General features: G+C 66.0%; 52 protein-coding genes and 1 pseudogene (1 of these 53 cut by a window edge). 27 read left to right on the forward strand and 26 right to left on the reverse strand.

What is annotated here, in order from left to right; genetic code table 11:
• Positions 1 to 50: 50 nt before the first annotated feature.
• Positions 51 to 314, reverse strand: coding sequence for a phospholipase effector Tle1 domain-containing protein (locus tag AC0CH8_RS09080; protein ID WP_465239601.1), 264 nt, complete (start codon positions 312 to 314; stop codon positions 51 to 53).
• A 150-nt stretch (positions 315 to 464) separates the two neighbouring features.
• Here AC0CH8_RS09080 and AC0CH8_RS09085 point away from each other — a divergent pair, with 150 nt between their 5' ends.
• The 7 genes from AC0CH8_RS09085 to AC0CH8_RS09115 all read left to right on the forward strand — a co-directional run bounded on the left by AC0CH8_RS09085 (position 465) and on the right by AC0CH8_RS09115 (position 7,133).
• Positions 465 to 1,700 (forward strand): ABC-three component system protein, encoded by a 1,236-nt coding sequence (locus tag AC0CH8_RS09085; RefSeq protein ID WP_465239602.1) that lies wholly within the window; start codon positions 465 to 467, stop codon positions 1,698 to 1,700.
• Positions 1,688 to 2,197 carry an ABC-three component system middle component 2 gene (locus AC0CH8_RS09090; protein ID WP_465239603.1) on the forward strand — a complete coding sequence of 170 codons (510 nt, stop codon included), beginning with the start codon at positions 1,688 to 1,690 and terminating at the stop codon, positions 2,195 to 2,197. Before AC0CH8_RS09085 ends, AC0CH8_RS09090 begins: the two co-directional genes overlap by 13 nt.
• Positions 2,194 to 4,056, forward strand: a complete 1,863-nt coding sequence (locus AC0CH8_RS09095; RefSeq protein WP_465239604.1) for a hypothetical protein — start codon at positions 2,194 to 2,196, stop codon at positions 4,054 to 4,056. Before AC0CH8_RS09090 ends, AC0CH8_RS09095 begins: the two co-directional genes overlap by 4 nt.
• Before the next feature lie 134 nt (positions 4,057 to 4,190).
• Entirely contained in the window at positions 4,191 to 4,793 is a 603-nt protein-coding gene (locus AC0CH8_RS09100; protein WP_465239605.1) for a hypothetical protein, read from the forward strand.
• Complete coding sequence (locus tag AC0CH8_RS09105; protein WP_465239606.1) at positions 4,771 to 5,706, forward strand: nucleotidyl transferase AbiEii/AbiGii toxin family protein; 936 nt, start codon at positions 4,771 to 4,773, stop codon at positions 5,704 to 5,706. Before AC0CH8_RS09100 ends, AC0CH8_RS09105 begins: the two co-directional genes overlap by 23 nt.
• Before the next feature lie 377 nt (positions 5,707 to 6,083).
• Positions 6,084 to 6,296 (forward strand): hypothetical protein, encoded by a 213-nt coding sequence (locus tag AC0CH8_RS09110; protein WP_465239607.1) that lies wholly within the window; start codon positions 6,084 to 6,086, stop codon positions 6,294 to 6,296.
• Positions 6,297 to 6,680: 384 nt separating this feature from the next.
• Positions 6,681 to 7,133, forward strand: coding sequence for a hypothetical protein (locus tag AC0CH8_RS09115; RefSeq protein WP_465239608.1), 453 nt, complete (start codon positions 6,681 to 6,683; stop codon positions 7,131 to 7,133).
• A gap of 235 nt (positions 7,134 to 7,368) precedes the next feature.
• Here AC0CH8_RS09115 and AC0CH8_RS09120 read toward each other — a convergent pair whose 3' ends face one another.
• The 3 genes and pseudogenes from AC0CH8_RS09120 to AC0CH8_RS09130 form a co-directional block, all read right to left on the reverse strand.
• Positions 7,369 to 7,521 carry a hypothetical protein gene (locus AC0CH8_RS09120; RefSeq protein ID WP_465239609.1) on the reverse strand — a complete coding sequence of 51 codons (153 nt, stop codon included), beginning with the start codon at positions 7,519 to 7,521 and terminating at the stop codon, positions 7,369 to 7,371.
• 142 nt (positions 7,522 to 7,663) lie between these two features.
• Positions 7,664 to 8,415 (reverse strand): annotated as a pseudogene (locus AC0CH8_RS09125) (IS5 family transposase).
• Between the two features lie 77 nt (positions 8,416 to 8,492).
• The gene (locus AC0CH8_RS09130; RefSeq protein WP_465239610.1) at positions 8,493 to 8,639 is read right to left on the reverse strand and encodes a LysR family transcriptional regulator; all 147 of its coding nucleotides are present in this window, start codon (positions 8,637 to 8,639) and stop codon (positions 8,493 to 8,495) included.
• Between the two features lie 275 nt (positions 8,640 to 8,914).
• On the opposite strand from AC0CH8_RS09130, the gene AC0CH8_RS09135 reads away from it, so the two are divergent.
• Positions 8,915 to 9,148, forward strand: coding sequence for a substrate-binding domain-containing protein (locus AC0CH8_RS09135; RefSeq protein WP_465239611.1), 234 nt, complete (start codon positions 8,915 to 8,917; stop codon positions 9,146 to 9,148).
• Between the two features lie 46 nt (positions 9,149 to 9,194).
• Here AC0CH8_RS09135 and AC0CH8_RS09140 read toward each other — a convergent pair whose 3' ends face one another.
• From AC0CH8_RS09140 to AC0CH8_RS09155, 4 genes are all read right to left on the reverse strand, one after another.
• On the reverse strand, positions 9,195 to 9,887 hold the full coding sequence (locus tag AC0CH8_RS09140) for a gluconate 2-dehydrogenase subunit 3 family protein (protein WP_465239612.1): 693 nt from the start codon (positions 9,885 to 9,887) through the stop codon (positions 9,195 to 9,197).
• Entirely contained in the window at positions 9,884 to 11,590 is a 1,707-nt protein-coding gene (locus tag AC0CH8_RS09145) for a GMC oxidoreductase (protein WP_465239613.1), read from the reverse strand. Before AC0CH8_RS09145 ends, AC0CH8_RS09140 begins: the two co-directional genes overlap by 4 nt.
• On the reverse strand, positions 11,590 to 12,291 hold the full coding sequence (locus AC0CH8_RS09150) for a 3-keto-disaccharide hydrolase (protein WP_465239614.1): 702 nt from the start codon (positions 12,289 to 12,291) through the stop codon (positions 11,590 to 11,592). The genes AC0CH8_RS09145 and AC0CH8_RS09150 overlap by 1 nt, the downstream gene beginning before the upstream one ends.
• A gap of 236 nt (positions 12,292 to 12,527) precedes the next feature.
• Complete coding sequence (locus tag AC0CH8_RS09155) at positions 12,528 to 12,692, reverse strand: hypothetical protein (protein ID WP_465239615.1); 165 nt, start codon at positions 12,690 to 12,692, stop codon at positions 12,528 to 12,530.
• Between the two features lie 238 nt (positions 12,693 to 12,930).
• On the opposite strand from AC0CH8_RS09155, the gene AC0CH8_RS09160 reads away from it, so the two are divergent.
• Positions 12,931 to 15,411 carry a TonB-dependent receptor gene (locus AC0CH8_RS09160; RefSeq protein ID WP_465239616.1) on the forward strand — a complete coding sequence of 827 codons (2,481 nt, stop codon included), beginning with the start codon at positions 12,931 to 12,933 and terminating at the stop codon, positions 15,409 to 15,411.
• Between the two features lie 203 nt (positions 15,412 to 15,614).
• Here the strand turns inward: AC0CH8_RS09160 and paoC (AC0CH8_RS09165) are convergent, their stop codons facing one another.
• From paoC (AC0CH8_RS09165) to AC0CH8_RS09190, 6 genes are all read right to left on the reverse strand, one after another.
• Positions 15,615 to 17,825, reverse strand: coding sequence for an aldehyde oxidoreductase molybdenum-binding subunit PaoC (gene paoC / locus AC0CH8_RS09165; protein WP_465239617.1), 2,211 nt, complete (start codon positions 17,823 to 17,825; stop codon positions 15,615 to 15,617).
• Complete coding sequence (locus tag AC0CH8_RS09170; protein ID WP_465239966.1) at positions 17,822 to 18,442, reverse strand: cysteine hydrolase family protein; 621 nt, start codon at positions 18,440 to 18,442, stop codon at positions 17,822 to 17,824. Before AC0CH8_RS09170 ends, paoC (AC0CH8_RS09165) begins: the two co-directional genes overlap by 4 nt.
• Positions 18,443 to 18,519: 77 nt before the next feature.
• The gene (gene paoC, locus AC0CH8_RS09175) at positions 18,520 to 20,727 is read right to left on the reverse strand and encodes an aldehyde oxidoreductase molybdenum-binding subunit PaoC (RefSeq protein ID WP_465239618.1); all 2,208 of its coding nucleotides are present in this window, start codon (positions 20,725 to 20,727) and stop codon (positions 18,520 to 18,522) included.
• Positions 20,728 to 20,731: 4 nt separating this feature from the next.
• Positions 20,732 to 21,682 carry an FAD binding domain-containing protein gene (locus AC0CH8_RS09180; protein WP_465239619.1) on the reverse strand — a complete coding sequence of 317 codons (951 nt, stop codon included), beginning with the start codon at positions 21,680 to 21,682 and terminating at the stop codon, positions 20,732 to 20,734.
• Positions 21,679 to 22,314, reverse strand: coding sequence for an aldehyde dehydrogenase iron-sulfur subunit PaoA (gene paoA / locus AC0CH8_RS09185; protein ID WP_465239967.1), 636 nt, complete (start codon positions 22,312 to 22,314; stop codon positions 21,679 to 21,681). The genes AC0CH8_RS09180 and paoA overlap by 4 nt, the downstream gene beginning before the upstream one ends.
• A gap of 132 nt (positions 22,315 to 22,446) precedes the next feature.
• Positions 22,447 to 23,667: an MFS transporter gene (locus AC0CH8_RS09190; protein ID WP_465239620.1), complete on the reverse strand. Its 1,221-nt coding sequence runs from the start codon at positions 23,665 to 23,667 to the stop codon at positions 22,447 to 22,449.
• A gap of 339 nt (positions 23,668 to 24,006) precedes the next feature.
• Between AC0CH8_RS09190 and AC0CH8_RS09195 the strand changes: the two genes are divergently transcribed.
• The 5 genes from AC0CH8_RS09195 (at position 24,007) to AC0CH8_RS09215 (ending at position 27,045) form a co-directional block, all read left to right on the forward strand.
• A complete protein-coding gene (locus tag AC0CH8_RS09195; RefSeq protein ID WP_465239621.1) occupies positions 24,007 to 24,852 on the forward strand; it encodes an SDR family NAD(P)-dependent oxidoreductase in 846 nt (281 codons plus the stop codon).
• 116 nt (positions 24,853 to 24,968) lie between these two features.
• Positions 24,969 to 25,373, forward strand: coding sequence for a hypothetical protein (locus tag AC0CH8_RS09200; RefSeq protein ID WP_465239622.1), 405 nt, complete (start codon positions 24,969 to 24,971; stop codon positions 25,371 to 25,373).
• Positions 25,370 to 25,573, forward strand: coding sequence for a helix-turn-helix transcriptional regulator (locus tag AC0CH8_RS09205; protein ID WP_465239623.1), 204 nt, complete (start codon positions 25,370 to 25,372; stop codon positions 25,571 to 25,573). The genes AC0CH8_RS09200 and AC0CH8_RS09205 overlap by 4 nt, the downstream gene beginning before the upstream one ends.
• A gap of 4 nt (positions 25,574 to 25,577) precedes the next feature.
• Complete coding sequence (locus AC0CH8_RS09210; protein WP_465239624.1) at positions 25,578 to 26,489, forward strand: alpha/beta fold hydrolase; 912 nt, start codon at positions 25,578 to 25,580, stop codon at positions 26,487 to 26,489.
• Positions 26,490 to 26,586: 97 nt separating this feature from the next.
• Positions 26,587 to 27,045, forward strand: a complete 459-nt coding sequence (locus tag AC0CH8_RS09215; protein WP_465239625.1) for a DUF4126 domain-containing protein — start codon at positions 26,587 to 26,589, stop codon at positions 27,043 to 27,045.
• Between the two features lie 16 nt (positions 27,046 to 27,061).
• On the opposite strand, the gene AC0CH8_RS09220 is transcribed toward AC0CH8_RS09215, so the two are convergent.
• The 10 genes from AC0CH8_RS09220 to AC0CH8_RS09265 form a co-directional block, all read right to left on the reverse strand.
• A complete protein-coding gene (locus AC0CH8_RS09220; RefSeq protein WP_465239626.1) occupies positions 27,062 to 28,354 on the reverse strand; it encodes a PQQ-dependent sugar dehydrogenase in 1,293 nt (430 codons plus the stop codon).
• Positions 28,351 to 28,779 (reverse strand): DUF2231 domain-containing protein, encoded by a 429-nt coding sequence (locus AC0CH8_RS09225; protein WP_465239627.1) that lies wholly within the window; start codon positions 28,777 to 28,779, stop codon positions 28,351 to 28,353. The genes AC0CH8_RS09220 and AC0CH8_RS09225 overlap by 4 nt, the downstream gene beginning before the upstream one ends.
• Positions 28,780 to 28,916: 137 nt before the next feature.
• Positions 28,917 to 30,092: a PQQ-dependent sugar dehydrogenase gene (locus tag AC0CH8_RS09230; protein ID WP_465239628.1), complete on the reverse strand. Its 1,176-nt coding sequence runs from the start codon at positions 30,090 to 30,092 to the stop codon at positions 28,917 to 28,919.
• Positions 30,093 to 30,199: 107 nt separating this feature from the next.
• The gene (locus AC0CH8_RS09235; protein ID WP_465239629.1) at positions 30,200 to 31,267 is read right to left on the reverse strand and encodes a LacI family DNA-binding transcriptional regulator; all 1,068 of its coding nucleotides are present in this window, start codon (positions 31,265 to 31,267) and stop codon (positions 30,200 to 30,202) included.
• Positions 31,268 to 32,755, reverse strand: a complete 1,488-nt coding sequence (locus AC0CH8_RS09240; RefSeq protein ID WP_465239630.1) for a tryptophan halogenase family protein — start codon at positions 32,753 to 32,755, stop codon at positions 31,268 to 31,270.
• Positions 32,752 to 33,783, reverse strand: coding sequence for a cupin-like domain-containing protein (locus tag AC0CH8_RS09245; protein WP_465239631.1), 1,032 nt, complete (start codon positions 33,781 to 33,783; stop codon positions 32,752 to 32,754). The genes AC0CH8_RS09240 and AC0CH8_RS09245 overlap by 4 nt, the downstream gene beginning before the upstream one ends.
• Entirely contained in the window at positions 33,776 to 34,483 is a 708-nt protein-coding gene (locus tag AC0CH8_RS09250) for a SapC family protein (protein ID WP_465239632.1), read from the reverse strand. The genes AC0CH8_RS09245 and AC0CH8_RS09250 overlap by 8 nt, the downstream gene beginning before the upstream one ends.
• Complete coding sequence (locus AC0CH8_RS09255) at positions 34,483 to 36,033, reverse strand: tryptophan halogenase family protein (RefSeq protein WP_465239633.1); 1,551 nt, start codon at positions 36,031 to 36,033, stop codon at positions 34,483 to 34,485. The genes AC0CH8_RS09250 and AC0CH8_RS09255 overlap by 1 nt, the downstream gene beginning before the upstream one ends.
• A gap of 106 nt (positions 36,034 to 36,139) precedes the next feature.
• Positions 36,140 to 39,160: a TonB-dependent receptor gene (locus tag AC0CH8_RS09260; protein ID WP_465239634.1), complete on the reverse strand. Its 3,021-nt coding sequence runs from the start codon at positions 39,158 to 39,160 to the stop codon at positions 36,140 to 36,142.
• 189 nt (positions 39,161 to 39,349) lie between these two features.
• On the reverse strand, positions 39,350 to 40,174 hold the full coding sequence (locus AC0CH8_RS09265; RefSeq protein ID WP_465239635.1) for a glycoside hydrolase family 16 protein: 825 nt from the start codon (positions 40,172 to 40,174) through the stop codon (positions 39,350 to 39,352).
• 276 nt (positions 40,175 to 40,450) lie between these two features.
• Here AC0CH8_RS09265 and AC0CH8_RS09270 point away from each other — a divergent pair, with 276 nt between their 5' ends.
• Positions 40,451 to 40,924 (forward strand): cyclophilin-like fold protein, encoded by a 474-nt coding sequence (locus AC0CH8_RS09270; RefSeq protein WP_465239636.1) that lies wholly within the window; start codon positions 40,451 to 40,453, stop codon positions 40,922 to 40,924.
• 26 nt (positions 40,925 to 40,950) lie between these two features.
• On the opposite strand, the gene AC0CH8_RS09275 is transcribed toward AC0CH8_RS09270, so the two are convergent.
• Both AC0CH8_RS09275 and AC0CH8_RS09280 read right to left on the reverse strand, forming a co-directional pair.
• The gene (locus tag AC0CH8_RS09275; protein ID WP_465239637.1) at positions 40,951 to 41,736 is read right to left on the reverse strand and encodes an SDR family NAD(P)-dependent oxidoreductase; all 786 of its coding nucleotides are present in this window, start codon (positions 41,734 to 41,736) and stop codon (positions 40,951 to 40,953) included.
• On the reverse strand, positions 41,733 to 42,746 hold the full coding sequence (locus tag AC0CH8_RS09280; RefSeq protein ID WP_465239968.1) for an Ldh family oxidoreductase: 1,014 nt from the start codon (positions 42,744 to 42,746) through the stop codon (positions 41,733 to 41,735). The genes AC0CH8_RS09275 and AC0CH8_RS09280 overlap by 4 nt, the downstream gene beginning before the upstream one ends.
• A gap of 263 nt (positions 42,747 to 43,009) precedes the next feature.
• Here AC0CH8_RS09280 and AC0CH8_RS09285 point away from each other — a divergent pair, with 263 nt between their 5' ends.
• The 12 genes from AC0CH8_RS09285 to AC0CH8_RS09340 all read left to right on the forward strand — a co-directional run.
• A complete protein-coding gene (locus tag AC0CH8_RS09285; RefSeq protein WP_465239638.1) occupies positions 43,010 to 44,209 on the forward strand; it encodes an acyl-CoA dehydrogenase in 1,200 nt (399 codons plus the stop codon).
• A 20-nt stretch (positions 44,210 to 44,229) separates the two neighbouring features.
• The gene (locus tag AC0CH8_RS09290; protein ID WP_465239639.1) at positions 44,230 to 45,648 is read left to right on the forward strand and encodes an aldehyde dehydrogenase family protein; all 1,419 of its coding nucleotides are present in this window, start codon (positions 44,230 to 44,232) and stop codon (positions 45,646 to 45,648) included.
• Positions 45,649 to 45,853: 205 nt separating this feature from the next.
• On the forward strand, positions 45,854 to 47,641 hold the full coding sequence (locus AC0CH8_RS09295) for a flavin-containing monooxygenase (protein ID WP_465239640.1): 1,788 nt from the start codon (positions 45,854 to 45,856) through the stop codon (positions 47,639 to 47,641).
• On the forward strand, positions 47,641 to 48,480 hold the full coding sequence (locus tag AC0CH8_RS09300) for an SDR family NAD(P)-dependent oxidoreductase (RefSeq protein WP_465239641.1): 840 nt from the start codon (positions 47,641 to 47,643) through the stop codon (positions 48,478 to 48,480). The genes AC0CH8_RS09295 and AC0CH8_RS09300 overlap by 1 nt, the downstream gene beginning before the upstream one ends.
• A 54-nt stretch (positions 48,481 to 48,534) precedes the next feature.
• A complete protein-coding gene (locus AC0CH8_RS09305; protein WP_465239642.1) occupies positions 48,535 to 49,410 on the forward strand; it encodes a beta-keto acid cleavage family enzyme in 876 nt (291 codons plus the stop codon).
• Entirely contained in the window at positions 49,410 to 49,970 is a 561-nt protein-coding gene (locus AC0CH8_RS09310) for a carboxymuconolactone decarboxylase family protein (RefSeq protein ID WP_465239643.1), read from the forward strand. The genes AC0CH8_RS09305 and AC0CH8_RS09310 overlap by 1 nt, the downstream gene beginning before the upstream one ends.
• Positions 49,967 to 50,917, forward strand: a complete 951-nt coding sequence (locus AC0CH8_RS09315; RefSeq protein WP_465239644.1) for an amidohydrolase family protein — start codon at positions 49,967 to 49,969, stop codon at positions 50,915 to 50,917. Before AC0CH8_RS09310 ends, AC0CH8_RS09315 begins: the two co-directional genes overlap by 4 nt.
• Entirely contained in the window at positions 50,917 to 51,723 is an 807-nt protein-coding gene (locus tag AC0CH8_RS09320; protein WP_465239645.1) for an aspartate/glutamate racemase family protein, read from the forward strand. The genes AC0CH8_RS09315 and AC0CH8_RS09320 overlap by 1 nt, the downstream gene beginning before the upstream one ends.
• Positions 51,723 to 52,430 (forward strand): CoA transferase subunit A, encoded by a 708-nt coding sequence (locus tag AC0CH8_RS09325; RefSeq protein ID WP_465239646.1) that lies wholly within the window; start codon positions 51,723 to 51,725, stop codon positions 52,428 to 52,430. The genes AC0CH8_RS09320 and AC0CH8_RS09325 overlap by 1 nt, the downstream gene beginning before the upstream one ends.
• Positions 52,430 to 53,068, forward strand: a complete 639-nt coding sequence (locus AC0CH8_RS09330) for a 3-oxoacid CoA-transferase subunit B (RefSeq protein ID WP_465239647.1) — start codon at positions 52,430 to 52,432, stop codon at positions 53,066 to 53,068. Before AC0CH8_RS09325 ends, AC0CH8_RS09330 begins: the two co-directional genes overlap by 1 nt.
• A 45-nt stretch (positions 53,069 to 53,113) precedes the next feature.
• A complete protein-coding gene (locus tag AC0CH8_RS09335; protein WP_465239648.1) occupies positions 53,114 to 54,040 on the forward strand; it encodes a LysR family transcriptional regulator in 927 nt (308 codons plus the stop codon).
• A 115-nt stretch (positions 54,041 to 54,155) separates the two neighbouring features.
• Positions 54,156 to 56,488, forward strand: the 5' portion of a protein-coding gene (locus AC0CH8_RS09340) for a membrane-bound PQQ-dependent dehydrogenase, glucose/quinate/shikimate family (RefSeq protein WP_465239649.1). Its footprint extends 64 nt past the window's final position; the window shows 2,333 of its 2,397 coding nt (coding positions 1-2,333); it begins with the start codon at positions 54,156 to 54,158; its stop codon lies beyond the right edge, outside the window.

The following is a 56,488-nucleotide window of genomic DNA, read 5'->3' on the forward strand; positions in this document are numbered from 1 at the left end:
GAGGTTGAGACACGGGTCACTTCTCGGTGGAAATTTATGCCTTCGCCGGGTCAGCTCTCAGTGGAAATCAACACCCCGTCCTCGTAGTTCTCCACGAGCCAGGCGTAGGCATCGACCACGTTCCTATCGAGGCCGTATCCCAGCATGCCGCCGCGGAGCCGCTCCAGCATCGCCGTTCCGACCCCGGAATCGTAATATAGTCGCTGCTCGACAGCGCCATCGAATGCCGCCACCCGGTCGTGTAGCAGGCTGACGTTCGTTCGACTCTCGACCGTGTTCCAGGTCCCGTCGAGGAATAGCGCGAGTCGCTTCATGATCAGCCCCCCCGCACGATCATGTCAGGGATGCGAAGGTCCGCCAAGCCTGAGGCTAAGATGTGCAGCGCTAGCAGTTTGAGACGATTAAACGCCTTGAGCATGATAGCTGATCGCGCTTTTCCGCGGCCGTGAGGACGCTTCGCCGGGGTGACCGGACGGGGAAGTCATCACCCGAAGGCCGCGGATACCAAGGTCGAGAACCATCTTGCAGGAGGCTTGGATGCCGCGCGTGGTCATGGCAAAGGGGACGCTCCCCACGGCATAAGGCGCGCCTTCGGAGCGCAGAATACACAGGAATTCGACGATCAGCAGTTAGATCACATTGAATTTCCAAGTCTTTCCGAGCTACCTGCAGTTGCGAAGGGGATGGAATTGAGCGTTGGCGCGACAGACTATGCGGCATGGATCTATCGCCTCAGCGATACCGACCTCGAGCGGCTGACGGATGACTGGGTGGCGTCGATGAGGAGACGATACCCCGACAGCGACCGCTTCTCCGGTGCCGGGGACATGGGACGCGACGTTGTAGGCTATCGCTCGACTTCCCGCTTTGATGGTCTCTGGGATAACTATCAGTGTAAGCAGCTGCTCGAGCGGCTGGGCGAACCGGAATTCATTCGGGAGATCGGCAAGATCTTTCATCACAGCTCGGCGGGCCACTTCAACCTTCCGGCCCACTTCTACTTCATCGCGCCCCGGGGGGCGGTGCGCAACGTCAGGGCCCTCATCGGTAAACCTAGCAGTATCGGCCCGCGACTGATCGAGAAGTGGGACGACTGGTGCGCCGGTAGCTTGGTCGAGAAGCAGACGATTGCGTTATCGAGCGATGTCCGGGCGAGCATCGAGGGGTACGACTTCCGCAACGTCTCGCTGCTGGAAGCCGGGAAGCTCGTGCGGGACGACGCGATGAAGGCCGTTCTCGTCAAATGGTTTGATGCTGATCCGGGCGCCGCGCCGGTCGGCAGCGTACCCGCCGCCGTGCAGCCGGAGGAGGCCCGGTATGTTTCCCAGCTGTTCAAGGCATACGGCGAACGGGGCGCGCCGTCGTTCGCGTCCAGCGACGAGGCACTCGTCGACCCCGTATTCGGCGACCACTTCCGCGTACAGCGTCAGCGGTACTTCGATGCCGCGTCGTTCAAACGCTATTATCGAGACAGCACGGAGCCGGCGGTGCTGAAGGCGTTCGATGATGACATGTACCACGGGGTCTTCGATACGCATGGCATGACCCATGACGACACGATGGCGAAGATCGCCGCCGTGATGAATGAGGCGAAGAGCGTCGCCGTCTCAGGCGTTCTCGGCAAATACGCCAGAGTCCCGGTCAAGCAGGGCACCATACACCATTTCGCGAATGACGATGTGTTGCCATGGGTGAAGTGAGCCCGCAGAAGCAGGACGATGTCCTCCTCTTCAACAGTCCCCTTGAAACGTCGCTGAGGACGCTCGTCGTGCTGGATGCCCTGCACCCGCGGGCGTGCACGCTAATTGAACTGACGTGGTTCGATCACCTGGTCGTTCACACGTCGGACGTCGGCGGCCCCGATAGCCTCCATCCGGACCTGCCGTCTCGCGGAGGCGAACTCCTGGTGCGCAGGCGGTTGGTGGACGAGGGCGTGCGGCTGCTCGTCCATGCCGATCTTGTAACGATCGTGGAGGATGAGGAGGGTATCCGATATGTTGCCGGCGACGAGGCGCCTTCCTTTATCGACCTCATGGGCACGCCCTACGGTCAGCGGCTGAGGGAACGAGCCGCTTGGTTGTCCCAGGAGTTCGGCCCCATACCGGAGGAGCAAATGCGCACCATCGTGCACGAGCGTCTTGGGAGGTGGACCATAGAGTTTCAGAGCGACGGCACGCTCCACGAGCCCTCCGCATGACCGATCGCCTGATATTCCGGCACCTCGCCTTCGTCGGCGCAAGATCGAGCGATAGCGTCCTCAATTTCGAGGACGGTACCAACGTCATCTTCGGCGCCTCGAACACCGGTAAGTCGTTCACGCTTGCTGCCCTGCAGTTCATGCTGGGCAAGTCGACGCCGCTCCCGGCAATCGAGCAGCTTGACGGCATCGACGCGGTACTTTTGGGTCTCGAAGTCCCCACTTTGGGCGTGGTCACCCTCTACCGCGGTATCCAGGGCGGAGGTCTGAGGCTCTACGACGGATTGCATTTCGAGCTTGCGCCGGGTTTGGCCGGAAGAACGCTCGCCGCGGAACAGGACGGGAGCACCGACAACATCTCGACCGTCATCCTTGATGCCCTTGGACTCGGCGGTAAACTTGTCGCGAAGAACGAGAACGGCGAGAAGGTGAGCTTTACGCTCCGAACACTCGATCCCTACGTGTTCGTCGATGAAAGCGCGATCATTGACGGGCGCAGCCCTATCCTTTCGGGCCAGTACATAACCGGGACGGCCGAGAGGAACGCCTTCCGCCTCCTTCTGACGGGTCGGGACGACTCCGCGATCGTCGCCGTCGTACCGGCCAAGATCCGAAGGGCGCGGCAGGAGGGGCAGCGCGAACTGCTTGAAGAGTGGTTATCCGATATCGACGCTCAGATCGAGGCTGCAGGGAGTACACGGGAGGAGCTGACAGCGCAGGAGAAGCGGATCGAGGCCTCGCTCGCCACATTGCATGGCGACCTGGCCCTCCGGCAACGACGGATCGACGAGGTCACCCGGGAGCGTCGGCGGGTGGTCGACGAGGGGGATCGCGTCAACGCGGCGGCACGCGAGGTTGAGCTCACACTCGCCCGGTTCGCTAGGTTGATGGAGGTGTACGAGTCCGACGTTGAGCGTCTCGAGGCGCTCGATCAGGGCGGCCAGCTCCTCCTTGCAAGGCTCGACCGGCCATGTCCGCTCTGCGGCGCCGAGGCAGAGCATCAGCATAACCACGGATCAAGGGATGTGGCACGCGCGAGCGCGGCCGCGTTCGCCGAGATCGTGCGCATTGATCGCGAGAGAAGGGATCTCGTGGCGACGATGTCCCACCTGGAACGGGACGGCGCGCTACATCACCACGGTCTGATGCATCTTCGGCGCCGGATCGTCGCGGCGGATCGCCTCCTGGCGGCCGTACGGCCGGATGAGTCGAGGCTGCGGGAGGACTACGAGCAGCGTAGCGCCGCGCGGGACCTCGTTCGCGACAAGCTCAGGCTGTTCGAGGAACGCGATCGCATCGCGGTACTGCTCTCCCAGATTACCGCGACGCGTCCCACGAACCGTGTGAAGCTCGTGGCGGGGATCGACGGCCCGACTGGACACGCGTTCGCAAGCAAGGTGTCTGAAGTGCTGCGTGAGTGGAGGTTTCCCGGCGACCCCGTCGTGTCATTCTACGATCAGACGCAGGACATCCGTCTCGATGGCAAGGATCGCAGCGCGAATGGCAAGGGCGTTCGGGCGATCCTACATTCGGCGTTCAAGGTCGCTGTGCTCCTCTACTGCCAGGAGAACCACCTGCCTCATCCCGGGGTGCTGGCCCTCGATACCCCGTTGCTCACCTACCGCGAGCCGTTCAGCATTCCACGTCACGGCGAACTCGCGGCGGACGAACGTAATCTTGCCGCGACGACGCTCCAGGAGAATTTTTACCGTCATCTGGCGAGCCTGCAGGGAACTGCCCAGTTCATCATCCTGGAGAACAGCGACCCACCTGCGGACGTCGTCGCCGAACTCTACGTCCAGACCTTCACCGGCGACCCTGGGGTTGGACGGAACGGCCTTCTTCCCACATTGAACTAGACGATCGCCGGCGAGGTCATGACGGCATCGACTTTCATTCTCGTCCTTTACCCGGCCGGCAGGTTGTTCCAAATGAGCGATGCCCTTGAAGAACCAGCCCGGTCGTCGTATCTCCATGTCGGAAACGTCGTATTTTGGCTAACGCTGTGTCGAACCTGACCGATCAGATTCTTGCTCGCTTTCCGGAAGGGGAAGTTATCGACCGTGCGACGCTCGCGGTCGATGCCAACTATGATTCTGTCGGTCGCGCGCTGCGGCAACTGGTTGAGGGTCGCAAGCTCGTGCGTGTCGGCCGCGGCTGCTATCGGAAGGTCGCCGGCAGAAAAGCCGCATCCGCCGCGACGATCACCGATCTGATCGAGCGCAGGATCAGTCGGTCGAAGCGCAATGTGTTCCTGCGCGGGGATTTCGCGAAGCTTGGCAGCTATGATGCCGTCGGGCGGGCGCTTCGCCAGATGACGGATCGCGGGCAATTGGTGCAGATCGGCTACGGCCTGTATGCCAAGGCAGAGCGCTCCCCATTCACCGGCAAGCCTGCGCCGCTGGTCGGCATCAAGCGGCTAGCGACCGAAGCGCTCGGCCGGCTTGGCAAGGCAGTGGTAACGTCGGACTTCGAGACTGCCTACAACAGTGGCCGCTCGACCCAGGTGCCGACGGGTCGGACGGTGGCGGTCAAGGACCGCGTTCGCCGCCGGATCGGCTATGATGGTAATTATGTCGTTCTCGAGCGCGCCTGACGCCGAAACACTTGGCCGTGTCGCGGGTGCGTTGGCGGTCGACGAAGCGTTCGTCGAAAAGGACTGGTTCGTCGTGCAGGCGGTCCAGCTTCTGCTTGGCGTTGGCACGAGTGACATTGCGCCGGCCTTCTCAGGCGGCACGGCGTTGCTGAAGGCGCACCAGCTTATCAAGCGCTTCTCGGAGGATATCGATTTCAAGCTGGCACTCTCGGAGGCATTTCTCGCCAAGTCGCAAGGCCAGCGCAAGAATGCCCTTAGCGGCTTCAAGAAGGACTTGGCGGCGACTTGGGAGGCCGCGGGCTTCACCAACTTGCAGATCGAAGCAGGCAGCGGGAATGCCTTCATCAGGATCGAGATGGACTACCCAACGGTTCTCCAGGGCCATGCCGCATTACGGCCGCACATCCTCGCGGAGCTGTCGGCAAAGCCGCCGCGGCTTGTGCCGCATCATTGTCCCGTGGGATCTTTTGTCGCGCAGTTCCGCGGCGTTCCGCCTGAGGTCGCCTCCATTGCCTGTGTCGATCCGGTGGAAACAGCCGCCGACAAGCTCAGCGCCTTCGCCTGGCGTGCGCTGGTTCGCGAGCGCGGAACGGAAAAGGACGATCCGACTATTATCCGCCATGTACATGACCTTGCCGCGCTGGAGGCGACGATTTCGGGTGATGGGCGGTTCGGAGCACTGCTGATCGACACGCTGATCGCGGACAGCCATCGCGGTGGCGGTGCAGTCGCCGATCTCCCGCCGCGGGAGCGGCTTGTCGCGATGTGCACGAAGCTCGAAACCGATACCCTCTATGCCGACGAATATCGCCGCTTCGTCGAAGGCATGGCTTTTGCTGGAGCGAGTGAAATTCCAACCTTCGAGGCCGCGGCTCTGGCGCTACGTCGCTTGTCGGCCCTGTTGCCAGAGTAATGTCCAAAAACGATTTCGACCAACTCTGCTCGCACGATTTCGAGCTAACGTAGGCCGACCTACTGTACGAGGAGCAGATCGCGCTTGAGCGTTTCAAGGCGGGAAGGGCGGTGAGATCGACTTTCGTTATCGTGAGTCGCTTGGCTATGTAACGTGGACGAGGCCCATTACTCTTTACTAGGCAACGAAATCCGCAAGAGGCCCTCTGCGTTCATCTGCCCTGCGGGATTATCGTCGGCTGCGATACTGTATATTTAAAGTTTCTCCGTTCTGTCGGCTAGCCGTCCAACATGTCTGGTAACCGGTAGGCTCGATACTGTCCGGCGCGCTTTGACGGTCCGATGACGTGAGGATCAACAGGACAGGAAGGAAGTACGATGAACGAAGGATTGGGTAAAAGCGAAGCCGTCGGCGCTGGTCGAACCGAGAACCCGGCAACCATGCCGAAAGGGCAACGGAATGTAGCTGTTACTGATCGACATGCGATGACAAAGGTTGACGACCTTGACCATCTTCTTGGGCAATTGACGCCGGAAGCCTTTCCCGAGCCAGTCGACTATGGTCGACCAGAAGGACAGGAGGTCTGGTAAATTTATGATGCTGGTGCGTGAGCTTTGAAAGCCGGCTGCATATGATCGCGAAATGACGCTAGATATTATCGGCGTTAGATCAATATCTTAACCTCAAATGTGTGCGGTGATTGATTGTCGGTCTCGGTTTAATCGCGTCCCCGCAACCAAAACACACCACACAGACCCAAACCAGCCCGCAACAGCACACCGCTGCCGCGGGCCTTTTCGCGTTCAGGTCACCGAAGGCGGCTTCAACGCGCATCTCCAGAACGCCTGCCCACTCGTCATGTGGGATTTCTCAAATCTACAATGGCTTTGAGAAGATGTTCATCTGCGAAAGCTACGATTTACAAAACGTCGGATGCTGGTACGCTGCAAGCTATATCACTGTGGAGATCGGGCATGATCAACCTACTCGTTGCAGCCAGCGTGGCGTTCGCTGCGGCACCAATGGCCCAAGCACCCACGTCGAATGAAATCGATCTTGGTCCTACCCAGCGGTGGGCGTTGATATCTGGATTGGAAAATCAGCTCGGCGGCAAATTCATAATTATCGGCCTTAAAGGAGCAAAAGCCGACTGTGATGTGCAGAAGGTCTGCGCCTCCGGCGATACCATTCTCCGTGATAAAAAGGCAAAATACTTGCGCCCCGAAGATTTAAGCGTAAGCAGAAAGCCCGTCGCGGCCATCGTTTCTGTGATGACGGCCAGCAATACACCGGAAGGGTTTGACGTCGTCCTGTCAGTTTATGATGTCAAATCAGGTGCCGTAACACAGCGCCGCGCTGAGATGGAATATCGCGGCGGTGAAGTTTCGACACAGCAGCTGCGGCGACTCGTAATCGTCGAAAGCTGAACTACGGGATATGGCGCTCGTCGGAGTTGATACGATGCGTATCGCAAGGCTACGGGTCTTGAAGAATGGCAGCTCGGTCATAGCAGGTCCGAAGCCTAGCTCAGGCGTGTTACGGGTTCGGTGGCATTCAGCGATCAAGACTGGCCCTCCTGCCGTGGGCTTCGCAGGGTAGTTCGTTGGCCTTCTGGCTCGGGCTTATGAGATAAGCTGTGCGTTGCTCCATGAGCGATAGAGATCACCGCGCCGTGCATATGGCCGAAGGCTGCAGATCGAGGTGGTTCTTTTCGACGACGCGCAACAAAGGCGAGGCATGCGTCTGGCGCCATGCGCTGACGGCGCTGGGCAGTATGCTGATGGCAATACTGGGCAGGGTGCCCAGCGAGATCACGTCTTCTCTAGGCTATTAGTTCGTCAGCCGCTGTTCGGCGCGACCCAGTTCCTCGCGGATCGGTCGCGCATGAGCGTACATCAATGCTCCCAGCGGCGTCGGCGTGACACCGGCCAGGCCGCGTTCTAGGGTTCAGACTCAATCAGAGCCAGAACGCGATAGCGGTGGCGAGGGCGACGCTTGAGAGGAAGTTGGCGGCGAGTTTGTCGTAGCGGGTGGCGACGCGGCTGAAGTCCTTGAGGCGACAGAAGGCGTTCTCGATGAGGTAGCGGCCACGGTAGCGGTCCTTGTCGTAGCGAATGGCGCGCTTGCGGTTGCGCCGGCCCGGGATGACGGGGACAGCGCCTACGTCGCGCAGCGAGCGCCGCAGTCGGTCGGCATCATAGCCTTTGTCGCCGAGTAGGTAACGCATGCGCCCGGCGCGTTCGAGAAGAGCCGGTGCCGCCTTCACATCGCTGACGTTGCCGGCCGTCAGCATCAGCGCGTACGGGCGTCCGATGACGTCGGTGAGCGCGTGGACCTTGGTGGTCCAGCCACCGCGCGAGGGACCGATCGCCTGCGTCGAGCGCCCCCTTTTGCGCCGAACGCTGCGCGCTGTGCCTTGACGTAGGTGCTGTCGATCGAGGTGCTTTTCGTCACCGCGCCGGTGTCCACCAGGGCATCGAGCAGTGTCACCCAGAAGCCTCGGTGCGACCAACGGTTGAAGCGGTTGTAGACCGTCGTCGACGGACCATAGTCGGCGGGGCAGTCGCACCAGCGGCAACCAACCTTAAGCACGTGCAGGATGCCCGAGATCACCCGCCGGTCATCAACCCGCCGTGCGCCGGGCTGGTTCTTCGGCAGATGCGGCTCGATCGCCGCCCATGCCTCATCAGACAACCAGAACAGCGCCATCACGCACCTCCCTTGATCCACACCACCGGTGAATCAGGAAAGTCTCACTCCTTCAAACCGCTGATTGAGTTTAGACCCTAGCACCTTTTCGCCCAGACTGGGTCAAACCGGTCCATTGATGTCGACAGGGCCTGCTGTGAGATGACGAGCAGCTTGGCAGCTTTGTTGAAGCTGCCTTGCTCGACGATCGTGGCGAAATACAGGAGTTTGCGGGGGTCCATCATCGAGCCGATAGATGACGAAGAGCACCGATGCACGACATCGTACCGACATTATGCTGTCTGTGAGATCCGCCCGCGCTCATGTCAAAGCCTTCTCGCTGAGGTTTAATCTGCCGTTGCGAGTCGTTCGCTCCGCTTTCGTCGAACAGCACTGCTTCTCCGAGACATGGAGGAAAGTCGGAATGCCCGTATTTCGCGCTGCCATTCCATAATGTCGAGTTAGCGAGCAGTGATTGCTTTGACGGAGATGTATACCCTCGGGCAGCGGGAGTGAACCTGTGCCAGGCAGACGCATTCCGAACGATGTATCGGTTGCCGGCTTCGACGACAGCGATGGCGCCCGACAGGTCTGGCCGCCGATGACGACCGTTCATCAGCCGATCGAGGCGATCGGAGCTGCCGCGGTCGACATCCTGACGCGCCCGGCAGTCAGCGCGGGAGAGGCGGCCAGCGCCTTTCCGGGTTCGCTGACGGTGCGTGGCTCTACGGGGCTTGCTCCGTCGCTCCGATGACGCTGCCCGAGCGTCGAATGCTGGGCCGGCTCGCCGGTCCTATGGGTCAGCTACGCGCCAGCTTCATGTCCCGCAGCACGCGGTCGAGATGCGCCAGCGCCTCCTTCGACGGGCCCGGATAGGGGCCCTGCGTCGGCTGATCGCCGATATAGCCCATGTCCGCCTTCCCTTCCGGCAAGCTGTAGAAGCCGAGCACGAACAGCTTGCGCAGCGTGTCCATGAACGCGACCGGCGCAGCCATGCCGCCGACGGGTGCGGCGGTGTTAAGGCCATTGAGCAGTGCGGCACGCTGCGCCCCCGTCGCCGCGGCGAACGGCTGCCCGTTCAACACCCGGCTCTGTGCGTCTAGCCAGCCCAGTCCGCCGATCACCCGCTCGCGATCGGCCTGCTGGACCGGATAGGGAGCGCTGATCCATTCGTCGACGAATGCGCCGACGCCGAGCTTGCCCGCGCCGGGCGAGACGTCGTCGGGCGGCAGGATCATGTCGCCGAGCAGGTCGATCGTGGCGCGTTGCTGGCGGTCCAGCGTCAGCGGCCACACGATTTTGGGCTCCATCAGGTTCGGGTCGCGGCCATAGCCGGTCGCCGGCTTCGCAGCGGGCACGGCTGGCCACGGCGCGACGGTGTCGAATGGTATGGCGCCGCCGATGCCGGCGGCTTCAGCCGGCGACCAGCGCGCGAGCGGCAGCAGCGCCGCCGTCATCATCCATTGCATCGTGGTACGGCGTGACGGCGTCATGCGAACGCTCCCGTCTTCATGCGCGCGGCCAGTCGCTCCGACGCCCGCAACGCCAGCGCCAGGATCGTCAGCGTCGGATTCTTGTGTGCGCCCGAGGCGAAGATCGCGCCGTCCATCAACACGAGATTGTCGACGTCCCACGTCTTGCCATAGCTGTCGACGACCGAGTTGCGCGCGTTCGATCCCATCCGTGCGGTGCCGAGTTCGTGGATGATCTCGCCGCCGGCGGTCATGATCTTTTCAGGCGGCAGGTCGGGATCGAGGATCGTCCCGTTCATGCGCTGAAAGACCGCGTGCGCGGTGCGGCGACCGTGCGCGACCTGGTTGATCTCGTTCTGCGACCAGCGGAAGGAGAAGCGCAGCACCGGGATGCCGAAACGGTCCTTCACCGCCGGATCGATCTCGCAGAACGTGTCCTTGTTGGGGATCATCTCGCCGCGCAGCGTCAGGCCGATCGTCGCGCCCGACGTGCTGCGTACCGCCTGCTTCAGCTTCGCGCCCCAGACCTTCGGCAACGCCTCGGCAGGTGGCACGCCGAACCGGCCGCCGATTTCGAAGTGATAGCCGCGCGCGAAGTCGAGCTCGCCGCGTTTCTGTTCCTTGTAGAGCCAGAAGGGGATGTAGATGTGCTGCCCGCCGATCCCGTCCTCGTTGTAGCGCGGACGATCAGCGAGCGCGGGGATGTAGGCGCGGAACGATGCGCCGGTGGAATCGGTCAGGTTGCGGCCGAGTTCACCCGACATGTTGGCGAGGCCGCGACCGTCCTCGCCCGAATTGAGCAGCAGCCGGGTCGTTTCCCCCGTGCCCGCCGCCAGCACCACGGCGCGTGCCGTCACCCGGTGGCGCAGGCCTGTCTTGCGATCGACATATTCGACGCCCGCTGCCTTGCCCGGCGCCGCCATCGTGACGCGCGACACCATCGCGTCGGTGACCGTCCTCAGCCGCCCGGTCGCCTTCGCCATCGGCAGGAGCGAGGTCGTCGTCTGGAACATCGCGCCGATCGTGCAGCCGCGGGTACACGGCGTGGCGTTGAAGCAAGCGCTGCGCGGCGCAACGGGATCGGGCATGTCGCGCGTCAACACGGCGGTGTGCGCGGCGCGGACGGGAATGCCCAGGCTTTCAGCGGTGGCCCTGATGAGCATTTCCGGCACGCGCGGACGCGGCGGCGGCATCAAACAGTCGGCGGGCGAGTCCGGGTGGTTCTCCAACTCTATACGGCCGCCGTTGACGCCGATCATGCGTTCGACCCGATCGTAGAAGGGCGCGACATCGTCGTATCCGATCGGCCAGTCCACCCCCAGCCCATCACGTGAGAACGGCTTGAAGTCGTACGGCCCCAGCCGGGGTACATGCCGCCCCCAATGGTTGGTGCGCCCGCCCAGCATGCGCGGCCGATACCAGCGGAAGTCGGACCCGGCGCGCATCGTGTAGGGCTCGCCGTCGATCTGCCAGCCACCGCCCACCGTCGCATCGAAATAGCCGAACGGTTTGTCCGGGGTGGAAGCGCCGCGCAGCGGCGCGTCGCTTTCCGGTGCAAACATGTTCACCTCGGCCTGCGGATCGTAATCGCGGCCGGCCTCCAGCATCAGGCAGCGCAGGCCGGACTTCGTGAGGCTGAACGCGGCCATGCCGCCGGCTGCGCCCGAGCCGACGATGATGACGTCGACCGGTGCATCCGCAGCCGGATTCGCGGCACCCGTCATCAGCGGATCGCCGTTGCGCTTGGCCCGATGGGGCGCAGCTTGATGTTGCGGAACGCGACCGGTTCGCCGTGATCCTGCAAGGCGATGACGCCGCTGTCGAACGTGCCGAAATACGGCATTTTTGCGAATTTCGACCCGGCGACCCGCTTGCGCCATGCATCATCGCCATAAGACACGTCGGCGGTCATCGTGCCGTTCAGCCACTGGCGGATGCGGCCCTTCTCGACCAGCAGTCGGGCGTGATTCCATTGACCGGCGGGATGCGACACGCCGGGTTTGGGCACGGTGATGTCGTACAGCGCGCCGGCGTGGTGCGACGGGATCTTGCCGTCCGGATGACCGGCATCGTCGAGCACCTGCATCTCCAGCCCGGTTTCGTACACCTGCTTCGTCTGCGGCAGGTTGCGCGCGAGGTACAGCACGCCGCTGTTGCCGCCCGGTGCGACCTTCCAGTCGAGCGTCAGTTCGAACGCGCCATAGCGTTCTGCGGTGACGAGGTCGCCGCCGCTCATCGTGCCGCTGGTCGCGGTGAGTTCCAGCGCGCCGTCCCGGATCGCCCAGGTCGGAGAGGGCGCGCCGCCGTTATACGAGGTCCAGCCCTCCAGATCGCGGCCATCGAACAGCAGCTTCCATCCGGCGGCGCGCTCCTTGGCGGTGAGGGTGTTGTTTGCCGCTTCCTGCGCGACCGCCGTCGTCGGCATCGACGAGAGGGTCAGGAGGCAAAGGGCTATCGTCGACGATCCACGCATCAGGTCTCTCCACGAGCCACCCGTCCGGCGCGAGCGGTCTCCCATCGGGGTTACCCGATCATGTTCGACCAGAAATACCTGCGCGGAAAGCGAAAAGCGCCGAGCGGACGGGCCGGATGGAGGTGCAATCGATCGTCGCTGTCGAGGACCGGGCGAACGCGGCCCCCGTCGGCACCATCCGGGTGGGATCAGGCGCCGCCGATCCCCTCGACGATCCGGCCCGTGCCGCCGCAGAAGGTGCATTCCGCGCCATCGATCGTGCCGCTGCCGCCGCATTTCGGGCAACTGTTCTCACCCGTGCCGGGGGTGCCCGGTGCGGCCTGATCGCCGGGGTTGGTCGGTGTGTCGCTCATGGTCCGCTCCTTGTTTCTCAACGACGTGGGTCGTTGTTGGGATCGTCAACGGTCGTTTGCGATGATCGTTCAGCGCGTTCCTCCGGGCTCACCCTGGCTGTGGCGAAAACGCTGCACTTGCGACATTTGAGCCGTCGCAGGCTGCTCGGCGCATCGACTAAGCCCAGACCGGGCATTAAGCATTTTCACAAGAGCCGATCAGCCGAGAGCTGGCCAACGACCATCGAGGGGAACGAACATGCCGTCCAGAACCAACGCCTGTCTGCTGATCGGTGCCGCCGCGGGCGCATTGCTCGCAGGTACTCCCGCCCTCGCGCAGGTCGCCGCGGATGCCACGCAGACGGCGGACGCCGCCCAGCGCGCGGAGCCGGAGCAGGGTCTGGTCGACACCAGCCAGCCGGACGGCGAGGACATCATCGTGGTCGGCACGGCCGGCGGCGGCACGCGCCGACAGGACGCGGCGTTCGCGGTCACGGCGCTGAGCAACGACGCGATCGAGCGTGCCGCGCCGAACAGCACGGCCGACATCCTGCGCGCGGTGCCCGGCGTGATGGCGGAAAGCTCGGGCGGGCAGAACGGCGCGAACATCTTCGTGCGCGGCTATCCCTCGGGCGGCGACGCGCAGTTCGTCACGTTTCAATATGCCGGCACGCCGATCTTCGCGCCGCCGACCTTGTCGTTCCTCGAGAACTCCCAGCTCATCCGCCTCGACGAGACGGTGCAGCGGATCGAGGCGGTCCGCGGCGGTACCGGCTCGCTGTTCTCGAACGGACAGCCCGGCCTGACGGTCAACGTCGTGCCCCGGATCGGCGGCAGCGAGCTGCACGGGTTGGCCAAGCTGTCCTACACCGACTTCGACGAAGTGCGTGGCGATGCCTGGATCTCCGGGCCGCTCGGCGGCGATACCGGCTTCATGATCGGTGGCTATTACGCGCAGGGCAACGGCCTGCGCGATCCGGGCTTCCGCGCCGAAAAGGGCGGCCAGATCACCGCCAACATCCATCACGATTTCGCCGGCAAGGGTTCGGTCGAGGTCTATGCCCGATACCTGAACGATCGCGGTGCGTGGCTGCTGCCGATCCCGATCGTGACGAACGGCAGCGGCGACATCAGCGCCTATCCGGGTTTCGACGCGGGTACCGGCACGCTGATGGGCCGCGATACGCGGATCACCACCAACGTGGTGGGGCGCACCATCGATCTGGCGGACGGTCGCGGTGCGAACATCATCAACACCGGCATCACCTTCGAATACGAGGTCGCCGACGGGCTGCGTTTGCGCGAGCGGACCAGCTATCTGGGGGGCGACGCCAACACGATCGGCCTCGTGCCGGTCGAGGGGCCGGTATCGGCGGCGGCGATGGCCGTGACGCTGGGCGGTGCCGGGTCGACGGTCGGCGCGCTGACCTATGCGACGGGCGGCGGCGCGGTCGCGGGTGGCGCGGACGCGGCGGTGCTGCGCGCGGGTATTTGGGAGGTGCGCAAGAAGATATCGTCCTTCGTCTCCGACAGCGCGTTCGAATGGACGGCGGGGTCGAACAAGCTGACCGGCGGCGTCTTCTACACGAACTATACGTCGCGCGATTCGTGGGTGCTGGGCAATCAGGTGCTGCTCGCCGCGGAGCCGAACGCGCGCCGCCTGAACCTGACGCTGAACGGCGGGCGCACCGCGACGCTGAACGGCTTCACCAGCGGTCCGGCGTTCCAGGTGCAGGCGAACTATCAGGGCGAGGATTACGCCTTCTACGGCGTCGACGAATTGCAGATCACGCCCGAACTGCGCATCGACGGCGGTGTCCGGTGGCAGCGTCATCTGGTCGACGCGACGCTCAGCACGCCGCTGGCGGGCGGCAACGTCAACCTCGATGCCAATCCGCTGACGCTGTACGACAATGCGGTGACAGTGCTGGGGCCGGTGCGGTCGATCCGTTACCGCGACGATGCGTGGTCGTGGACCGGCGGCGTCAATTACGACTTCAGCCGCTCGGTCGGCGTGTTCGCCCGCTACAGCCGCGGCAACAGCTTTCCGCAGTTCGACAATCTGCGCGAGGCGAGCGCCGACAACATCGCCAACGGCACCGGCCTCGCCGCCACGGCGGAGGTCGACACGTACGAGGGCGGCGTCAAGATCTCGACCGGGATAGCCAACCTCTACGCCACCGTCTTCCACAATAAGTTCGACGGGCTCGCGACGACGTCGCTCATCAACAACGTGCCGGTCAGCTCCAACGGCGGCGCCAAGGCGACGGGCGTCGAGCTGGAGGGCGCGCTGCGGCCGACCAAGTGGTTCAGCATCACCGCCGCCGGCACCTATCTCGATGCGACGTACCGCGATTTCTTCACGGGCAACGGCGCGATCGACAACACCGGCAACCGGGTGCAGCGCCAGCCGAAATGGATGTGGCGCGTGACTCCGGCGATCGACGTCGATGTCGGCCGCTTCCGCCCATCGCTGTTCGCGACGCTGCAATATACCGGCGATCGCTTCTCCGATCCGGAGAATTTGCAGGTGCTGCCGCACTTCTACCAGCTGGACGCCGGCGTGTCGGTGGAGGTCGCGCAGCGCGTGCGGTTGCAGGTCACGGGCAACAACCTGACCGACGAGATCGGCCTGACCGAAGGTAACCCGCGGATCATCGGCGGGCAGGGGACGGGTGCGATCCTGGCGCGACCGATCCTCGGCCGCTCGTTCCGGTTCAGCGCAGCGGTCGAGTTCTGATCGTCCGGTGGACCGCCGCAGTCTGTTGAAGGGGCTTGCCGGGGCGGCGGCGCAACATGCTGCTGGGTTTAAGACGATCAGCGTTCGACCATGATCGCCACGGTGTCATCGTCAAGACGCCGTGGCCGGACCAAAAGGCGAAAGGTGCCGCGCTGTTCCGCCCGGCGTATGCGGACCGGTCGTTCCTTCTATGCGGACAGCGCTTAGGTCAGTTCGGGTAGGCGGGTGAGGTATTTGTCGAGGGTGATCGGATAATCGCGTACGCGGACGCCGGTGGCATTGTAGACGGCGTTGGCGATCGCGGGCGCAACTCCGGTCAATCCCAATTCGCCGACACCCTTCGCCTTCAAGGGAGACATGGTGGGATCAACCTCATCGATGAAGGCGACGTCCAGATGCGGGACGTCGGCATGAACCGGGACCTCGTATCCGGCAAGATCATGGTTCACGAACAGGCCGAAGCGCGTGTCGACCGCCATTTCTTCCATCAGCGCCGCACCGATGCCCATCGTCATGCCGCCGATGACCTGACTGCGCGCGGTGACGGGATTGAGGATGCGCCCCGCTGCGCAGACGGCGAGCAGCCGTCGGACACGCACGACGCCGGTGTAGCGGTCCACGCCCACCTCGGCGAAATGCGCGCCGAAGGTCTGCTGCGCGAAACGCTGGGACAGGTCGCCATATTCCATGCTGTCCTCCGCGACCAGTTCACCCAGGCGGGCGGCGGAGGCGAGCGATACCGTTCGCCCGGCCGAGCGAACTTCGCCATCGGCGAACACGACATCGTCGCGTTCGAAGCCCAGCCGTTGCGCGACGATGTCGCGGAGTTTCGCGCATGCCGCGTAAACGCCGGCGGTGACGGAGGCTGCACCCATCTGGCCGCCGGATCCCGGTGTTTCGGGAAAGGACGAGTCGCCCAGTCGCGCCTCCACCCGGTCCGATGGAACGCCCATCATCTCCGCCGCGGTCTGCGCGACGATCGTGTAGCTGCCGGTGCCGAGATCGGTCATGTCGGTTTCCACGATCACCCGGCCGGATCGTTCGAGACGGACGCGGGCCCCCGCCTTCGCGATGGGGGCGCCCCGGATCGCGCTCGCCATACCAAACCCGATCAACCAATCGCCGTCGCGTCGGCTGGCAGGCGAGCCAGGCCGCTCGCTCCAGCCGAACCGGTCCGCGCCGGTCCGCAGGCACTCGACAAAGGCGCGCGTGGAAAAGGGGCGGCCGGGCTTCTCGGGATCGACCGCCGTATCGTTCGCGATACGCAAGTCGACAGGATCCATGCCCAGCCGTTCGGCAAGCTCGTCCATCGCCATTTCCAGCGCCATCATTCCAGGTGCCTCGCCGGGTGCCCGCATGGCGTTGCCCTCCGCCAGATCGAGCGTGGTGAGATAGCGGCGCAACAGCCGGTTCTCGCCACGATAGAGGAGGCGGGTCGGAATGGTGCTGGGCTCCGTCCGGCCTCCTGCGAGATTGCCCGACCAGCTATCGTGCCCGATCGCCGTCAGGCGTCCGTCGCGGCCTGCGCCCAGACGGACGCGCTGGATCGTCTTGGGGCGGTGGATGGTGTTGTTGAACATCAGCGTCCGCTGCAACACCAGTTTCACGGGGCGTCCGGCGGCGCGCGCGGCGAGCGCGGCCAGCACGAGGTCGCTCTGTACCGTACCCTTGCCGCCGAAGCCGCCGCCGATATACGGAGAGCGAAGCCTGATATTCGCCTTCGGGATGCCAAGGATCCGGGCCAGGTCGCGGACACCCCAGTTCATTTGCTGGATCGATGTCCAGCACGTCAGCAGGTCGCCGTCCCAGCGCGCGATGGTGGCGTGCGGCTCCATCATCGCATGCGCCTGATCGGGCACGGTGTAGGTTTCGTCGAGCGTGACCGGTGCGGCGGCAAAAGCCCGATCGAAGTCGCCGACCACGATCTGACTGGGGCCACCGAACGGCTCCTTGGGTGCGATCGGTGCGTCGGCCTTCTGCGCGGAGAGGTCGAACGATCCGGTGGTGCGGGCGTAATCGACACGGATCAGCGCGCTCGCCGCACGAGCCTGCTCGAAGGTGTCGGCCACGACCACGGCGACGGCCTGATGATAGTGATCGACTGCCGGTCCGGCGAGCATTCGCTGGACATAGAACTCGCCGACGCCGAGCGGCCCGGCGGTTCGGTAGGTGACGACCGCGCGAACACCGGGTGCGGCGTCGGCCGCCGACGTGTCGATGGCGGCGATCCGACCCTTGCCGATCGCGGCACCCAGTATGTAGCCATAGGCGATATCGCCGCCCAGATCGTGATGTTCGGCGGCGTAGGTGGCGGTGCCCGTCGTCTTCAGCGGCCCTTCGACGCGGGGATGGGGCCGACCGATCACGGTCTGACGATCGATCGGGGTGGTCCCGGCTGGCGTGTCGAACTTCATATCGCGGCCCCTTCGTCATGCTCCGCCAGGAACGCGGTGGCTGTCATCGGTCGCGAGAACATCGGAAAGGTGCCGTTCACCGCCGCCTCTTGAGCCTCGATGCTCAGCGTTGCGGTGCAATCTGTCAGCGTGACCACGTCGTAGCCACGTTCGTAGGCCGAGCGCATCGTCGATTCGACGCAACAATTGGTGAGGAAGCCGGCAAGGGCAACGCGGGTAATGCCGCGCTGGCGCAGGATGAAGTCCAGGTTGGTGGTAGCGAAGCAGTCGAGCCCTCGCTTTCCTTCGATCACGATCTCGCCGGCGGTCGGTGCCATGGTCGCGTCGATCTCCGCTCCCCAACTATCCTTGCGGAATGCCTTCGACTGAACGATCCCGGCGAGGATGCCATAGGGCTCGGACGGCAGCTCGGGATAACCCGCTGCGAACGTGATCGGTGCATGCAGGACGGTCATGCCACGGGCGCGGGCGCCGTCGAGCAGCACGCGGCTGTGCCGCATCATATCGGTGTGCGCCATCACCGCGCGGACCGCATCGTGCTGCACGCCACCGGGGGCGGTGAAGTCGTTCTGATCGAGGGCCGATGTCGTCCCGTTCGCCAATGCCGCCGTGTCCATCATGATCGTCTCCACATCGTCGCCGACAGCGACGGGTCCGATGAAAATCCCGCGCCCGTCGGCGACGTTGCGTCCCGTCATGCGACCGCGGGCAGCCGCTCGAAATGCTTGTCGAGCGTCAGCGGGTAGTCGCGCAGGCGCACGCCCGTGGCATTGTACATCGCGTTCGCCACCGCCGCGCCGACACCGCATAGGCCCAGTTCGCCCACGCCCTTGGCCTTCATCGGGTTCGCCTTGTCGTCAGCCTCTTCGAGGAAGATGACCTCCTGATGCGGGATGTCGGCGTGAACCGGCACTTCGTAGCTGGCGAGGTCGTGATTGATAAACAGGCCGAAGCGCTTGTCGACCGCCAGTTCCTCCATCAACGCGCTGCCAACGCCCATCGTCATCGCGCCGATCACCTGGCTACGCGCCGATGTCGGATTGATGATCCGGCCGGCGGCGCAGACCGCGAGCATCCGGCGCAGGCGCGTCGCGCCGGTGTAGACGTCCACCCCGACCTCGACGAAATGCGCGCCGAAGGTCGACAGCTGCCACGTCTTGTCGAGGTCGCCGAATTCGATCTTGTCTTCGGCGGACAGGTCCCCCGCCGCCGTGGCCTGTTTCAGGCTGGTCGACCGGCCGCCGCTGGTGATCTTGCCATCGGCCAGCGCGAGATCGGCGGGATCGTAGCCCAGCCGCGTTGCGAGCGCCTGCCGCAGCTTGACGCAGGCGGCATAGACGCCTGCGGTAGCGTTGGCCGCGCCGAACTGACCGCCGGAACCGGCGGACACGGGGAAGGCGGAGCTGCCGAGTTTCACCACGACGCTGTCGACCGGCACGCCCATCATCTCCGCCGCAGTCTGCGCGATGATCGTGTAGCTGCCGGTGCCGATGTCGGTCATGTCGGTTTCGACGGTGACCACACCGTCGCGGCCGAGGCGGACGCGAGCGCCCGAGGTCATGTTCATGTGATTGCGGAACGCGGACGCCACGCCCATGCCGACGAGCCAGCGCCCGTCGCGCACCTGTGCCGGTGTCGCATTGCGACGCGACCAGCCGAAGCGCTGCGCACCCTCTTCGAGGCAGCGGACGAGCTGGCGCTGCGAAAAGCGACGGGTCGGCGTCTTGGGATCGACCTGCGTATCGTTCTTCACGCGGAAGGCGATCGGGTCCATCTTCAGCGTTTCCGCCATCTCGTCCATCGCGACTTCCAGCGCCATCAGCCCCGGCGCCTCGCCCGGGGCGCGCATCGCATTGCCTTCGGGCAGGTCGAGCACCGCGAGGCGCATCGCGGTCAGGCGGTTCGCGCCGGCGTAGAGCAATTGCGTTTGCAACACCGCGGCCTCGGGACCGCCGTTCGGCAGGTCGCCCGAGCTGCTTTCGTGGGCGATGGCGGTGATCGTGCCGTCGGGGGTCGCGCCGATCCGGATACGCTGGCGGGTCGCGGGACGGTGCGTTGTGTTGTTCGCCATCAGCGGACGCTGCAACGCGACCTTCACCGCGCGCTTCGCCGCCCGCGCGCCCAGGACGGCGAGCACCGCATCGCTGCGCAGGAACAGCTTGCCGCCGAATCCCCCGCCGACATAGGGCGACAGCAGCGTGATCTTGTCCTTGGGGATGCCGAGCGTCGTCGCAAGGTCGGTGCGGGTCCAGTCGACCATCTGGTTCGACGTCCAGAGCGTCAGCGCATCGCCGTTCCACGCCGCGATCGAGGCGAACGGCTCCATCATCGCGTGGGTATGGTCCGGCGTCGTGTAACGCTGGTCCAGCTTCACCGGTGCGGCGGCGAACGCCTGTTCGAAATCGCCGACCCGATATTCGGGGGGCTTGCCCGGCTCGCCAGCCTTCAGCGGGGCCGTATCCGCCACGGCGGCAAGATCGAATTGCCCCTTACTGCGGGTGTAGTCGACGCGGATCAGGCCGGCGGCGGCGCGCGCCTGTTCGAACGTCTCGGCGACCACCAGCGCAATCGCCTGATGGTAATGGTCGATATCAGGGCCACCGATCAGCTTGGCGGTATTGAACTTGCCCTTGCCCATCTTGCCGGCGTCGGCGGCGGTGACGATGGTGATCACGCCCGGCGCGGCCTTCGCTTCGTCGAGGTTCATCGAGCGGATGCGCCCCTTTGCGATCCCTGCGCCGACTACATAGCCATAGGCCGGATCGGCGACCTCGGCCGGATGTTCGTAGGCGTAGGCAGCAGTGCCGGTGGTCTTCAGCGGACCGTCGATCCGGCTGTGGGCGCGGCCGACCACCGTCATGCGATCGATCGGATTGGTCGTTGCGGGGGTGTCGAACTTCATGCCGTTATGCCTTGGCTTGCGCGATCACCGACGCCAGGGCGCGGGTGGCGAGGGGCAGCTTGAAACCATTGTCTTCGGTCGGCGTCGCACCGCGGAAGGCGCGCGCGGTCACCGCGGCGGCTCCCTGCGGCAGCAGCGCATCGGCCGCCTCGACGCGCCAGGGTCGCGGGGCGACGCCGCCGAAGGCGACGCGACCGGTGCCGTCCGGCTGGATGACGGCGGCAACCGACACCAACGCATAGGCATAGGATGCACGGTCGCGGACCTTTTCATAGAAGTGCTTGCCGCCGATCGGGCGCGGCAAGGTGACCGCGGTGATCAGCTCACCCGGCTTCAGCACGGTGTCCAGATCGGGACGATCGCCCCACAGGCGGTGGAAGTCTGCGATCGGGATCGCACGGCGCGCGCCGGTGGCATCGACCGTCTCGATGACGGCATCGAGCACGCGCATCGCCACCGCCATGTCGCCGGGGAAGGTGGCGATGCACGAGGTGCTGACGCCGATCACGCCGAGCTGGCGCGAATAGCCGCCGATCGCGGCGCAACCCGACCCAGGCTTGCGCTTGTTGCAGGCCATGTTGGTGTCGTAGAAATATGGACACCGGGTGCGCTGGAGCAGATTGCCGGCGGTCGACGCCTTGTTGCGCAACTGGCCGGAGGCGCCGGCGACGATCGCGCGGGTCAGGACGCCATAGTCGCGGCGCACGCGCGCGTCGGCGGCAAGGTTGGTGTTGGTCACCAGCGCGCCGATGCGCAGCCCGCCGTCCGCGGTCTTCTCGATCGCGTCGAAGCCGAGGTCCTGAACGTCGACGAGATGCGTCGGCGTCTCGACCTCGATCTTCATCAGGTCGAGCAGGTTGGTGCCGCCGGCGATGAACTTCGCGCCCGGTCGACCGGCGACCGCACGTGCCGCTGCGCCGGCATCCTTGGCGCGCTCGTAAGTGAAGGCCTTCATGCATTCTCTCCGGCGACGTCCGCCATGGCATCGGCAATGTTGGAATAGGCGCCGCAGCGGCAGATGTTGCCGCTCATCCGCTCGCGCATCTCGACGTTGGTGGCGCGGGGCTTGGCGGTGAGGTCGTCCTGGACATGGCTGGGGACGCCGCGCTTGATCTCATCGAGCACCGCCACCGCCGAACAGATCTGGCCGGGGGTGCAATAGCCGCACTGATAGCCGTCGTGCTTGATGAAGGCGGCCTGCATCGGATGCAGCTTGTCGGGGGTGCCGAGCCCTTCGATCGTGGTGATCTTATCGCCCTGGTGCATCACGGCGAGGGTCAGGCAGGAGTTGATCCGGACGCCGTCGACCATCACGGTGCAGGCGCCGCACTGGCCGTGATCGCAGCCCTTCTTGGTGCCGGTGAGCTGGAGGTGCTCGCGCAACGCGTCGAGCAGCGTGGTGCGCGGGTCGAGGCTCAGTTCGCGGCGCTTCCCGTTGACCTCGAACGATACCGGCAGCGACGCGGGCGCGGGGGCTTGCGGCAGGGGGGCGGCGTCGGATGCCGGAGCAGCCACGACGATCGCCGTGGCCGCGCTACCGGCGAGCAGCCCCCGCCGGGAGAGTTCGACTTCAGAAACGGCGGTCATGAGCGTCTTCCTTTTTGCGAAACCGCGCGTCCGCGGCCGGAACCTGATCCAGATCAACGATGCTGCTTGTTGGTAACGCGACGGTTTCCCGATCGGAGCATGCGGATCGCTCAATGCGGTCATGAACCCGTCTCATGCGTGACTGGTCGCCAGCGTCCTTCGGGAACGTACGATCGCCAATGCGGCCAGCGTGGCGAGCGCGAGCAGGGCGGCGCTGGCGAGGAACTCGGCCAGGGGCCCTGCGCGGTCGAACACGATCCCGCCGACGGTCGCACCCAGCGTGATCGCCAGCTGCACGATCGCCACCATCAGACCGCCACCGGCCTCCGCTTCATCGGGCAGCGTTCGCGCAAGCCATGTCCACCACGCCACCGGGGCCGACGTCCCCGCCAATCCCCAGATCGCCAACAGGACCGCCGTAGCTGCGGTGGATTCACCGAAAACAGCCAGGGCGACGGCTGTCGCCGCCATGATCGCGGGCAGGACGATCAGGGTGCGGTACAGCCTGTCTTCCAACACGCGCCCGATCAGGATCGTTCCGACGAATCCGGACACGCCGAGGATCAGCAGCATCGTCGACAACATGGCGGGTCCGACGCCGGTCACCTGCTCGAGGAAGGGGCGCAGATAGGTGAACAGGGCGAACTGCCCGACGAACAGCAACGCGACCGCGCCCAGCCCGAGCAGTACCGGCGCGCGACGAAGCAGCATCATCATCCCGGTCGCGGTCTGCCGATGCTGCGCGGGCAAGCGCGGCAGTGACAGTGCCTGCCACACCACCGCCCCGACAGCGACGGGCACAACGCAGAAGAACGCGCCGCGCCAGCCGATCAGGCTGCCGAGGAGACTGCCCAGCGGTGCCGCAACGACGGTCGCGAGGGCGTTGCCGCCATTGATGATGGCGAGCGCCTTCGGCACGGACGCGCTTGGCACCAGACGCATCGCGATAGCCGCGGACATCGACCAGAACCCACCGATCGCAAGCCCGAGAAGCGCCCGGCCAATGATGAAGATCGCGTAGCTGGGCGCCAGCGCGACGATCGTACCGGACACGACGAGCAGTGCGGTCAGCATCAGCAGCACGATCCGCCGATCGAGCGTGCCGAGCACCGCCGTCAGCGACAGGCTGGCGGCGACGGCGAAGATGCCGGACACGGCGATCGCCTGACCGGCCTGACCTTCGGTCAACCGAAGCGTCTGCGCGATGGGGCTCAACAGGCTGACCGGCATGAACTCCGACGCCACCAAGACGAAGCTGCACAAGGCGAGAGCATAGACGGCGCTCCACCGGGGAGCGACATCGTGGATGCCTGAACTGTCACCGCCCGCCGGGGCGGTAGAAAGGCTGGCCATGCCGGCGCTCCTGATCTTGAATGGTGTGCCCGGACGGACTCGTGGGGGAACACGGTCCATCCGGGCGGGAGCCCGCTGCGGCAGGTTCGAGGGGCCGAGCAGCGGGCTGCGACCGATGCCAAACTAGGGCCCTGTGATAACGGCGACAATTCCGGGTTAGGTTGATGCTCCCATGAACTCTGCTCATCATCGGTCCGCGACGCGCCGATTTACTCGCCGAACTCGCCGTTCGACGACGCTGAAATCGGCTCATCGCGGCATCAATCCGCGCGTGGATTATCGCCCGCCGGAGGATCGACTAGCGCATCCGACGACATCGGTCGGTAGCGAGGACGTTTCATGAGCAGGGTTTGGTTTATCACCGGTGCCGGAAGCGGACTGGGCGCTGGCACCGCGCGAGCGGCGTTGAAGGCCGGCGACAAGGTCGTCGCGCTGGGGCGGGACATCGGCAAGATCGAACGGGCGTTGCAGGGGGTTCCGGCGGATGCGCTGCTGATCGTCGCAGCAGACGTGACCGTCCCCGATCAGGTGCACGACGCCGTGGCCGCGGCCATCGGACGATTTGGCCGCATTGACACACTGTTGAACAACGCCGGCGGAGGCGTGTTCGGCAATTTCGAGGAACTGGCCTGGTCCGACATCGAATGGCAGTACCAGGTGAACGTCTTTGGTGTCATGCATGTGCTGCGAGCCGTTCTGCCGGTGATGCGGTGGCAACGTTCGGGCCTGATCCTCAACATCAGCTCCGGCGGCGGCGTTCAGGGGTTTGCCCAGAGCACGGCATACGGCGGGACCAAGTTCGCCGTCGAGGGGTTGACGCTGGCGCTGGCGCAGGAGGTCGCGCCGTTCGGCATCCGTGTCGTCCTCGTCGAACCGGGGATGTTCCGTACCGACCTGTTGAACGACGCGTCGGTGCGATACGCAGATCCGTCGATCGACGATTACGCGCATCTGACCCCCGCCCGCGACGCCTGGGCACCCATCGACGGCACGCAAGTCGGCGACCCTGAGAAGTTCGGCGATGTCATGGTGCAGGTCGCCGGCCTCTCCGAACCGCCCCGCATTCTGGCGGTTGGCCGGGACGTGCTCGACATCATCGACTCTGTGACAACGGAACGGCGTGAACAAGCGGCTCTGTACGCGGCCCTCTCGACCTCGACCGATTTCGCCGATGCGCCTGAATAACGGAGGCAAGGAGCAGGATTCTGCATCTATGTTCAAACACCAATGGAAAGTTCGCTTGACGTAAAGCGTGCTTTCCATGACAAGCTACCTTCACATCAAATCGAAGGAGCTCGAACATGCGTTTCTCGCCGGCTCAACGCCGCTACAATCGTCGCGTCATCCTGCTGGCGCTGATCTACGTCACGTTGCTGTTTCCGGCGGTCTACCTGCTCGACCGGCATCTCGTCAGCGGTCCGCTGGCCTACATCGTCGGCATCTTGCCGGCGTTCCCGGTAATCGGTTTCTTCGTGGCCATCGGCGCCTGTCTCGTCGAGGAAACGGACGAGTATCAGCGCATGCTGCTCGTCCGGCAGTCGTTGATCGCCACGGGGGTCGCGATGACCGGCGCGACAATGTGGGGATTTCTCGAAGGGTTCGAGCTGTTGCCGCATCTGGTCGGCTATGCGTGGCCGATCCTGTGGTTCGCCGGGCTGGGCGTCGGTGGCTGCGTCAACAAGCTGATCGAGCGGCGGGAAGCATGAACAACCACCTCCGCGCGCTCCGCGCCGACCGCGGGTGGAGCCAGCAGCATCTGGGCGACCTGCTCGAGGTCAGTCGACAGAGCGTCAACGCGATCGAGACGGGCCGCTACGACCCGTCGCTGCCCCTCGCTTTCAAGATCGCCGAACTGTTCGATCTCGCGATCGAAGACGTGTTCACCAGTCGGTCCAAGGAGCAATGACATCATGATTGCGCATCTGTCCCTCCGCATCGTCGCGAGCATCTTCACGCTGGCCACCGTGCTCGCCCCCACACATCCTCAGGCGCGGCCGGCCGCGGCGGCTTCCGCCGCGATCCAGATGCGGCACATCTCCATCGTCACAATGGGCAGCGGCAAACCGGTCGTCCTCATTCCAGGCTTGTCCAGCCCGCGCGCGGTATGGGACGATGTCGCACCGACCCTGGCGCAGACCCACCGCGTCATTCTGGTCCAGATCAACGGGTTTGCTGGAGACGACCCGCGCGGCAATCTCGCCGCCGGCGTCCTCGACGGGGTGATCGCCGACCTGCACGATTATCTGACTCGGGAGAAGTTGACGGGTGCGGCCATCGTGGGACACTCGCTGGGTGGACTGATCGCGATGAAGCTGGCCATCGTGCACCCCGCGGATGCCGGGCGGCTGATGATCGTGGACTCGTTGCCGTTCTACGGGCGGTTGTTCGGCCCGACGATGACGCCGGAAATGCTGGAGCCGCGGGCCGCGGCGATGCGGGACGCGATCAAGGGCCGCTACGGTCAAGCTGCGGACGTGGCGGGTGCCGAGGCGATCGCCGACCAGATGGCACTCAAGCCGGCGTCCCGTGCGAAGGTGAAGGCCTATGCCGTCGCCAGCGATCCGCGCGTGACGGCGCAAGCGATGTACGAGGATTTGACGGTGGACCTCACGCCGCAACTGTCGCGGATCGGCGTGCCGGTGACGGTGGTCGTCCCCTATCACGATGCCTTGCCGCAGGCCCAAGTCGATGCCCTGTACCGCAGCGCCTACACGGGTACGCCCGATCTGAGCATGGTCGAGATCGGCGATGCCGCGCATTTCGTCATGCTGGATCAGCCGCAACGGTTCGCAGCGGCGATGACCGTTTTTCTCGCCAATTGACGACGACGCCGCGGTCGAGCCGATCGCCGGAGGCCCGGAACGGATCGCCTGCGCGGCTCGCCCGTTGCCGCAGGGCGAGGTCGATACAGGAGATGACATGCTGCGGTCGGTACTGATGGGTCTGGTGGCGGGACAACGGGCGATGACGCCATTGGCCGCGCTGGCCGGTGCGGCGCAGCGGGACACGTTGCCGTACGACAATCCGGAGGCGCGGTTGATGAAGCAACGCGTGCCGACGGCCGGGGCGGTCGTGATGGCGGCGGCGGAAATGGCGGGTGACAAGATGAAGACGGCACCTGACCGGACCGTTGCGCTGGGCCTGCTCGCCCGGACGATCAGCAGCGGTTTCGCCGGCGCCGCGCTGGCCCACCCGGACCGGCGCTGGACGGGGGCGGCGTTGGGTGTCGGTGCGGCGATCGCGTCGTCGTACGGCGGTTTGGCCGTTCGAAAATGGGCCATGCGACGTTGGGGTCAGACGGCGACGGGCTTCGCAGAGGACGCGATCGTTTTTACCGCCGCCAACCTCATCGCCAACGCCAGACCGGTACGCGCCTGACGTCCCCCCAGTGGGGCTAGCGGTTAGGCGTCACTCTCCACACGGTATTGGAAAGATCGTCGGCGATGACGAGGGCACCGCGTGGGTCCAGCGTCACGCCGACCGGCCTACCGCGCGTCTTGCCATCCTTGCCCATGAACCCGACCGCGAAATCGACCGGCTGACCCGCCGGGTGACCGTCGCGAAAGGGAATGAAGACGACCTTGTAACCGGACGGCGCGTCGCGGTTCCAACTGCCATGCTCGCCGACGAATACACCGTCCGCGAAGCGCCCGCCCATGACCGAACTGGAGAAGGCGACACCGAGCGCCGCAACGTGCGCCCCGAGTGCATAGTCGGGGCGGATCGCAGTGGCGACGAGGGCGGGGTTCTGGGGCCGGACGCGGGGGTCGATCGTCTTGCCCCAATAGCTGTACGGCCAGCCATAAAAGCCTCCATCGCGAACCGACGTCAGATAGTCCGGGACCAAGTCCGGGCCCAGTTCGTCACGCTCGTTCGCCACCGCCCACAGGGTTTCCGTACCCGGCTGGATCGCGAGCGCAGTCGGGTTGCGGACGCCGGTCGCAAACGGGCGGTGGGCACCCGTTGCGGCATCGACCTGCCAGATCATCGCCCGATCGACTTCCGCCGCCATGCCACGTTCGGTGATGTTGCTGTTCGATCCGATCCCCACATACAGAAACCGTCCGTCGGGGCTGATTGCCAGCGACTTCGTCCAGTGGTGATTGATCGCGGCGGGCAGGGTGGTCACCGTCGTCGGCGCGCCGTCCGCCCGGGTCTGGCCGTCGCGATAGTCGAAGCGGACCAGCGAAGCTTGATTGGCGACGTAAAGGGAGCCGTCGTGCAACGCGAGACCATAGGGTGCATTGAGCCCCTCGGCGAACACGGCGCGCCCTTCGTACACGCCGTCGCCATCGGCGTCGCGCAGCAAGGTCAGGCGGTCGCCCCCCTTCACGGACGTCGTGCCCTTGGCCTTGATGATGCCCGCGATGATGTCCTTGGGCCGCAATTTGGGGGCGTCGCCGCCGCCCTTGCCCTCTGCCACCAGAATATCGCCGTTGGGCAGCACGAGCGTCTGCCGAGGGACTTTCAGGCCGGTCGCGATCGCCGTGATCGCATAGCCGAGAGGTACGGTCGGCCGCATGTCGCCCCAGCCGACGGGGTCTGCGATCTTCATGCTGGGCAGCAGGCCACGCTGCTGCTCCGGCAGTCCGGGATTGGCGCCGTAGCGGGTCGTGTTCGGCTCCCCGCCGCAGCCCCCGAGAAGTATCGACAGGCCGACGGCGGTCAGGAGGGAAAAGCGCATCATGCCGCCACCGCCGTGCGAGTGCCGGCGAACCCAAGCCAGGTCGCCGCCAGGACGAAGATTGCAACGAGGGCGCTGAGGATCAGCCCCTCCGGCATCGTTGCCCAGGCGTCCTTGGCATGCACCAGCGCGTTCACAAAACCGACGACGAATGTCACCAACAGCATCAGCGCGTACCCGAGCCGACGTCGGCCACGACGATCACGGCGAAGCACCTCCACAACCGCCCACAGCAACGCAAAGCCGCAGAAGACAAGCGCACCGGCGATCAGCCATGACGCGAAGTTCAGCCACTGGACCTCGTACGATCGCGCATAGGCGATATCGCTGAGCAAAGCGCCCAGGAACAGGGGGACGCATCCTCCCAGCAGCACCGCATGCACCGGGTGGAGCGGATGTGTCGGCGTTCGCCCGACGGAGATCGACACGATACCCTGCTACTCCCAATCCATGAGCGATTGACCCGGCTCGGGCCGGCTCGGCGCATGGTTCAAAAATGCCACATCCCCCCGGATGTTCCACGCGTCATCGCAGGCAGTTAGCCGGCGCGGCCAAGGTCCTGCTGTCAGCGCGGGGTGAGTTCGACAAGCGCCGCGCCACTACCGTCGCGCAAGATCCAAAGCGATCCCGCGGGACCTTCCTCTACCTCGCGAACCCGCGCCCCTAGGCCGATGCGCGCGACTTCGGTCGCCGTGTTGCCAGTGACCCTCACGCGGACGAGGCCCTGTTGCGCCAGACCCGCCAGGATGAAATCGCCCGTCCAACCGGCGAATGCGGCGCCGCGATACTGGATCATGCCGCCCGGTGCGATCACCGGAGTCCAGCTGACGAGAGGCGCAGTATAGATCGGGTTCGTGGCGTGGCGGGGGATCGTCGACCCGTCGTAATTGTCGCCCTCGGATACGCGCGGCCAACCGTAATTCCGGCCGCTCTCGATCAGGTTGAATTCGTCGCCACCCGCCGGGCCCATCTCGGATTCGAACAGTCTGCCATCACTGGCGAAGACCAGACCATAGGGGTTGCGGTGGCCCAGCGACCAGATCTCCGCCCGCGCACCCGCCGTTGCGGTGAAGGGGTTACCGGCCGCGGGCGTACCGTCGAGATTGATCCGGACGATCTTGCCCAGCGTTCCGGACAGTTCCTGTGCCGGCGTGCCCTGCTGCCGCTCTCCGCTGCTGATGAACAGTGTCCGTCCGTCGGGAGCGAACGCCAATCGTGCGCCGAGTTGCCCACCGGTCGTCGCGGGTGTCGCCCGCCATATCACGGTGACGTCGTCCAGGCGCGGTGTGCCGCCCGCGCTCAGCGTCGCCCGCGCCACCGCCAGTTGTTGGCCGCCGGTCGCCGGTTCGGCGTAGCTCAGCCAGATGCGGGAGTTCGCGACGAAGCCGGGATCGAGGACCACATCCTGCAAACCGAGCTGACCCGAAAACGCCACCCGCGGAACGCCTGCGACCGGGGCCTTGGCACCTGCCTGAGTAACAAGCTGGAGCTGCCCCGGCTTCTCGGTGACCAGCATGCGACCATCCGGCAGGAACACCATGGCCCAAGGGTTGTCGAACGTCGCGACGACCCGTTGATTGACGGCGGTCACCGTGGGGGAGGGGGCGGGGGTAGGCGAAGGGGTCGTCGTGGCCGAAGGCAGCGGCGTGGGTGTCGCCGGTGCGGAAGCGTCTTCGTCGCTGCCGCCACAACCGGCCAGTGCGACGGCGAGAACGACCGTCATCAATCCCGTTCGGGTCATCGCCTTCACTCCTCGCGGCAGTCGGGGCCGCCATCCATGTCAACGTATGTCGCGTACGGAAGGATGCGGGCGTGTTCGCAAAGGCGATGAACGGTTGCCCGTAAAAGTCAGGTGCCGTTTTCTACAGCAACAGGCGGAGCGGTCGACTCCCGCAACGTCAGTTGCGCCGCCACGGTGACAGGCGCCCCGTCATGGGGTGATTGTCCGAGGTCCGCGATGATGAGGCTGACCGCGCGGGCGGAAACTTCGGCGATGGGTTGCACCACCGCAGTGACAGGCGGGCGCGCCAGGCGGATGATGGGTGTGTCGTCGAAGCTGATGACGGAAAGATCGCGGGGGACGTTCATCCCCCGCTCGCGCGCGACGTCCAGAGTGGCCAGCGTCATCTGGTCGTTGCCGCCGATGATCGCCGTCGGCGGACGCGTGAGGGCGAGCAGTGCCTGCGCCGCCGCCCGGCCCGAGGCGTAGCTGAAATCCCCGTCGCCCAGCAGATCGACCGCCTCCAGGTCGGCCGCCGCCATCGCTTCACGCCAGCCATCGACGCGCCACGCGCTGAGTTCATAGTCATCCGGGCCTGCGATGAAGCCGATTCTGCGATGGCCCTGTTCGATCAGGTGTTCCGTCGCGATCCGTGCGGCACGCGTGTCATCCATGATGAGGCGGATGCCGGGTCCCTCGGTCAGCGAACCGATCCGGGCGAAGCTGATGCCCTGCGCGGCCAGCAGGTTGATGATGAGCGGATTGCCGGAATGCGGCGGCGTCAGGATGACGCCGTCGGGCTGGAGGGCGGCGATCGCACCCATCAGTTCGCGTTCGATATGGTCGCTGTGCGTGTCGACCAGCTCCACGATCATGCGATAGCCGTGCTCGGCGCAGGTCAGCATCCCGCCCAGCAGCATCTGGTCGAGCCAGTCGGTACCCTGACGTGCGCGCCAGTCGGCGATCGTTCGCTCGCGATCGTTGAGTGCGAGGATCAGGTAGGATCGCGATCCCGCCATGCGCTGCGCGGCGATAGAGGGCACGTAGCCGAGCTTGTCGATCGACGCCTGTACCCGGCTGGCCATTTCCGGGCGGACACCGGGTTCCTTGTTGACGACGCGGCTGACGGTTTGCAGCGACACGCCCGCGTCGCTCGCCACGTGTTTGATCGTGACCGCCTGCCGCCGCTTCGCCATCTAACGCGCCGGGCCGCAGTAATTGGCGACGTAGGCGGCATGATCGGGCAGGCTGTCGACCGTGGCGTTGGTATGATCGCGCAGACCGGTCAGCAGGCGGGCCAGCTCGTCGTCGCGCAGCTTGGTGGCGATCGGGTGATAGCTTTCGGGGACGATGCCCTGACCGAGCATCACCTGCACCCAGCTGTTTTCCGCGAACAGTTCCTCATTCTTGCGGAACACGCGCCCGGTTTCGCGGAACAGTTCGATCTTCTGTTCCAGCGTGTCGGGGATCGGCATCGCGGCGCATTGCCGCCAGAACGTGCTGTCCCGCCGCTCCGTCGCCTTGTAGTGCAGGATCAGGAAATCGCGGATCTGGAGCATGTCGGTATGCTGCTGATCGTTGAACTCCGCCACGTCGCGCGGGCTGATGCCGGTCGACGGGAACAGCCGCAACAGGCGCAGGATCGCGCGCTGGATCAGGTGGATGCTGGTCGACTCCAGCGGCTCCATGAACCCGCCCGCCAGCCCGATCGCGATACAGTTGCGATGCCATTGCCGGCGCCGTGCGCCCGTTACGAAGCGGAGCATGTTCGGCTCCGTCAGCATCCGCCCCTCGACGTTGCCGAGCAGCCGTTCCAGCGCGTCGTCGCGGTTCAGATAGCGGCTGCAATAGACGATACCGTTGCCGGTCCGGTGCTGGAGCGGGATGCGCCATTGCCAGCCGGCGTCGTGGGCCATCGCGCGGGTATAGGGCAGGGCGGGGCGGACGCTTTCCGTCTGGACGGCGATGGCGGAATCGCACGGCAGGTAATGCGACCAGTCGTCGTAGCCGGCATGCAGCGCCCCCTCGATCAGGAGCGCGCGAAAGCCCGTGCAGTCGAGGAACAGGTCGCCCTCGATCCGCTGGCCCGAGTCGAGCAGCAGCGCGGCGATGTCGCCGCTTTCCCCGTCCAGATCGACCCGCGCGATCCTGCCCTCGATACGGATCGTGCCGTCCTGTTCGGCCATGCGGCGCAGGAAGCGCGCATACAGCGTCGAGTCGAGCTGGTACGCGTAGTTCATGCGGTCGTCGGGCAGGTGCGCGAACTTGCCCTGCAACGCGGCCCGCAGTTCCAGGCAGTAATCGTCGTATGGCTGGAGGTGACCGCGGCTGAGCCCGTGCATCCAGAAATGCTGGAACCCCGCCGACCAGTGATCCTTGCCGGTGATGCCGAAGGAGTGGAAATAGCGTTCGCCACGCTGCTTCCAGTCGTCGAACAGGATGCCGAGTTTGAACGTCGCCTGCGTCTCGCGCATGAACTCGGCTTCGTTGATGCCGAGCAGCCGGTTGTAGGTGACGAGCGGGGGAATGGTGGACTCGCCGACGCCGACCGTGCCGATCGCATCGGATTCGACGAGCGTGAGGTCTACCGTCCGTCCCATCGTCCGCGCGATCGCGGCGGCCGCCATCCAGCCCGCGGTGCCGCCCCCGGCGATGACGACGCGGCGGATACCCGGCTGCGTCATCGACTGAGCGCCCTTAACAGGAACGCGCGCAGCTTCCCGGCGGTGTCAGGGGTCAGGGGCGCGAGCACGCCGCGCGCCGGTTCCGGAATATGCGCGGTGACCTCCGCTCCGCTGTCGAAGACATAGTGATCGAACATCTCGCGCCAATGGACCTTTTCGTCGTCGGGGAGGTCGCGGATCGCGAGCATCGCGTGGTTAAGCGCATCCTGGGCCTGCCCCAGCCAGCGCGGTGCGTCGCGCCACCAATAGTTCACGAGGACGTTGAACGGCGCCAGCGCCTCGACATGATGCCACCACATCGCCGGGATGTAGAGCGCGTCGCCGGCGTCCAGCTCGGCGACCTGCGCATGGTCCAGCGCCTCGCGGAAGCGGGGATAGGCGGCGAAGTCGGGATCGTGGAAGTCGACCATGCTGACCGCCCGACCGGCGGGGGTGCTGTCGACGGGGCCGAGGTACAGGTTCCGGAACTGGTCGCGCGGAAACAGCGTGAACCGGCGCTGTCCCACGGCAACGCAGGCGAGATTGTGCGGCACGTCGTTATGCGCCGCGATCCGCGTCGGCGTGCCCATCCAGATGCTGGCAAGCGGCGTCCGGTCGCCGAGATCGACATGGTTCGCCTCGTACAGCCCGGCAAAGAACTGGAGCATGTCGATCGAGGCGAGATAGATCGACGGGGCGCCGTCGACGCCTTCGTTGGCGTCGATGCGGGCGAAGATGTCCGGGAGCTTCGCCGACAGCGTCTGGAAGTTCATGCCGCGCGCGTCGTCGTAGAACAGCCGGCCGCCGCTGTGCGGCTGGCCGACCGATACCGCGAACGGCACCGGCCGTGCGAACCCGGCGATGTGATCGCGGGCCTCGCGCGAGGATCGCTGCCCGGCCTGTACCAGCGGCCAGTCAGCGATCAAGCCACGGACGACAAACGGCGTCGTCGCCTCGCGCAGCAGTGCGTCCAGTGCCGCAGGGGTGCCCGCGACGACGTCGCGGACCGGCGGCAGGCTGGCGAAGATGCCGGGGCTGCGGTCAGCCATTCCGCCGGTTCTTGCGTGCGATCAGGTCGCCGATATTGCCCAGCGACGCGAGGGCCATGAACATCGGCATCAGATAGCCGGCCGCGTGCAGCTCGCCGATGATCGCGGGGTCGAGCCTCTCCAGCTTCTCTTCGTCGATGATGTGATAGCCGACCAGCCGGTGCTGCGCGCCGTCGTCGAGCGTGACGTCCAGCGTCAGCGGTTCGAGGAGGTCGTAGCGGCGGAGCGCCGCGAAGAAGTCGGAGGAAGCGACATAATCCTCGTCCAGCGCGCGCAGCTGGTCGGCGATGCCCTCCAGATACGGGGTCGGGCGGCCGGTATCGTCGAAGACCCGCATGCCCTCTCCGCCACCGATGCGCGGGCTCGCCATGTCGATATGAACCTGACGAACCGTCGAATCCCCGGCGCCGCGGCCGACGAGGAAGGGCTGGCTGTCGATCGCGAGCGGGCGATACCGTGCGTCCCAGCGGCCGTTATCGAGGAACAGGTTCTCCCCAACCTCGAACCCGAACATCGCCAGCGCGGTGAAGCTGTCGGTCGCGTGATCGCGCTGGAACAGGATGGGGTAATGCGCCTGCACGCGGCGGAATTCGCTCGGCACGGTGATGCAGGCCATGACGGCGTCGCCCAGTTCCGCCGCGCGTTCGGTACGGATGCGCAGATCGCGGTGGTCGTCGGGGGTGAGGATCGCGTGGGACATCAGCAGATCGGTTCCGGGATAGGCCGTGCGCTTGCGAGCAGGGCGTCGAGATAGGCACGGTTGGTCGGCAGGCCGGCCGCGAGTGCCCGCTTGCGCCGCTCGACCTGCGCCATCGCAGCATCGACGCGCGCGCGGCTCCCCGTCGCGATCGGCCCGCGCGGCGGCGGCGGAAAGCCCATGCCGTACAGTACATATTGGTAGCTGGCGGCGGGAAAAACCTCGTCGGTCATCGGGAAGTCGGCACCGGAGGGCGGCTGGTGACGCCACAGCGCCAGGAGCTCGCCGAGCCGTCCGGGGATCGACGCCGGGTCGCGGTGGTCGCGCCAGTAGGGCTCGTCGCGCTCGCTCAAGACGTAATGCAGCTTCAGGAACTCGACGATCCGGTCCCAGCGATAGCGGAACCGCGCGTTGAAGCGAACGGCGTGGATCTCCATCGCCCCGCGCGTGGCGGGGAAATTGTCGAGCAGCGCGTCGAGCGACAGTTCGATCAGCACGATCGCGGACGCTTCCAGCGGCTCCAGGAAACCGGCCGACAGGCCGATGGCGATGCAATTGCGTTCCCAGAACCGCTCGCGATGCTGCGACTGGAATCGAAGTTGCCGGAACGACGCCGCGCCCGCGCCGGGCAGCGTCGCGCGCAGATAGCGCGTCAGCGTATCCGCCGCCGCATCGTCGCTCATATGCGCGGACGAGTAGACGCAACCGATGCCGCGGCGTGTCGGCAGGCCGATGTCCCAGATCCATCCCGCTCCGTGTGCGGTCGCGTTGGTCTGCGACGCGATCGGGGTATCGAGCGCGACGGGCATCTGCACCGCCAGCGCGCGGTCGTTGAACAGCTCGCGACCGCGATCGATCGTCGCGATGCGGAAGTGATCGCCGATCAGCATCGCCGCCTGACCGGTGCAGTCGAGGAAAAGGTCGCCGTGGATCGTGCCCGACGCGCGCGTCCGCACGCCGGCGATGTCGCCGTCGTCGGCGGCATCGATCCCGACGACGTGGTCGCGGACATGCCGTACCTTCAGGCGTTCCGTCGCATGGCGCATCAGCGTCGCGGCGAGCTTCCCGGCGTCGAGGTGATAGGCGTAGTTCAGCGTCCCCGCATAATCGTCCATCGCGCGCTGACGCGGAGCGAGGTCGCGGACGGCGATGTTTCCTTGCACGCCGACCGCATCGGCGAACGCGCCGCCGGCGTCCGCCCATGCCGCGACGATGTCGCGCGGGTCGCCGTCGACCGGCGGGGTGAAGGGGTGGAGGTAGCTGTCGTCCTTGGCACCGGTTCGCCAGCCGTCGAAGCGGGAGCCCTGTTTGAACGACGCATCGCAGGCGGTCAGGAATTCGGCCTCGCCGATGCCGATCCGCTCCAGCGTGCGGCGCATCGTCGGCCACGTGCCCTCGCCGACCCCGATCGTCGCGACCTCCGGCGATTCGATCAGGGTGACGTGCAAAGGATGCACCGCCGTCCGGTCCGCACGCGCCGCGATCAGGCACGCGGCGAGCCAGCCGGCCGTACCGCCGCCCACGATCACGATGTTGGCGATCGACCGGTCCATCGTCTGCCTGTCTGCTTCCTCCACCCGATCAGCTTATGCGGGACGGACGCGCGCCGGAACAGCCGTCCTGTGGACGATCCGTTCCGGCGCGCGGTCCTTCAGCGGATCAGAAGCTGAAGCGGACGCCCGCGGCATAGCGTGCGAAGCCCGGCTGCGCGAAGGTGACGAAATTGTCCGATCGCCGATGCCCGCGCCGGCCCTGTCCGGTGAGGTTGATGGCCTCGCCGAAGACGGCCAGCCCCTCGGTCACCTGCACGCTCGCGCTGGCGTCGATCTGGCCATAATCCTCGACATAGGTGGGGTCGGGATTGCCGCCGGCGTAGAATTCGGCACGCCAATTGTATGCGATACGCGCCTGGATGCCGTTCTTGTCGTAGAACGCCACCGCGTTGGCGCTGTCGCTCAGCCCGGCGAGCGCGAACTGGCCGATCGACGGGTTGGCGGCATTGTTGAACCGCGCATTGCCGTTGACGATCGTGTAGTTGAGGATAACGCCGAGGCCGGTGTTCCAGAAGTTATGCTGGATGGCGAACTCGAAGCCGTCGATCGTCGCCTTCTGATCCGAATTGAACGGCGTCGCGATCTGGAAATTGACCAGTCCGTCTTCGGGCAGACCGAAGATGTTGCCGTTCAGATACTCGACGCCGCCGATCGTGGAGCTGCCGGTGACCTGGGTCGATCCCGGAAAGTTGCGCAGGATGTAGTCGCGGATGCGGATGACGTCCGTAGTTCCGCCCAGTGCCGCCTGCGCTGCACGGAAGCGGGGACCGTCCGCCGGGTTGCGCAGGTCGAAGGCGGGCTGGTCGATCTGTTGCGAGTTGATGAAGTTCGACACGCGTTTGCGGAAATAGCCCGCCGACATGTAGCTTTCGGGGCCGTAATACCATTCCGCGGAGACATCGATGTTCTTCGACAGGAACGGCACCAGGTTCGGGTTACCCTGATTGCCGCCGCCGCCGACGATGCCGAATTGACGGTTGAGCGTCAGACCGCCCTGAAGGCTGGTATAGTCCGCACGGGTGATCGTGTGGCTGTACGAGGCGCGCAGCTTCACGTCGCGCAGCGGCGACACGTCGACGTCGATCGCGGGCAACCAGTTGTTGTAATTGCCCTTCACCTTCGTGAAGTCGGCGTTCTGCGAATAGATGATGCCGAACTCACCGGCCGCCACCCACTGCGTTCCGATCGGGATCGGGATCAGCGCGGACGAACTGACGGTCGTCTCGTCATAACGAACGCCGGCGATGACGTGCGCGTCGCGGGAGAACAGGTCGAACGTGTTGTTGAACTGCACGAACGGCGAGATCGTTTTCTCGGTGATCCGCCGGTCGGTATCGTACGGGGCGAGGCAGTTGCCGTCGCCTCCGCAGATGTTGAACTTCTGGTCGAGCAGCGTCGCAAGACGTTCGAAGTTGAAGCTGTAGAAGGCCGGGATGATCCCGTCCTTCGCGCCCGAGACGCCCTTGAACTTGTCGGGCAGGGTGACGAGCTGGAAGATATCGTCGGGCAGGTCGGCGGGCGTTCCGACGCCGCCCCAGGTGTCGTTCTGGACGAACCCGTAGGCCGATCGAACCTTGTTGTTCACGTACGATACGCCGAAGTCGATGGAGTCGAGGAACGCGCCCTCGTGGTCGTAGTGTCCCTTCAGCTGAACCTGATTGATCCGGTCCTTGAAATACGCGTTGCGGAACGAGTTGCCGGTGGCGTTGATGTTGCCGGCGTTCAGCGGGTCGATGCCGGGATACATGGTGTACGAGATGATCGGCAGATCCTTCTCGAAGTTCACGGTCTGGTCGGCGACGCCGAAGATCGCATTGCCGATCGACGTGCTGGTGCCGAACTGGTTGGTCGGGCGTGACTCTGCGGTGGAGTGATGCGCATCGAGCGACACGGTGACGCCGCCCGGCGCCTCCCACGTCAGATTGCCGCCGAGCGACTTGTTCTCGGACAGGTTGGCGGTCAGCGATCCGCTGTACGACAGGTCCTTACCCGGCCCGAACCGCTCCGTGTAGAAGATCGGGCCGGCGGCGGGACCGTCGGTCCACGCGCTGGACGTGTCGGCGAAGTTGAACCAGATGCCGACGCTGTTGTCGCGGGCGACGACCTTGTTGCGAGAATAGGTGAAGTCGACGGTCGCGGTCAGCGAGTCGAAGGGCTTCGCCTGCAACACGACCTGGCCGTTGATCCGCTCGCGGTCGATGTCGGTCAGGTTGTAGGCGGCGCTCTGCGGCACCTCGTAGACGTCGTTCTGGCCGGGGCGGTTGGTGACGTTCTGCGACCCGGGCTGACCCGCCTGCGGCAAGGTGCCCCAGTCGTTCTCGGATCCGAGGAACGCATTGCCGAACCCGACGCTGCCCGTGTTCGTGCTCGCCTTGCGCTTCTGGTAGACGCCGGTCAGCAGGATGCCGATGCGATCGTCGGCAAAGGTGCTGCTGATGATGCCCGATACTTCGGGCGTGATCGGGTCCTTGCCGTTGCGCGAGCTGTCGAGCACGCCCTTGGCGGCGATGCTGCCGCGCAGGCCGGGCTTGTCGAGCGGCCGCGGCGTGCGGATGTTGATCGTCGAGCCGATACCGCCGGACGGCACGGCGGCGCGGCCGGTCTTGTACACCTCGACCGCAGCAATCCCTTCCGACGCGAGATTGGCGAAGTCGAACGAGCGCGACGCGGGCGGGCTGGCACCGTCGCCCAGCGTCGATGTCGGCAACTGGCGGCCGTTGAGCGTGACGAGATTGTATTCGGGGCCGAAACCGCGGACCGTTACGGTCGATCCTTCGCCGTTCGATCGGTCGATCGACACGCCGGTGATGCGTTGCAGCGATTCGGCGAGGTTGGTGTCGGGGAACTTGCCGATATCCTCGGCCGAGATCGCGTCGACCACGCCCTGACCGTTGCGCTTGATGTCGATCGCCTCGCGCAGCGACGCGCGGATACCGGTGACGACGATGTCGTCGGTGACCTCGTTGGGATCGGCGGGGGTCGCCTGCGGCTCGGTGTCGGCAGGGCCGGGGTTGCCGACCGTGGCGGCGGCGTCCTGCGCCAGCGCCGTGCCGGGCACTGCAGCCAGAGCCAGGACCGACGTTCCGATGACGAAGTGCGAAAGCGAGCGAGCGGCGAAGCTGCGCATGAGTAATCCCCTCCCCAGTGTTCGACGCTATGGATGCGCCTCTCTGTGAACGTTCACTTTTCCGGATCGGCTGGGCTTGTCAAGCATGACAACGCAGTCATGGGAACGTTCATGTGATTTTGTTCAGCTGTGGCTGCGGCACCACAGTATCGAGGTGACGCAGGTGGTTAGGAGGGAGAGGGTAGGAAACTACCGGTTGGATGGACGCCAGTAGCGGACATAGTCGACCGCCATGCGCTGCGGGAGGGCGGCATCGTCGATGCCCTGCTTGCCGCCCCAGTCGCCGCCGACCGCGAGGTTGAGGATCAGTTCATACGGCCGATCGAACGGCCACGCCGCCTCGCCGCCGGGCTGGTCGTTCCTGACGCGCATCACCGCGCGGCCGTCGACTCCGATCGTGATCGCATCCGGTCGCCATTCGAGCTGGTAGCGGTGATAGTCCGTACAGGCCGTGGCGATGCGCGTCTGCGCGCCGCGTTGCGTTCCCTTGGCGTGGTTGAACGCTCCGCTGTGCAGCGTGGCATGGACGACGTTCGGGTCCCAGCCGACCATCTCCATGATATCGATCTCTCCCTTGTCGGGCCATTTGCCGGTTTTCGGCAGCATCCAGATCGCCGGCCAGGCGCCGCGCCCGCACGGCAGCTTCGCGCGGACCTCGTAGAAGCCGAAGCCATAGGATTGCCGCGTCACGAGCTTGGCGGAGCTGTAGTGCTGACCGCCCCAGTCCGGAAAGCGGGCCTTGGACAGCGTCTCCCGCCGCGCCTCGATGATCAGCGACCCGCCCTCGATGCGGGCGTTCTCCGAGCGGTCTTTGGCGTAATATTGCTTCTCGTTGTTGTACCAGCCCTCGGCGTTGCGCGACGTGTCGTACCGCCAACGCGCGGCGTCGATCGTCGCCCCGTCGAACTCGTCGGCAAAGGCAGGTTTTCCCTTGGGCGCATTCATCGGTGCATCGACGCCGTAGTTGGTGGCGCCCAGCGAGACGACCTGGGTGAGGAGCAGGAAAAGGGACATCGTCAGAGCGCTTCCGGATTGCGATCGGGATCGGGGTCTAGGGCTCTGGTATCGTTGCCCAAATCGTCGCGCCCGCCAAGTGGGATCGTCCTTCCAGCGGGTTCAGGCGCGCCCCTGAACGTCCAGCCGAGTGCGGATGCCACTGCACGCCGATGAGCCGTATTCATCGCCGCATCAACCGTCGGGCAGTTGCCGTTCAACCCCCTGAATGGGAGAAGATCGACTGCGGTCCTGTCCTCGCCCGCCTGTGTCGAGGGCGCGGACGGGACTTCCTCGGTGGCACAACGAACTCTGCAAGCGCTGACGGCTCTGGTCGTCGTGGCCGGGATCGCGCTCGCCGCAGCGCAGGCGCGACGGACGTCCGGCTTGCCTGCCGCAACGGAGCCGAAGATCATGCAACGAATCACGATTACTGCCGGTGATCGGCCTATGACGGCGACGCTCTACGACAATCCGACGGCGCGGGCTTTCGCCGCGACGCTGCCGTTCGCCGTGACCATGCATGACCACCGCGATCAGGAGAAAGCCGGGCCGTTGCCTCGCCCCCTGTCGACCGGCGGTCCAGCGCAGCGCGACTTCACCGCCGGGGAGATCGGCTACTGGTCGCCGACGGCCGACATCGCCGTCTATTATCGCAGTGGCGACGGCTTGCCGTCCCCCGGCATCATCATGATCGGCAAGGTCGATGGCGACTTGATGCCGATGAAAGCGAAGGGGAACCTGCGCGTGCGGTTCGCACGCGCAGAGTGAGGGAGCGGCTTCGCTGATCGCCCGGACTACATCCGGTCGAAGCGCCCGCCGTCGACGTGGATCGTGTGCCCCGTCACGTAGCTGCAATCGTCCGACGCGAAGAACAGGATCGGCGCGACCAGTTCGTCGAGGCTGCCGATGCGGTTGAGCACGACCGTCTTCTTGCGATGGTCGAGATGCTCCTGCACCTGTTCGGGCGTGCGCGTGGTGGCGGACATCGGCGTCAGGAAGGTGCCGGGCGCGACGCAGTTCACCGTCACGTTGGCCGGGCCGACCTCGCGGGCGAGCGTCTTGGTCAGCATGATGACCGCGGCCTTGGCGGCGGCATAGGCGGAGCTGCCGCCGGGCGAACCGGCGGTGCCGTGCGGCGTCGCGCCGGTGCCGAGCGCCGAGGAGATGTTGATCATCCGGCCGTAGCCCCGCTCGACCATATAGGGTGCCGCCGCCTGCGCGCAGAAGAATACGCCCTTCAGGTCGACCGCCAGGACGATGTCCCAATCCTCCGAGCTCATCGTCGCGAACGGGCGGTAGCGCGAAATCCCGGCATTGTTGACGAGGATGTCGATCCGGCCGTGCCGCTCGACGATCTGGCGGGTGGCGTCGTGGACCGCGTCGCGGTCGGACACGTCGAAGCATTGCCCGGTGGCGGTGCCGCCCGCGGCGCGAATCTCCTCGACGGTGCGCGCGATCCCCTCGGCGTTGAAGTCGGCGACGACGATCGTCGCGCCCTCCGCCACGAAGCGGTCGGCGATGGCGCGACCAATGCCGGATGCGGAGCCGGTGACCACCGCCACCTTGTCGTTCAGTCTCATGCGTCATGTCCCAGTTGAGCGGTCGTATCGCCGTCGCGCAGGGCGACGAGTGCGGCGTAGATGCTGTCGTCCACCTCGATCGTACCGGCGGCGAGCGCGGCGCGACGCTTGGCGGCGCTGGAGCGGCCCGGCACGCGGACCCGCTCCACGCCCGGCGCGGGGCGCGACGCCTCGATCTGGGCGGCCAGCGCGGTGACCTGCGCCTTGAACGCATCGGCCGGGCCGAGCAGCGCAGGGTCGAGGACGAGGAAGAAGAAGCCGCAGGCGGACACTTCGTCGACGACGATGCGACTGCCGCACATCACGCCGAGCAACTGCACGACCAGCGACAGGCCATAGCCGCGGTGTCCGCCCCAGGGCAGGAACGCGCCGGCGAGGGCGGCGGAGGGATCGGTGGTGGGTTGCCCGTCGGCATCGACCGCGACGCCGCTGTCGAGCGGCTGGCCGAGCTTCTCGCGCAACAGCACGTCGCCCCAGGTGGTCATCCCGGTGCCGAAGTCGATCACCAGCGGATCGGGATCGGCGGGGAAGGCGAAGGCGAGGGGGTTGGTGCCGAACAGGCGATCGACGCCGCCCGCCGGAGCGACGCGGGCCATCGTGTTGGCGGTGTGGAACGCGACCATGCCGGCACGGGCGGCGCGCTCGACATAATAAGCGAGACGCCCGCTGAACCAGGTGTCGTTGATCCCGACGATGCCGACGCCGTTTTCGCGCGCCAGATCGATCGCGGTGTCGATGCCGATCAGCGACGTGACGTAGCCGTTGGTGCCGCCGCCGTCGATCACCGCGGCGTTGGGGCTGCGCCGGTCGATCGTGATCGGGCGGGCGGGCTCGCGCTGGCGCAGATGCTCGACCAGCGCGAGTACGCGCGGCAGCCCCGCGAACGGATGTCCCGCCGCCGCCGCATCGACCAGATGGTCGCCGACGATGCCCGCATGATCGGTGCTGACGTGAAACCGGGTGAGCACGTCGATCACGAGCTGGCGCGCCTGTGCCAAGGGAAGCTGCATCACCGGATCGTCCGCTCCAAATCCATTATCGTTATGCAGCGCAGACTACACGGCAAGCCGCGCAGGTCTTAGCCTGCGTGATGCGGAACAGCTTTCCGTTTGGCGGGACAATAACGACGCCGCGATCTTTGCGCTGGCCGTGAAGATGTTGAGCGCGGCCGACGATAGGTGCCGTCCGTCCGGCGCGATACCGACGCAGCAGGAGAGCGACGGAATCTCGGCGTTCGAACCCGTGTCCACGGCCCAGCGAGGCATCATCGACCATGCTAGCACGCAGCACCAAGCCCGCCCCGTTCAACTGGGCCGACCCCTTCCTGCTCGACGATCAGCTGAGCGAGGAGGAACGCCAGATCGTCGACGCCGCGCGCGCCTTTGCCGAGGCCGAGCTGCGACCGCTGGTCAACGACGCCTATCTCGACGAGGTGACGCCGCCCGAGCTGTTCCGCAAGATGGGTCAGGCCGGCCTGCTCGGCGTGACGATCCCGGAGGACTATGGCTGCGCCGGTGCGAACTACGTATCCTACGGCCTCGTCGCGCGAGAGGTGGAGCGCGTCGATTCCGGCTATCGCTCGATGATGAGCGTGCAGTCGAGCCTCGTGATGTACCCGATCTACGCTTATGGATCGGAGGAGCAGCGGCGGAAGTATCTGCCCGGCCTGGGTGCAGGCGAGCTGATCGGATGTTTCGGGCTGACCGAGCCGGATGCCGGGTCCGACCCCGGCGGCATGAAGACCCGCGCGACGAAGATCGACGGCGGCTATCGGCTGAACGGCGCGAAGATGTGGATCAGCAACTCGCCGATCGCCGACGTGTTCGTGGTGTGGGCGAAGTCCGACGCGCACGACGGCGCGATCCGCGGGTTCGTGCTGGAGAAGAACATGAAGGGCCTGTCCGCGCCCAAGATCGGCGGCAAGCTGTCGCTGCGCACCTCGATCACGGGCGAGATCGTGATGGAGGATGTCGAGGTCGGCGAGGATGCGCTGTTGCCCGGCGTCTCCGGCCTCAGCGGGCCGTTCGGCTGCCTCAACCGCGCGCGCTACGGCATTTCGTGGGGCGTGATGGGGGCGGCGGAGGATTGCTGGATGCGGGCGCGGCAATATGGCCTCGACCGCAAGCAGTTCGACAAGCCGCTGGCGCAGACGCAGCTGTTCCAGAAGAAGCTGGCCGACATGCAGACCGAGATCACATTGGGCCTGCAAGGTTCGCTGCGCGTCGGGCGGCTGTTCGACGAGGGCCGGATGGCGCCCGAAATGGTGTCGCTGATGAAGCGCAACAATTGCGGCAAGGCGCTGGAGATCGCCCGTCATTCCCGCGACATGCACGGGGGCAACGGCATCCAGATCGAATATCAGGTCATGCGCCATCTGGTGAACCTGGAGACGGTCAACACCTATGAAGGCACGCACGACGTGCATGCGCTCATTCTGGGCCGGGCGCAGACCGGCTTGCAGGCGTTCTTCTGACCCACGATCGGACACAGACGATGAAGCATTACGGCCAGATCTATATCGACGGCGCGTGGGTTCAGCCGATCGGGACCGAGCGGCGCGAGTTGATCGATCCTGCGACCGAGCAGGTGTTCGCGACGATCACGCTGGGCGATGCGGGCGATGTCGATCGCGCGGTGGCAGCGGCGCGACGTGCCTTTCCGGCGTTTTCGGCGACGAGCAGTGCAGAGCGCATCGCGCTGCTGGAGCGGATCATCGCCGGCATGGAGGCGCGGCTGCCCGAGCTGATGGCGGCGTTGACGCAGGAGATGGGCGCACCCGCCAGCCTGATCGCGCAAGTCAATGCCGGCATAGCGTCGCTGCGGCAGGCAGTCGTGACGTTGGGCGAGTACCAGTTCGAGCGGCGCGAGGGTGCCTACATCCTCCGGCATGAGTCGATCGGGGTCGCCGGGCTGATCACGCCCTGGAACTGGCCGATCCAGATGATCTGCAACAAGCTGTCCTCTGCGTTCGCGGCAGGGTGTCCGGTGGTGGTGAAGCCCAGCGAGACGACCTCGGTCAGCGCGCTGGTGCTGGCGCAGATCATCCACGATGCGCAGGTGCCGGCGGGTGTCTTCAACCTCGTCATCGGCAATGGCCGCGGCGTCGGCACGCCGATCGCGGCGCATGAGGACGTGGATGTCGTCAGCTTCACCGGATCGACCCGCGCGGGCGGGCTGGTCGCGGCGGCGGCGGCGCCGTCGATCAAGCGGGTGACGCAGGAACTGGGGGGCAAGTCCGCCAACATCGTGCTGCCCGATGCCGACCACCGCGTCGCGGCGGAATACAACGTCACGCGCGGCTTTTCGAACAGCGGGCAGTCGTGCCATTCTCCCACCCGACTGCTGGTCGAGCGAAGCCGGCTGGAGGAGACGCTCGGCTATATGACAGCGGCGGTCGCCAGGATGTGCGTCGGCGATCCGAACGATCCGGCGACGACCCACGGCCCGGTGGTCAACCGCGCGCAATATGACAGCATTCAGGGCTATATCCAGAGCGCGATCGACGAGGGCGCGCGGCTGGTCTGCGGCGGTCTGGGCCGACCAGAGGGGTTCGATCACGGCTATTTCGTGCAGCCGACCATCTTTGCGGACGTGACGCCGGACATGACGATCGCGCGCGAGGAGATCTTCGGCATGGTCACAGCCGTGATGACCTATCGCACGGTCGATGAAGCGCTCGCGATCGCGAATGACTCGCCGTACGGGCTCGGGGCCTATGTGTTCGGGAGCGACGGAGATGCCGTGCTGGATGTCGCGCGGCGGATGCGGGCAGGGCGCGTGTTCCTGAACGGCGCGCCGGCGGACACCGCCGCGCCGATGGGCGGCTATCGCAAATCGGGCAATGGGCGCGAGATGGGTGTCTACGGTCTGGAGGAATATCTGGAGGTGAAGGCGATGCTCGGCACGCCCTGATCGGCATCATCCATTTTGGTGGTGAAGACGCACCCCGCCGCGATCGGTCGCGGCGGGGTTTTTCGTTGGCTTTCCTAACCCCATAGATTGTCCCGTAAAACGCGAAGATGCTTGCCGTGGCCGGGCGTAGGCGTGTCGCTCGCTTTTGCGCCAAACCCTGGACGACCCGGCGCGTGATGGCGCGGGCGTTGAGGGAGTGGAGCGAATGGACCCTGCGCGTAGGCCGCAGCTATCGTCAGCGTATGCCGATCATGCGGAGCCGGACTTGGGCGCGTTGGTCGATCGCTGGCTGGCATCGTTCGAACAGGCGTTGGTCGCCCGCGATTCCGCCGCTTTGCGCGCGGTACTGGGCGAGGAATGCCATTGGCGCGACCTGCTGGCGTTCACCTGGAGCATCACGCCGCACGACGATACCGACACCGTCATCACCGGGTTGATCGAGGCGCAGGCGCGCGTGCGGGCATCCGGCTTCACGCTGGCGCGGGATCGCACTCCGCCGCGCATCGTGACGCGCCACGGCCGTGAATCGATCGAGGCGATCTTCACGTTCGAGACGGGTAATGGCCGCGGCGACGGGCTGGTGCGGTTGCTCGCGGACGATCCGACGCGGGCCTGGGTGCTCGCGACATCGCTCAACGAGTTGAAGGGGCATGAAGAGCCGGTCGGAACGCGCCGTCCGGTCGATCCGGCATCCTCGCGCACCTTCGGCGGGGCGAACTGGAGCGACCTGCGTGCCGAGGAACAGGCGTTCGAGGATCGCGAACCAGCGGTGGTCATCATCGGCGCGGGGCAGGCCGGACTGGCGATCGCAGCGCGGCTGGGTCTGCTCGGCGTCGATACGCTGGTGATCGACCGCAACGCGCGTGTCGGCGATACCTGGCGCAACCGCTACCATTCGCTGGCGCTGCACAATCAGGTCAACCTGAACCAGATGCCGTACCTGCCGTGGCCACCCAACTGGCCCAAGTACCTGCAAAAGGACATGATCGGCGGCTGGCTGGAAAACTACGCCTGGGCGATGGAGTGCAACGTCTGGACCGGTACGTCCTTTCTGGGCGGCGATCACGACGCGGCGAGCGGCACGTGGAACGCACGCGTGCGCCGCGCCGACGGCAGTGAGCGCACGTTGCATCCGCGCCACCTGATCTTCGCCAACGGCGTCGCGGGCAAGCCGACGACACCGCACATCCCCGGCCTCGACGATTTCGCCGGGACGGTCATGCACACCAGCGACTTCACCAGCGGCGCCGAATGGGCGGGAAAGCGCGCGCTGGTGCTCGGGGCCGGAACCAGCGGCCACGACGTCGCGCAGGACCTGCACGGCCACGGTGTCGACGTGACGCTGATCCAGCGCGGACCGTCGACGATCACCAGCGTCAAGGCGGCCGGCCTCGTCCATTCGCTCTATTACGACGAGGAACTCCCCACCGACGACGCCGACATCATTGCGGCGGCGGGCAGCTATCCATTGCTCGTGCGCGGCTATCAGGCAGCGGTGAAGCGGATCAAGCAGGTCGATGCCGACCTGCTCGCCGGGCTCGCGGCGCGCGGTTTCAAGCTCGATTTTGGCAAGGACGAAACCGGCCACCAGATGAAGTTCCGGCGGCGGCACGGCGGCTATTATCTCGATTGCGGCTGCGCGCAGCTCATCATCGACGGCGATGTCGGCCTGATGCAATATGAGGACATCGAGCGCTTTGTCCCCGAAGGCGCGCTGATGAAGGATGGCCGGGTCGATCCCGCCGATCTGGTCGTCACCGCGACCGGCTTCCAGAGCCAGCAGCAACTGGTCCGCGACCTGCTCGGCGATGCGATCGCCGACAAGCTCGGGCCGATCTGGGGCGTCGCGCCGGATGGCGAACTCAACAACATGTTCCGCCCGACCGCGCAGGACGGATTGTGGTTCATCGGCGGCGGCTTCGCCCATGCCCGCATCTATTCCAAGTACATCGCGCTCAACATCGCGGCGCGCGAGTTCGGGCTGGTCGCGTGATGTCGGCCGCGCCCTTCGACCTTTCCGGCCGGGTCGCGCTGGTCACCGGCGCGGGTTCGGTCGGCGACGGCTGGGGCAATGGCAAGGCGACCGCGGTGCTGCTCGCCCGGTACGGAGCGGCGGTGTTCGGGCTCGACTTGAACGAGGAGGCGCTGGCGGACACCGGCCCGGTGCTCGCCGATGAAGGGATCGCCGATCGCTGGGCGGCGCGGCGTTGCGACATGACCAACGGCGCGGATGTCGCTGCGGCAGTGGCCGCGTGCGTGGCGCGGTTCGGGCGCATCGACATCCTGGTCAACAACGTCGGCGGCAGCGCCCCCGGCGATCCGGTGACGATGGACGAGACGCTGTGGCAGGCGCAGATCGACCTCAACCTCACCACCGCGTTCCTCGCGTGCAAGCATGTGCTGCCGGTGATGACGGCGCAATTCGACGCGGCTGGACGCGGCGGCGCGATCGTTAACATCGGCAGCATCGGCGGCATGACCTATCAGGTCGGCGGCCGGGTGAGCGCGGGTTATGCCGCGGCGAAGGCGGGGCTGGTCGCGTTCGGGCGATCGACCGCCATCGCCTATGTCCGGCAGGGTATTCGCGTGAATACGGTGGTGCCGGGCGTGATGTACACGCCGCTCGTCGAGCATCGGCTGGTTCGGCAACTCGGCGCGGACGATGCCGCCCGGCTGATCGCCGATCGCCACGCGAGCGTGCCGATGGGACGGATGGGCGATGCCTGGGACGTGGCGCATGCCGCCCTGTTCCTGGCTAGCGACGCCGCCGGATACGTCACCGCAACCGAGTTGGTGGTGGACGGTGGCATGACCGCCGCGCGTCCCGGCTGAGGTCATCACAACGATAAACAACCGGCCCTCGAGAGCCGGCGCAGGAGAGCATTCGTGAGCAGACCCGTCATCATCAGCTGTGCGCTTACCGGATCGGGCGACACCCCCCGGCTGAGCCCGCACGTGCCGATCACGCCCGAACAGATCGCGTCGGAGGCGCTGGCGGCGCATGAGGCCGGCGCGGCGATCGCGCACATCCACGTTCGCAATCCCGCCGACGGATCGCCCAGCCGCGACATCGCGCTGTACCGCGACGTGGTGCAGCGGATCCGGGCGGCGGGCACCGATCTCGTCATCAACCTCACCACCGGCGTCGGCGCGCGCTACATGCCGGATGTCGGCGACCCCAATCGCAACGCCAACGACGGCGGCATCGCCGCGCCGGCCGATCGCATGGATCACGTGCTGGAATTGTTGCCGGATATCTGCAGCCTCGACGTGGCGACGATGAACTTCGGGCGGCACGCGTTCGTCAACGTCCCCGACCATATCGAGGCGATCGCGACCGCCGTTCGCGCCGTCGGCGTGAAGCCCGAACTGGAAGTCTTCGACCTCGGCCATGTCGCCCTGGCGTTGCACATGTACCGCAACGGACTGTTCGCGGACCCGCCGTTCTTCCAGCTGTGCCTCGGCATCCCCTGGGGCGCGCCGGCAACGTCGGAGGGCATGATCGCGATGCGCAACATGCTGCCCGGCAACGCGCATTGGAGCGCGTTCGGCATCTCGGCGCAGCAATTCCCGATGGCGGCGCAGGCGGCGGTGCTCGGCGGGCATGTGCGCGTCGGGCTGGAGGACAATCTGTTCATGGCGAAGGGCGAACTCGCGACGGGCAACGCGCCTCTCGTTGCGCGTGCGGCGCGGATCGTGCGCGAACTGGGCTACGAAGTGGCGACGCCGGCGCAGGCGCGCGACATCCTGAAGCTCGGCTGATGGCACGGCTCGCCATGCCCGATGTGCTGACCGACGAGCAGCGTTGCGTGTGCGACGAGGCGGCGGCGGGCAAGCGCGGCAAAGTGCCGGCGCCAATGATCGCGTGGCTGCGCAACCCGGAACTCGCACGGCGCGGCCAGCGCGTCGGGGAGCTGCTGCGCTACGACACGGCATTGCCGGCGCGACTGACCGAACTGGCGATCCTGATCTGCGCGCGCCACTGGACGTCGCATCACGAATGGACCGCGCACAGCCGCCTCGCGCTCGATGCCGGACTGGAGCCGGAGGTGATCGCGGCCGTCGCGCGCCGCGACCCGCCGCCCTTCGCGGACCCCGAGACGGAGCTGGTGTACCATGTGTCGCAGGAGATGCTGGCAAGCGGCCGTCTGTCCGCAGCGCGCTACGGCGAGGCGATCGACCTGCTCGGCGAACGCGCCTTGGTCGAGCTGGTCGCGACGCTCGGCTATTACTGCATGGTGTCGTTGACGCTCAACGCGTTCGAACTTGGCCTGCCCGAGAATGTTGCTCCCGCGTTGCGCGATTTGGAAATGGCGCGATGATGGCGGAGGCGATCGTCGAACCCGATCGGCCGATCGTCGATGCGCATCATCACCTCTACGATCGGGCGAATGCGCGCTATCTGCTCGATGAGTTCACCGCCGATCTCGACAGCGGGCATGCCGTTGTCGCGACGGTGCTGGTGCAGGCACGGCATGGCTATGACGCGGCGGCCGGCGAGGCGCTGGCGCCGGTCGGTGAGACGCGGTTCGCGCGGCGGGTGGCGGAGGCGGCGGGACGACGCAACGTCGCCGCGGCGATCGTGCCGTTTGCGGACCTGACCCTCGGCGATGCGGTGCGGCCGGTGCTCGATGCGCATCTGACGGCGGGCGAGGGGCGGGTGCGCGGCATCCGGCATATCCTGGCGTGGGACCGCAATCCGGCGCGGCTCAACCCCGCCTATCCGACCAGCGAAGCGATGATGGACGACATCGCGTTTCGTGCGGGGTTTCGGCATCTGGCGCCGCTCGGGCTCAGCTTCGATGCTTGGGTGCTGTACCCGCAACTGCCACGGCTCGCGCGTCTCGCCGGCGACTTTCCCGACACGGCGATCGTGGTCGATCATTGCGGCGGGCCGATCATGGGCGACACCGACGTTTTCGCGACGTGGCGCACGGGGATGCGTGCGCTGGCCGAGCGACCGAACGTCTCCGTCAAGCTGTCCGGGCTCGGCATGCCCTCCGCCGGCTTTCCGAAGGCGCAGCGCGCACGCGATCTGGCGGCGGCGTGGCGGCCGTGGATGGAAACGTGCATCGAGCTGTTCGGGGCGGGACGGGCGATGTTCGCGAGCAATTTCCCGGCCGACCGGCCGGGGCATGGCTATGCGACGGGTTGGAATGCGATGAAGCTGGTCGCGGCGGGCGCAAGCGAGGCGGAGAAGGACCGGCTGTTCCGGGGTACCGCCACGCGCTTCTACCGGCTCGCGACCGATCAGCGGAAGGATCATTGATGCGGCTCTATTATCAAAGCTTCGGCGTATCGCGCGGCTCGACCGACGGCCATTACGGGCGGCAGTTGAAGGCGATCGTCGAACAGGCGGCGGCGCCGGGGACCGAGATCACGATCGCCGGGCTCAGCCCGCATCGCGCGGTGGCGGACCAGTATCGCTACCTCGAACTGCTCGACACGATCGAGGTGACCGAGCGCGGCATGCAGGCGGAGCGCGACGGCTACGACGCGTTTCTGGTCGGCAACATCTTCGAACCCGGCCTGCACGAATTGCGCGAACTGCTGAACATCCCGGTGCTCGGCCTGCGGGAATCGTCGGTGCAGATGGCGTGCCTGATGGGCGCGAGTTTCTCGCTCATCAACGTCAACCCGAAGTTCGTGCCACGCATCGTCGAGGGCGTGCAGTCGCAGGGCCTGTCCTCGCGCATGGTGTCGGTCGAGCATATGACCGTCGAACGGCCCGGCGTGTTCGACCTCGCCTTGCGTGACGAGACCGCGCGGGCGGAGGTGGTGCGTCAGTTCGTCGAGGTGGCGCAGGTCGCGCTCGCCAAGGGGGCGGAGGTACTGATCCCCGCGGGCGGCAGCCTGATGACGGTGCTGACGCAGGCGGGCATCCACCAGATCGACGGCACGCCGGTGCTGAACGGCGTCACCGCATTGGTGAAGACGGCCGAGATGGCGGTGGGGATGCGCGCGGTGACCGGCGTCTTCACCAGCAAGCGTATGAAATACGCCGCGCCGACCGGCAAGCTGCTCGCCGACGTGCGCGCGGCCTATGGCGACCACGTCTATCCGGGGGCGGAATAATGCGGAAGCTGTATTCCGACGCCGCCGCCGCCCTCGATGGACTCCTGCACGACGGCATGACGATCTGCGCCGGCGGGTTCGGCCTGTGCGGTATCCCCGAACGGCTGATCGACGCGATCCAGGCGTCGGGCGTCAAGGACCTGACGATCGCCAGCAACAATGCCGGCATCGACGGCGAGGGGCTCGGCAAGCTCCTGCGGACGCGTCAGGTCAGGAAGATGATCTCCAGCTATGTCGGCGAGAACAAGGAATTCGAGCGCCAGTATCTCTCCGGCGAACTGGAGGTGGAATTCTGCCCGCAAGGCACGCTCGCCGAACGCTGCCGGGCAGGGGGCGCGGGCATCCCCGGCTTCTACACCAGGACCGGCGTCGGCACCTTGGTCGCCGAGGGCAAGGAGGTGAAAACCTTCGACGGCGAGGAGTACATCCTCGAACGCGGCATCCGATCGGACATCAGCATCATCAAGGGGTGGAAGGCGGACGAGAGCGGCAACCTCATCTTCCGCAAGACCGCGCGCAACTTCAACCAGCCGATGGCGACCGCGGGCCGCATCTGCGTCGCCGAAGTCGAGGAAGTCGTGCCGGTCGGCAGCCTCGATCCCGATGCGATCCACCTGCCCGGCATCTACGTGAAGCGGATGATCGTCGGCAGCCCGTACGACAAGAAGATCGAATTCCGCTTCACCCGCGAAAGGGAGGTCGCCTGATGCCCTGGGATCGCAACCAGATGGCGGCGCGCGCCGCACAGGAATTGCAGGACGGGTTCTACGTCAACCTCGGCATCGGCATCCCGACGCTGGTCGCCAACAACATTCCCGCGGGCATGACGGTGACGCTCCAGTCCGAAAACGGCATGCTCGGCATCGGTCCTTTTCCATATGAGGACGAGGTCGATCCCGACCTGATCAACGCCGGTAAGCAGACGATCAGCGAGCTGCCGCAGAGCGCGTATTTCGGCAGCGAGCAGAGCTTCGCGATGATCCGCGGCGGCCATATCGACCTTACCGTGCTCGGGGCGATGGAGGTCAGCGAGGGCGGCGACATCGCCAATTGGATGATCCCGGGCAAGATGATCAAGGGCATGGGCGGGGCGATGGACCTCGTCGCCGGGGTCAAGCAGATCATCGTCGTGATGGATCACAATGCCAAGGACGGCAGCCCCAAGTTCATCCCGTCCTGCACGTTGCCGCTGACCGGCAAGAACGTCGTCGACATGATTGTCACCGACTTGGCGGTGTTTCGGCGGCCGGATCAAACATCATTGTTTAAGCTGGTCGAATGCGCTCCAGGTGTTAACATGGATCAGATTCGCGCGAACACGACCGCGGCGTTCGCCGTCGCATGAACGCCGCCGGCCATCGCGCGACCGACCATGACAGGGAGGGTTGCGATGGCGAGCGCACTGGATGAATTGAAGCTGGATCGCGCCTTCGTGCAGATCGTGAAGAGCGGCAGCATGTCCGCCGCGGCACGGCAGCTCGACACGTCGGTGACCTCGATCGCCCGGCAGTTGAGCCGGCTGGAAGCCTCGCTCGGCGTACGGCTGCTCAACCGCACGACGCGATCGCAGTCGCTGTCGGAGGCGGGCACGATCTATTACCAGCGGCTGATCGAAGTGCTCGACCAGATCGATGCGATGAAGCGCGACGTAGCATCGTATCAACAGGGGACGAAGGGACGGCTGCGCGTCCATCTGCGCACGTCGATCGGGTTGCAGGTCGTGGTGCCGGCGCTGCCCAACTTCTTCCGCCGCAATCCCGACGTGACGCTCGACCTGACGCTGACCGACGAGCGCGCCGATCTGGTCGCCGAGGCGATCGATGTCGCGATGTGGCTGGGCAATCTGCAGGATTCCAGCCTTGTCGCACGACGGCTCAGCCCCAGCCGCCGGGTGATGTGCGCCAGTCCCGATTACCTCAAGCGGAACGGCGAACCGCGCCTGCCGAGCGACCTCGACGCGCACAATTGCCTGCTGTTCCTGGCGCGCAACTACCTCAATCGCTGGCGACTGACCAAGGACGACGAGACGATCGAGGTGCCGGTCACCGGCAACCTCCAGACCGACAACGGCGCGGTGTTGCGGACGAGCGCGATCAACGGGCTGGGCATCGTCATGCTGCAACGATCGATGGTGCAGGAGGATCTCGACAGCGGGCAACTGGTGCAGGTGATGACCGATTACGAGGTCAGCCCGACCGAATTCGATACCGCGCTGTACGTCGTCTATCCGTCGAGCCGCCGGCTATCGCCCAAGACGCGCGTGTTCGTCGACTTTCTCGTCGACCTGTTCCGCCGCCATCAGGCGCCGCTGACATGAGCGCCGTTCATGGCCGCATTGAGCCGGGCGCGGGGATCGGCCTGCCGTGCGCGATGCTATCCCAACCCGACATACGACGGGCGACGCAGCCCGCGATCCTTCAGGAGAGATGATCATGGCAGCCCCGGACGGAACAGGAGCGCGGCTGGTTCGCCGCGCGGTAGCGATCATCGTGGCGGTCGTCGGCCTTGCGCTGACGGTCGGCGGCATGGCGCTCGTACTCGACGGGGGTTCGCTCTATTATCTCGTGACCGGCATCGCGGTGCTGGCCAGTGGCGTGCTGATCTGGCGCGGCGATGCGCGCGGGCTGACGCTGTACGCGGCGATGCTCGTGTGGACGCTGGCGTGGAGCCTGTGGGAGGTCGGCTTCGACGGCTGGCAATTGGCACCGCGGATCATCGCGCCGTTCGTGCTCGGCCTGGCCCTGCTGTTGCCGCCCGTCTGGCGACTGCGCGCCGGCAAGACACCCGCGGCGCGTCGCGGGCTCCCAGCATTTGCAGCCGCATTGGCGGTTGCGCTCGTCGTCGGCACCGGGCTGCATGCGATCGGCCCTGCCGATCCGGAGAAGCCGGTCTACCGCACGGGCATGCAAGGTGCCGCGCCGTCGCGCCTGCCGCAACCGCTCGCGGCGATCACCGCCACCGACTGGCAGGCCTATGGCAACGATCAGGGCGGAACGCGCTTCAGCCCGCTGACCGACATCAACGCCGGCAACGTCGCCGGGTTGAAGCAGGTGTGGGAGGCGGATTTCGGCCCGGCGGGGCGGGGCAAGCCCAATGGGCTGGAGGTGACGCCAATCATGATCGGCGACGCGCTCTACGCGTGCGACGGCTATAGCCGCGCGGTATCGTTCGATGCGGAAACCGGTGCTGTGCGCTGGCGCGTCGACACCTCCGGCGGCGCGACCGAAACCGGCAAACCCTGCCGCGGCGTCGCCTATTACAAGGTTCCCGGCGCGACCGGCCTGTGCGCCGAACGCATCTTCATGGCGAACCAGACGCCGAACCTCGTCGCGCTCGATGCGCGCACCGGCCGCTTCTGTCCCGGCTTCGCCGCGGGCGGTCGCGTCAACCTGAAGGACGGTATCGGCCGCTACCCCTACGGGCAATATTACGTCAGCTCCGCGTCGCAAATCGTGCGCGGTAAAGTTGTCGTCGGCGGCGGCATTCCCGACGGACAGCAATGGGGCGGGCCGTCGGGCGTGATGCGCGCCTATGACGCGGTCACCGGCCAACTCGCCTGGGCGTTCGACGCGGGTCACCCGGAGCGGATCGGCGCGCCGCCGGCCGGCGAGACCTATACCCGCTCGTCGCCCAACAGCTGGGCGCCGATCAGCGCGGACGAGACGCTGGGGCTGGTCTATTTCCCGATCGGCGGCGCGACGCCGGACAATTTCGGCGGTCAGCGCCGGCCGTTCGACGATGCGCTGGGGTCGTCGGTGATCGCGCTGGATGCGGAGACGGGCCGGCTGCGCTGGCGCTTCCAGACGGTGCATCACGACATCTGGGATTACGACGTGCCGTCGCAGCCGACGCTGGTCGACCTGCCGACGCCGAACGGCATCCGCCGCGCGCTGATCCAGCCGACCAAGCGCGGCGAGGTGTTCGTGCTCGATCGCCAGACCGGCCGCCCGATCCTGCCGGTCACCGAACAGCGCACGCCGCAGGGCGGGATCGTTCCCGGCGAGCGGCTGTCGCCGACGCAGCCCGCGTCGCTGTCGCTGCCCGCCTTCCGCGGCCCGGTTCTGCGCGAAAAGGATATGTGGGGCGTCACGCCGATCGACCAGATGATCTGTCGCATCCTGTTCAAACGCTCGCGGTATGAGGGGCAGTTCACGCCGCTGACGCTCAACAAGCCGGTGTTGCAGGCGCCGGGGTCTATCGGCGGGGTCAATTGGGGCAGCGCGTCGATCGACGTCGATCGCGGCATCATGATCGTCAACTGGATGCAGCTGCCGGACCGTGTCGAGCTGATGACGCGCGAGCGGGCGATCAAGGAGAAGCTCAAGCTGTCGGACGGCCTTGATGCAGGCGGATCAAAGGATCGGCCGATGGAGAATACGCCGTATGGCGCGATCGGCACCAACTTCCTGTCGCCGCTCGGATCGCCGTGCACCGCGCCCCCTTGGGGATCGATCTCCGCAATCGACCTGCGCACCGGCAAGCTGTTGTGGTCCAAGCCGCTCGGCACCGCGCGCGATCTCGGTCCGCTCGGGATCCCGTCGATGCTGCCGATCACGATCGGCGCGCCGAACGCTGGCGGCGCGGTGACCACGCGCGGCGGGGTCGTGTTCATCGGCGCCGCGGCGGAAAAGGCGTTTCGCGCCTTCGACACCGCGACCGGCAAGGAGTTGTGGCACGTCCGCATCCCGTTCAGCGCCAGCGTCACGCCGCTGACCTATCGCGCGCCGCGGAGCGGGCGACAGATGGTGGTGGTCGCGGCTGGTGG

It is taken from the genome of Sphingomonas sp. AC435 (assembly GCF_979253005.1).

Coding starts and splice junctions, on each gene's coding strand:
- AC0CH8_RS09080 (WP_465239601.1), bottom strand. CDS start 314: ATGAAGCGACTCGCGCTATTCCTCGACGGGACCTGGAACACGGTCGAG.
- AC0CH8_RS09090 (WP_465239603.1), top strand. CDS start 1,688: ATGGGTGAAGTGAGCCCGCAGAAGCAGGACGATGTCCTCCTCTTCAAC.
- AC0CH8_RS09095 (WP_465239604.1), top strand. CDS start 2,194: ATGACCGATCGCCTGATATTCCGGCACCTCGCCTTCGTCGGCGCAAGA.
- AC0CH8_RS09105 (WP_465239606.1), top strand. CDS start 4,771: ATGTCGTTCTCGAGCGCGCCTGACGCCGAAACACTTGGCCGTGTCGCG.
- AC0CH8_RS09110 (WP_465239607.1), top strand. CDS start 6,084: ATGAACGAAGGATTGGGTAAAAGCGAAGCCGTCGGCGCTGGTCGAACC.
- AC0CH8_RS09115 (WP_465239608.1), top strand. CDS start 6,681: ATGATCAACCTACTCGTTGCAGCCAGCGTGGCGTTCGCTGCGGCACCA.
- AC0CH8_RS09130 (WP_465239610.1), bottom strand. CDS start 8,639: ATGATGGACCCCCGCAAACTCCTGTATTTCGCCACGATCGTCGAGCAA.
- AC0CH8_RS09140 (WP_465239612.1), bottom strand. CDS start 9,887: ATGACGCCGTCACGCCGTACCACGATGCAATGGATGATGACGGCGGCG.
- AC0CH8_RS09145 (WP_465239613.1), bottom strand. CDS start 11,590: ATGACGGGTGCCGCGAATCCGGCTGCGGATGCACCGGTCGACGTCATC.
- AC0CH8_RS09150 (WP_465239614.1), bottom strand. CDS start 12,291: ATGCCGACGACGGCGGTCGCGCAGGAAGCGGCAAACAACACCCTCACC.
- AC0CH8_RS09155 (WP_465239615.1), bottom strand. CDS start 12,692: ATGAGCGACACACCGACCAACCCCGGCGATCAGGCCGCACCGGGCACC.
- AC0CH8_RS09160 (WP_465239616.1), top strand. CDS start 12,931: ATGCCGTCCAGAACCAACGCCTGTCTGCTGATCGGTGCCGCCGCGGGC.
- paoC (WP_465239617.1), bottom strand. CDS start 17,825: ATGAAGTTCGACACGCCAGCCGGGACCACCCCGATCGATCGTCAGACC.
- AC0CH8_RS09170 (WP_465239966.1), bottom strand. CDS start 18,442: ATGGACACGGCGGCATTGGCGAACGGGACGACATCGGCCCTCGATCAG.
- paoC (WP_465239618.1), bottom strand. CDS start 20,727: ATGAAGTTCGACACCCCCGCAACGACCAATCCGATCGATCGCATGACG.
- AC0CH8_RS09180 (WP_465239619.1), bottom strand. CDS start 21,682: ATGAAGGCCTTCACTTACGAGCGCGCCAAGGATGCCGGCGCAGCGGCA.
- paoA (WP_465239967.1), bottom strand. CDS start 22,314: ATGACCGCCGTTTCTGAAGTCGAACTCTCCCGGCGGGGGCTGCTCGCC.
- AC0CH8_RS09190 (WP_465239620.1), bottom strand. CDS start 23,667: ATGGCCAGCCTTTCTACCGCCCCGGCGGGCGGTGACAGTTCAGGCATC.
- AC0CH8_RS09195 (WP_465239621.1), top strand. CDS start 24,007: ATGAGCAGGGTTTGGTTTATCACCGGTGCCGGAAGCGGACTGGGCGCT.
- AC0CH8_RS09200 (WP_465239622.1), top strand. CDS start 24,969: ATGCGTTTCTCGCCGGCTCAACGCCGCTACAATCGTCGCGTCATCCTG.
- AC0CH8_RS09205 (WP_465239623.1), top strand. CDS start 25,370: ATGAACAACCACCTCCGCGCGCTCCGCGCCGACCGCGGGTGGAGCCAG.
- AC0CH8_RS09210 (WP_465239624.1), top strand. CDS start 25,578: ATGATTGCGCATCTGTCCCTCCGCATCGTCGCGAGCATCTTCACGCTG.
- AC0CH8_RS09215 (WP_465239625.1), top strand. CDS start 26,587: ATGCTGCGGTCGGTACTGATGGGTCTGGTGGCGGGACAACGGGCGATG.
- AC0CH8_RS09220 (WP_465239626.1), bottom strand. CDS start 28,354: ATGATGCGCTTTTCCCTCCTGACCGCCGTCGGCCTGTCGATACTTCTC.
- AC0CH8_RS09230 (WP_465239628.1), bottom strand. CDS start 30,092: ATGACCCGAACGGGATTGATGACGGTCGTTCTCGCCGTCGCACTGGCC.
- AC0CH8_RS09235 (WP_465239629.1), bottom strand. CDS start 31,267: ATGGCGAAGCGGCGGCAGGCGGTCACGATCAAACACGTGGCGAGCGAC.
- AC0CH8_RS09240 (WP_465239630.1), bottom strand. CDS start 32,755: ATGACGCAGCCGGGTATCCGCCGCGTCGTCATCGCCGGGGGCGGCACC.
- AC0CH8_RS09245 (WP_465239631.1), bottom strand. CDS start 33,783: ATGGCTGACCGCAGCCCCGGCATCTTCGCCAGCCTGCCGCCGGTCCGC.
- AC0CH8_RS09250 (WP_465239632.1), bottom strand. CDS start 34,483: ATGTCCCACGCGATCCTCACCCCCGACGACCACCGCGATCTGCGCATC.
- AC0CH8_RS09255 (WP_465239633.1), bottom strand. CDS start 36,033: ATGGACCGGTCGATCGCCAACATCGTGATCGTGGGCGGCGGTACGGCC.
- AC0CH8_RS09260 (WP_465239634.1), bottom strand. CDS start 39,160: ATGCGCAGCTTCGCCGCTCGCTCGCTTTCGCACTTCGTCATCGGAACG.
- AC0CH8_RS09265 (WP_465239635.1), bottom strand. CDS start 40,174: ATGTCCCTTTTCCTGCTCCTCACCCAGGTCGTCTCGCTGGGCGCCACC.
- AC0CH8_RS09275 (WP_465239637.1), bottom strand. CDS start 41,736: ATGAGACTGAACGACAAGGTGGCGGTGGTCACCGGCTCCGCATCCGGC.
- AC0CH8_RS09280 (WP_465239968.1), bottom strand. CDS start 42,746: ATGCAGCTTCCCTTGGCACAGGCGCGCCAGCTCGTGATCGACGTGCTC.
- AC0CH8_RS09285 (WP_465239638.1), top strand. CDS start 43,010: ATGCTAGCACGCAGCACCAAGCCCGCCCCGTTCAACTGGGCCGACCCC.
- AC0CH8_RS09290 (WP_465239639.1), top strand. CDS start 44,230: ATGAAGCATTACGGCCAGATCTATATCGACGGCGCGTGGGTTCAGCCG.
- AC0CH8_RS09295 (WP_465239640.1), top strand. CDS start 45,854: ATGGACCCTGCGCGTAGGCCGCAGCTATCGTCAGCGTATGCCGATCAT.
- AC0CH8_RS09300 (WP_465239641.1), top strand. CDS start 47,641: ATGTCGGCCGCGCCCTTCGACCTTTCCGGCCGGGTCGCGCTGGTCACC.
- AC0CH8_RS09310 (WP_465239643.1), top strand. CDS start 49,410: ATGGCACGGCTCGCCATGCCCGATGTGCTGACCGACGAGCAGCGTTGC.
- AC0CH8_RS09315 (WP_465239644.1), top strand. CDS start 49,967: ATGATGGCGGAGGCGATCGTCGAACCCGATCGGCCGATCGTCGATGCG.
- AC0CH8_RS09320 (WP_465239645.1), top strand. CDS start 50,917: ATGCGGCTCTATTATCAAAGCTTCGGCGTATCGCGCGGCTCGACCGAC.
- AC0CH8_RS09325 (WP_465239646.1), top strand. CDS start 51,723: ATGCGGAAGCTGTATTCCGACGCCGCCGCCGCCCTCGATGGACTCCTG.
- AC0CH8_RS09330 (WP_465239647.1), top strand. CDS start 52,430: ATGCCCTGGGATCGCAACCAGATGGCGGCGCGCGCCGCACAGGAATTG.
- AC0CH8_RS09335 (WP_465239648.1), top strand. CDS start 53,114: ATGGCGAGCGCACTGGATGAATTGAAGCTGGATCGCGCCTTCGTGCAG.